This is a genomic window from Aneurinibacillus terranovensis DSM 18919 (assembly GCF_000430625.1).
Classification (GTDB): Bacteria; Bacillota; Bacilli; order Aneurinibacillales; family Aneurinibacillaceae; genus Aneurinibacillus_B; species Aneurinibacillus_B terranovensis.
On record NZ_AUMJ01000034.1, the window covers coordinates 1 to 57,671 of the forward strand.

At 45.8% G+C, this 57,671-nt stretch carries 59 protein-coding genes, 1 rRNA gene and 2 riboswitches (1 of these 62 running past the window's edge); of the genes, 22 read left to right on the top strand and 38 right to left on the bottom strand.

The annotated features are described in order from the left end of the window. The 8 genes from H525_RS0106765 to H525_RS0106800 all read right to left on the bottom strand — a co-directional run. Positions 1–148: ribosomal RNA gene (locus tag H525_RS0106765) — 16S ribosomal RNA — on the bottom strand; the annotation flags it as partial. Between the two features lie 444 nt (positions 149–592). Further along, positions 593–1,144, bottom strand: a complete 552-nt coding sequence (locus H525_RS0106770; protein ID WP_027415586.1) for a cob(I)yrinic acid a,c-diamide adenosyltransferase — start codon at positions 1,142–1,144, stop codon at positions 593–595. 156 nt (positions 1,145–1,300) lie between these two features. Then, the gene (locus tag H525_RS0106775; RefSeq protein ID WP_027415587.1) at positions 1,301–2,254 is read right to left on the bottom strand and encodes a D-2-hydroxyacid dehydrogenase; all 954 of its coding nucleotides are present in this window, start codon (positions 2,252–2,254) and stop codon (positions 1,301–1,303) included. A gap of 27 nt (positions 2,255–2,281) precedes the next feature. Then, entirely contained in the window at positions 2,282–3,061 is a 780-nt protein-coding gene (locus H525_RS0106780; RefSeq protein WP_027415588.1) for a class I SAM-dependent methyltransferase, read from the bottom strand. 117 nt (positions 3,062–3,178) lie between these two features. Further along, the gene (gene bcp / locus H525_RS0106785; protein ID WP_027415589.1) at positions 3,179–3,655 is read right to left on the bottom strand and encodes a thioredoxin-dependent thiol peroxidase; all 477 of its coding nucleotides are present in this window, start codon (positions 3,653–3,655) and stop codon (positions 3,179–3,181) included. Between the two features lie 78 nt (positions 3,656–3,733). Continuing rightward, positions 3,734–4,519, bottom strand: coding sequence for an ABC transporter permease (locus H525_RS0106790; RefSeq protein WP_027415590.1), 786 nt, complete (start codon positions 4,517–4,519; stop codon positions 3,734–3,736). A 3-nt stretch (positions 4,520–4,522) separates the two neighbouring features. After that, complete coding sequence (locus H525_RS0106795) at positions 4,523–5,317, bottom strand: ABC transporter permease (protein WP_027415591.1); 795 nt, start codon at positions 5,315–5,317, stop codon at positions 4,523–4,525. After that, positions 5,310–6,317: an ABC transporter ATP-binding protein gene (locus H525_RS0106800; protein ID WP_027415592.1), complete on the bottom strand. Its 1,008-nt coding sequence runs from the start codon at positions 6,315–6,317 to the stop codon at positions 5,310–5,312. Before H525_RS0106800 ends, H525_RS0106795 begins: the two co-directional genes overlap by 8 nt. Positions 6,318–6,476: 159 nt before the next feature. On the opposite strand from H525_RS0106800, the gene H525_RS0106805 reads away from it, so the two are divergent. From H525_RS0106805 to H525_RS0106835, 7 genes are all read left to right on the top strand, one after another. After that, positions 6,477–7,769 (top strand): glutamate-1-semialdehyde 2,1-aminomutase, encoded by a 1,293-nt coding sequence (locus tag H525_RS0106805; RefSeq protein WP_027415593.1) that lies wholly within the window; start codon positions 6,477–6,479, stop codon positions 7,767–7,769. A 464-nt stretch (positions 7,770–8,233) separates the two neighbouring features. Beyond that, positions 8,234–12,724 carry a glutamate synthase-related protein gene (locus tag H525_RS0106810; RefSeq protein ID WP_027415594.1) on the top strand — a complete coding sequence of 1,497 codons (4,491 nt, stop codon included), beginning with the start codon at positions 8,234–8,236 and terminating at the stop codon, positions 12,722–12,724. 158 nt (positions 12,725–12,882) lie between these two features. Beyond that, positions 12,883–13,953, top strand: a complete 1,071-nt coding sequence (locus H525_RS0106815) for an FUSC family protein (RefSeq protein WP_027415595.1) — start codon at positions 12,883–12,885, stop codon at positions 13,951–13,953. A gap of 66 nt (positions 13,954–14,019) precedes the next feature. After that, a riboswitch (SAM riboswitch) is annotated at positions 14,020–14,149 on the top strand. A gap of 74 nt (positions 14,150–14,223) precedes the next feature. After that, a complete protein-coding gene (locus H525_RS0106820) occupies positions 14,224–15,417 on the top strand; it encodes a 2,3-diketo-5-methylthiopentyl-1-phosphate enolase (RefSeq protein ID WP_027415596.1) in 1,194 nt (397 codons plus the stop codon). Between the two features lie 2 nt (positions 15,418–15,419). Beyond that, on the top strand, positions 15,420–16,085 hold the full coding sequence (locus H525_RS0106825) for a 2-hydroxy-3-keto-5-methylthiopentenyl-1-phosphate phosphatase (protein WP_027415597.1): 666 nt from the start codon (positions 15,420–15,422) through the stop codon (positions 16,083–16,085). A gap of 2 nt (positions 16,086–16,087) precedes the next feature. Further along, complete coding sequence (locus H525_RS0106830) at positions 16,088–16,762, top strand: methylthioribulose 1-phosphate dehydratase (RefSeq protein ID WP_035100263.1); 675 nt, start codon at positions 16,088–16,090, stop codon at positions 16,760–16,762. Positions 16,763–16,846: 84 nt separating this feature from the next. Further along, positions 16,847–17,380: a 1,2-dihydroxy-3-keto-5-methylthiopentene dioxygenase gene (locus H525_RS0106835; RefSeq protein ID WP_027415599.1), complete on the top strand. Its 534-nt coding sequence runs from the start codon at positions 16,847–16,849 to the stop codon at positions 17,378–17,380. Between the two features lie 238 nt (positions 17,381–17,618). Here the strand turns inward: H525_RS0106835 and H525_RS0106845 are convergent, their stop codons facing one another. The 5 genes from H525_RS0106845 to fabL all read right to left on the bottom strand — a co-directional run bounded on the left by H525_RS0106845 (position 17,619) and on the right by fabL (position 21,769). Continuing rightward, the gene (locus tag H525_RS0106845; protein WP_027415600.1) at positions 17,619–19,385 is read right to left on the bottom strand and encodes an ABC transporter ATP-binding protein; all 1,767 of its coding nucleotides are present in this window, start codon (positions 19,383–19,385) and stop codon (positions 17,619–17,621) included. A 57-nt stretch (positions 19,386–19,442) separates the two neighbouring features. After that, the gene (locus H525_RS0106850; protein WP_425387660.1) at positions 19,443–19,973 is read right to left on the bottom strand and encodes a DUF402 domain-containing protein; all 531 of its coding nucleotides are present in this window, start codon (positions 19,971–19,973) and stop codon (positions 19,443–19,445) included. A gap of 61 nt (positions 19,974–20,034) precedes the next feature. Then, positions 20,035–20,448 carry a GNAT family N-acetyltransferase gene (locus H525_RS0106855; RefSeq protein ID WP_027415602.1) on the bottom strand — a complete coding sequence of 138 codons (414 nt, stop codon included), beginning with the start codon at positions 20,446–20,448 and terminating at the stop codon, positions 20,035–20,037. A gap of 146 nt (positions 20,449–20,594) precedes the next feature. Continuing rightward, a complete protein-coding gene (locus H525_RS0106860; protein ID WP_027415603.1) occupies positions 20,595–20,885 on the bottom strand; it encodes a hypothetical protein in 291 nt (96 codons plus the stop codon). Between the two features lie 131 nt (positions 20,886–21,016). Continuing rightward, positions 21,017–21,769, bottom strand: coding sequence for an enoyl-[acyl-carrier-protein] reductase FabL (fabL, locus tag H525_RS0106865; RefSeq protein WP_027415604.1), 753 nt, complete (start codon positions 21,767–21,769; stop codon positions 21,017–21,019). A 108-nt stretch (positions 21,770–21,877) separates the two neighbouring features. On the opposite strand from fabL, the gene H525_RS0106870 reads away from it, so the two are divergent. Further along, complete coding sequence (locus tag H525_RS0106870) at positions 21,878–22,102, top strand: hypothetical protein (RefSeq protein ID WP_027415605.1); 225 nt, start codon at positions 21,878–21,880, stop codon at positions 22,100–22,102. A 120-nt stretch (positions 22,103–22,222) separates the two neighbouring features. Then, entirely contained in the window at positions 22,223–22,834 is a 612-nt protein-coding gene (locus H525_RS0106875) for a superoxide dismutase (protein WP_027415606.1), read from the top strand. 72 nt (positions 22,835–22,906) lie between these two features. On the opposite strand, the gene H525_RS27095 is transcribed toward H525_RS0106875, so the two are convergent. The 5 genes from H525_RS27095 to H525_RS0106895 are packed head-to-tail and all read right to left on the bottom strand — an operon-like array spanning position 22,907 to position 27,678. Further along, positions 22,907–23,107, bottom strand: a complete 201-nt coding sequence (locus tag H525_RS27095) for a hypothetical protein (protein WP_155837174.1) — start codon at positions 23,105–23,107, stop codon at positions 22,907–22,909. Then, positions 23,070–23,861: a COG4280 domain-containing protein gene (locus tag H525_RS23105; protein WP_051330861.1), complete on the bottom strand. Its 792-nt coding sequence runs from the start codon at positions 23,859–23,861 to the stop codon at positions 23,070–23,072. Before H525_RS23105 ends, H525_RS27095 begins: the two co-directional genes overlap by 38 nt. A gap of 16 nt (positions 23,862–23,877) precedes the next feature. After that, positions 23,878–24,855: an ABC transporter ATP-binding protein gene (locus H525_RS0106885; RefSeq protein ID WP_027415607.1), complete on the bottom strand. Its 978-nt coding sequence runs from the start codon at positions 24,853–24,855 to the stop codon at positions 23,878–23,880. Further along, the gene (locus H525_RS0106890; RefSeq protein WP_162142479.1) at positions 24,852–26,594 is read right to left on the bottom strand and encodes an ABC transporter permease; all 1,743 of its coding nucleotides are present in this window, start codon (positions 26,592–26,594) and stop codon (positions 24,852–24,854) included. Before H525_RS0106890 ends, H525_RS0106885 begins: the two co-directional genes overlap by 4 nt. 25 nt (positions 26,595–26,619) lie before the next feature. Further along, complete coding sequence (locus H525_RS0106895) at positions 26,620–27,678, bottom strand: ABC transporter substrate-binding protein (RefSeq protein ID WP_027415609.1); 1,059 nt, start codon at positions 27,676–27,678, stop codon at positions 26,620–26,622. Between the two features lie 285 nt (positions 27,679–27,963). Between H525_RS0106895 and H525_RS0106900 the strand changes: the two genes are divergently transcribed. From H525_RS0106900 to H525_RS0106915, 4 genes are all read left to right on the top strand, one after another. After that, positions 27,964–28,461, top strand: a complete 498-nt coding sequence (locus H525_RS0106900) for a Chromate resistance protein ChrB (RefSeq protein WP_027415610.1) — start codon at positions 27,964–27,966, stop codon at positions 28,459–28,461. Between the two features lie 79 nt (positions 28,462–28,540). Continuing rightward, positions 28,541–28,975 (top strand): chromate resistance protein ChrB domain-containing protein, encoded by a 435-nt coding sequence (locus H525_RS0106905; protein WP_027415611.1) that lies wholly within the window; start codon positions 28,541–28,543, stop codon positions 28,973–28,975. Between the two features lie 127 nt (positions 28,976–29,102). Then, a complete protein-coding gene (locus H525_RS0106910) occupies positions 29,103–29,786 on the top strand; it encodes a Bax inhibitor-1/YccA family protein (RefSeq protein WP_245590417.1) in 684 nt (227 codons plus the stop codon). Positions 29,787–29,877: 91 nt separating this feature from the next. Next, the gene (locus H525_RS0106915; protein ID WP_027415613.1) at positions 29,878–30,150 is read left to right on the top strand and encodes a hypothetical protein; all 273 of its coding nucleotides are present in this window, start codon (positions 29,878–29,880) and stop codon (positions 30,148–30,150) included. 10 nt (positions 30,151–30,160) lie between these two features. Here the strand turns inward: H525_RS0106915 and H525_RS0106920 are convergent, their stop codons facing one another. From H525_RS0106920 to H525_RS0106930, 3 genes are all read right to left on the bottom strand, one after another. Next, positions 30,161–30,502, bottom strand: a complete 342-nt coding sequence (locus tag H525_RS0106920; RefSeq protein ID WP_162142480.1) for a hypothetical protein — start codon at positions 30,500–30,502, stop codon at positions 30,161–30,163. Between the two features lie 89 nt (positions 30,503–30,591). Continuing rightward, a complete protein-coding gene (gene mutY / locus H525_RS0106925; protein ID WP_035100268.1) occupies positions 30,592–31,755 on the bottom strand; it encodes an A/G-specific adenine glycosylase in 1,164 nt (387 codons plus the stop codon). Between the two features lie 10 nt (positions 31,756–31,765). Further along, the gene (locus H525_RS0106930; protein WP_035100270.1) at positions 31,766–32,086 is read right to left on the bottom strand and encodes an MFS transporter; all 321 of its coding nucleotides are present in this window, start codon (positions 32,084–32,086) and stop codon (positions 31,766–31,768) included. Between the two features lie 165 nt (positions 32,087–32,251). Here H525_RS0106930 and H525_RS0106935 point away from each other — a divergent pair, with 165 nt between their 5' ends. Beyond that, positions 32,252–33,232: a metal-dependent hydrolase gene (locus tag H525_RS0106935; protein ID WP_027415617.1), complete on the top strand. Its 981-nt coding sequence runs from the start codon at positions 32,252–32,254 to the stop codon at positions 33,230–33,232. Between the two features lie 103 nt (positions 33,233–33,335). Here the strand turns inward: H525_RS0106935 and H525_RS0106940 are convergent, their stop codons facing one another. The 13 genes from H525_RS0106940 to H525_RS0107000 form a co-directional block, all read right to left on the bottom strand. Next, positions 33,336–33,566, bottom strand: coding sequence for a YneF family protein (locus H525_RS0106940; RefSeq protein WP_027415618.1), 231 nt, complete (start codon positions 33,564–33,566; stop codon positions 33,336–33,338). Between the two features lie 99 nt (positions 33,567–33,665). Beyond that, on the bottom strand, positions 33,666–34,301 hold the full coding sequence (locus tag H525_RS0106945) for an FMN-dependent NADH-azoreductase (RefSeq protein ID WP_027415619.1): 636 nt from the start codon (positions 34,299–34,301) through the stop codon (positions 33,666–33,668). Positions 34,302–34,590: 289 nt separating this feature from the next. Then, positions 34,591–35,190 (bottom strand): adenylyl-sulfate kinase, encoded by a 600-nt coding sequence (gene cysC / locus H525_RS0106950; RefSeq protein WP_027415620.1) that lies wholly within the window; start codon positions 35,188–35,190, stop codon positions 34,591–34,593. A 60-nt stretch (positions 35,191–35,250) separates the two neighbouring features. Continuing rightward, positions 35,251–36,393, bottom strand: a complete 1,143-nt coding sequence (gene sat, locus H525_RS0106955) for a sulfate adenylyltransferase (RefSeq protein ID WP_027415621.1) — start codon at positions 36,391–36,393, stop codon at positions 35,251–35,253. A gap of 20 nt (positions 36,394–36,413) precedes the next feature. Next, complete coding sequence (locus H525_RS0106960) at positions 36,414–37,124, bottom strand: phosphoadenylyl-sulfate reductase (RefSeq protein WP_027415622.1); 711 nt, start codon at positions 37,122–37,124, stop codon at positions 36,414–36,416. Between the two features lie 2 nt (positions 37,125–37,126). After that, positions 37,127–38,209 carry a sulfate permease gene (locus H525_RS0106965; RefSeq protein ID WP_027415623.1) on the bottom strand — a complete coding sequence of 361 codons (1,083 nt, stop codon included), beginning with the start codon at positions 38,207–38,209 and terminating at the stop codon, positions 37,127–37,129. After that, positions 38,206–38,409, bottom strand: coding sequence for a DUF3906 family protein (locus tag H525_RS0106970; RefSeq protein ID WP_027415624.1), 204 nt, complete (start codon positions 38,407–38,409; stop codon positions 38,206–38,208). Before H525_RS0106970 ends, H525_RS0106965 begins: the two co-directional genes overlap by 4 nt. Positions 38,410–38,451: 42 nt before the next feature. Further along, the gene (locus H525_RS0106975) at positions 38,452–40,071 is read right to left on the bottom strand and encodes a nitrite/sulfite reductase (protein WP_027415625.1); all 1,620 of its coding nucleotides are present in this window, start codon (positions 40,069–40,071) and stop codon (positions 38,452–38,454) included. Between the two features lie 26 nt (positions 40,072–40,097). Next, positions 40,098–41,576, bottom strand: coding sequence for a uroporphyrinogen-III C-methyltransferase (gene cobA / locus H525_RS28455; protein WP_027415626.1), 1,479 nt, complete (start codon positions 41,574–41,576; stop codon positions 40,098–40,100). Between the two features lie 113 nt (positions 41,577–41,689). Then, positions 41,690–41,788: riboswitch (SAM riboswitch) on the bottom strand. Between the two features lie 103 nt (positions 41,789–41,891). Next, positions 41,892–42,755 carry an SDR family NAD(P)-dependent oxidoreductase gene (locus H525_RS23110; RefSeq protein ID WP_035100272.1) on the bottom strand — a complete coding sequence of 288 codons (864 nt, stop codon included), beginning with the start codon at positions 42,753–42,755 and terminating at the stop codon, positions 41,892–41,894. A gap of 14 nt (positions 42,756–42,769) precedes the next feature. Continuing rightward, entirely contained in the window at positions 42,770–44,281 is a 1,512-nt protein-coding gene (locus H525_RS0106990; protein ID WP_027415627.1) for a class I adenylate-forming enzyme family protein, read from the bottom strand. Continuing rightward, positions 44,278–45,465 (bottom strand): thiolase family protein, encoded by a 1,188-nt coding sequence (locus H525_RS0106995; protein ID WP_027415628.1) that lies wholly within the window; start codon positions 45,463–45,465, stop codon positions 44,278–44,280. The genes H525_RS0106990 and H525_RS0106995 overlap by 4 nt, the downstream gene beginning before the upstream one ends. A 118-nt stretch (positions 45,466–45,583) precedes the next feature. Further along, complete coding sequence (locus H525_RS0107000) at positions 45,584–46,150, bottom strand: biotin transporter BioY (protein ID WP_027415629.1); 567 nt, start codon at positions 46,148–46,150, stop codon at positions 45,584–45,586. A gap of 328 nt (positions 46,151–46,478) precedes the next feature. Between H525_RS0107000 and gabT the strand changes: the two genes are divergently transcribed. The 5 genes from gabT to H525_RS0107025 all read left to right on the top strand — a co-directional run bounded on the left by gabT (position 46,479) and on the right by H525_RS0107025 (position 51,800). Then, a complete protein-coding gene (gene gabT / locus H525_RS0107005; protein WP_035100274.1) occupies positions 46,479–47,834 on the top strand; it encodes a 4-aminobutyrate--2-oxoglutarate transaminase in 1,356 nt (451 codons plus the stop codon). A gap of 14 nt (positions 47,835–47,848) precedes the next feature. Then, complete coding sequence (locus H525_RS0107010) at positions 47,849–49,285, top strand: aldehyde dehydrogenase family protein (protein ID WP_027415631.1); 1,437 nt, start codon at positions 47,849–47,851, stop codon at positions 49,283–49,285. Positions 49,286–49,350: 65 nt separating this feature from the next. After that, positions 49,351–50,763: a sigma-54 interaction domain-containing protein gene (locus H525_RS0107015; protein ID WP_035100276.1), complete on the top strand. Its 1,413-nt coding sequence runs from the start codon at positions 49,351–49,353 to the stop codon at positions 50,761–50,763. After that, on the top strand, positions 50,738–50,989 hold the full coding sequence (locus H525_RS0107020) for a hypothetical protein (protein ID WP_027415633.1): 252 nt from the start codon (positions 50,738–50,740) through the stop codon (positions 50,987–50,989). Before H525_RS0107015 ends, H525_RS0107020 begins: the two co-directional genes overlap by 26 nt. A 142-nt stretch (positions 50,990–51,131) precedes the next feature. Further along, positions 51,132–51,800, top strand: a complete 669-nt coding sequence (locus tag H525_RS0107025; RefSeq protein WP_027415634.1) for a hypothetical protein — start codon at positions 51,132–51,134, stop codon at positions 51,798–51,800. A 174-nt stretch (positions 51,801–51,974) separates the two neighbouring features. On the opposite strand, the gene H525_RS0107030 is transcribed toward H525_RS0107025, so the two are convergent. Then, positions 51,975–52,580, bottom strand: coding sequence for a hypothetical protein (locus H525_RS0107030; RefSeq protein WP_027415635.1), 606 nt, complete (start codon positions 52,578–52,580; stop codon positions 51,975–51,977). Positions 52,581–53,021: 441 nt separating this feature from the next. On the opposite strand from H525_RS0107030, the gene H525_RS0107035 reads away from it, so the two are divergent. Continuing rightward, the gene (locus H525_RS0107035; protein WP_035100279.1) at positions 53,022–54,035 is read left to right on the top strand and encodes an RpnC/YadD family protein; all 1,014 of its coding nucleotides are present in this window, start codon (positions 53,022–53,024) and stop codon (positions 54,033–54,035) included. 246 nt (positions 54,036–54,281) lie between these two features. Then, complete coding sequence (locus H525_RS29380) at positions 54,282–54,410, top strand: hypothetical protein (protein WP_425387661.1); 129 nt, start codon at positions 54,282–54,284, stop codon at positions 54,408–54,410. A 538-nt stretch (positions 54,411–54,948) separates the two neighbouring features. Here H525_RS29380 and H525_RS29385 read toward each other — a convergent pair. The 3 genes from H525_RS29385 to H525_RS23115 are packed head-to-tail and all read right to left on the bottom strand — an operon-like array spanning position 54,949 to position 57,081. After that, complete coding sequence (locus H525_RS29385) at positions 54,949–55,089, bottom strand: hypothetical protein (protein WP_155837176.1); 141 nt, start codon at positions 55,087–55,089, stop codon at positions 54,949–54,951. A gap of 53 nt (positions 55,090–55,142) precedes the next feature. Then, complete coding sequence (locus H525_RS0107045; RefSeq protein WP_027415638.1) at positions 55,143–55,946, bottom strand: HipA family kinase; 804 nt, start codon at positions 55,944–55,946, stop codon at positions 55,143–55,145. Further along, a complete protein-coding gene (locus H525_RS23115; RefSeq protein ID WP_051330863.1) occupies positions 55,933–57,081 on the bottom strand; it encodes a glycosyltransferase family 4 protein in 1,149 nt (382 codons plus the stop codon). The genes H525_RS0107045 and H525_RS23115 overlap by 14 nt, the downstream gene beginning before the upstream one ends. A 353-nt stretch (positions 57,082–57,434) precedes the next feature. Here H525_RS23115 and adh point away from each other — a divergent pair, with 353 nt between their 5' ends. Then, a protein-coding gene (gene adh / locus H525_RS0107055) for an aldehyde dehydrogenase (RefSeq protein ID WP_027415639.1) crosses the window boundary here: on the top strand, positions 57,435–57,671 show its 5' end (the start). The gene runs 1,284 nt beyond the window's last position; only the first 237 of its 1,521 coding nucleotides appear in the window; its start codon is at positions 57,435–57,437; its stop codon lies off the right edge, out of view.

Below are 57,671 nucleotides of genomic sequence, written 5' to 3' on the forward strand. Positions count from 1 at the left end.
TATCCCGAGCTTACAGGCAGGTTGCCCACGTGTTACTCACCCGTCCGCCGCTAACCTTTAAAAGCAAGCTTTTAAAAGTCCGCTCGACTTGCATGTATTAGGCACGCCGCCAGCGTTCGTCCTGAGCCAGGATCAAACTCTCCAAAAAAGTTTGACGCCCACGGATGGGCTAACGTCGACGTTGCAACACGATGTTGCGTTCTTAGTCAACGTTCCTTAATACTCATTTAAAAAGCTGGTCTTACTTAAAATCCAGAATTGTATCTGGGTTATATCGCACATTTGGCATTTCACTGTTCAGTTTTCAAGGAACTTCATGAGAAATCACTGTTTATCGAACCGCTTATCAGCGGCGACTTAAACAATATATCACAGAAAAAAATACTTAGCAAGCTTTTTAAAGAAGGTTTATTCTGGAAACGGCCGACTCCCTGTTAAATTCTATCCGCTTCCTTTTACATGCCCGCCGTTCCTGTGTTCGGCGCAAACTGTTTTACAGATCCTTAGTTGCCCTAATGCGTGTAGGGAAGTTTAAACTTCCCTACACGCTAACAAAGCATGCCGTATGTGCGCCAGAGCTCTTGGAGAAGCCTTAATTCTGGTGCAACGTTGGTTCTGTTTTTCCGAGTTTATGGTTTACATACCGTGCGGCCACAAACAGAAAATCAGATAACCGATTCAAATAGCGTATCACAACCGGATTAACCTCCTCCTTCTCCAACAAAACGATCACACTTCTTTCTGCACGCCGGGAAACCGTACGTGCCAAATGTAAGGCTGCCCCGGGCTGCGAGCCGCCAGGCAGCACAAAATTAGTGAGAGCAGGCAACGTTTCGTCCCATCTATCAATAGCATGCTCTAAAAATTCAACGTCGTCTTCTGCTATTTTCCACCCGACCTCTTTGCCTTTAGGTGTGGCCAACTCTGCCCCAATATGAAATAGCTTTGTTTGCACAACATGGAACACTTCAAAGACTTCCTGCCATCCCTCTCCTCCCGGCAGGAAACTCAACGCGAATCCAATGGCCGAATTCACTTCATCGCATGTCCCATACGCTTCCACCCGAGCATCGTTTTTCGGTACACGCACCCCGTAAACAAGACTCGTTTCTCCTTTATCACCCGACTTTGTATAAATTTTCATCGTTCATTCCCCTCTCATCTGACTATCAAATATTCTCCCCGTTACTTCATCACACACTTCCACATACCTCAACACACTTCACATGCTTGAAGCAAACTTTTTCACCCTTTCATCCTCTTTTTGCATGCTGCAGGCATCTTTACATCCTAATACATCCTAATAGCCCTTGCTGCAATCAATCCGGTTGAGCAATTCGGTCTCCTGCCCTTTATCGAAGGCGTTTAGATTATGATGAAAAATCTCCAATGCGCGTTCCATATAAAACGGTGAGCGGCCGGACAAATGAGGGGTAACAATGCAATTTTCCAATCCCCATAGAGGAGAAGACTCCGGCAGAGGCTCCTCGGAAAAAACATCAAGTACGGCTGCCTTGATCTTTTTTTCCTGCAAATGCAGGGTAAGAGCCTCCTCGTCAACAACCTCGCCTCTGGCAATATTAATTAGCACCGCTGTTTGTTTCATCGCCAAAAGTTCGTTTCTTCCTATAAGGTGATGTGTTTCTCTTGTTAAAGGAACTACAACAACAATATAGTCACAGGCGGGGAGTACCGTTAATACATCGTCCTGCTTATACATTTCGTCACATCCGGGTTTCGATGTCCCGCTTCGGCTAATACCAATTACGTTCATTCCAAACGCCTTAGCACGAATAGCGATTTCTTCCCCGATGGCACCTACTCCAATGATTCCGAGTGTTTTTCCGTATAACTCCTGAACGCGCAGCGTGCGGTTCCATTCCCGGTTTTTTTGCTTTTCATAAAGCACATTCAATTCTCTGGCCACCTGGAGCATCACACCAATTGTATATTCCGCCATTGGAATTTTATGAATTCCCTTTGCGTTTGTTACGAGAATACCCTTTTCTGCAAGAGATGGTAGCGGCATTTTATCCAGCCCGGCGCTTAACACCTGAATCCATGTAAGCCGCTGCATCGTTTCGATCAACTCACCAGTGAGGTCTTCTCCATATGTAACCACAATTTCAGCATCCGTAATATCATCTTTTGCCTCATGGATATTTTCATAGAAATAAAAGGTATGATGGGGAAACCTTTCCGTAAGAGTTTTCTGGTGGCGGCTGCTCATTTTAGCGGTTGAAACAATCTTCATACGTATCGCTCCTCTCCCGAATCGGGCCTATCCTTCAAACCTCAGATTTTTTGCAACGATAACAAGTTCCGTACTCTCCGGACCAAAGGTTCCCTTTTTAAAATCACCGTATCGGCCGACTATAGAAAAACCGACCAGGCGTAAAAGATGGTGGAGTTCAGCCGGATATATGTAGCGTATATGAAACGGCGCAACGACTCTTTGCAAAACGACACCCGAGCTGTCAACCCTTTCGTACTGCCTGATAATCTCCGCAATTTGCTGAAAGTGGTCATATCGGGTATAATCCCATACAACCAGTCGGTCATCGCTTCCGGGAATCTCATAAATCCCGCGCGTGGAACTTTTTTCATCCTGTTCATACAAACTCCGAATCGTAGGCACAAATATGTTTAGCGCAAGCAAACCTTCCTCACTGAGATGTTTCCTGATTTGTCTCAGGGCGATCATCTGGTCTTTAACCGTCAGCAAATGCAGGAAAGAACGGTACGGAATCATGGCCATTGAAAAAACTTGACGCAACTCGAACGTCCGCATGTCCCCTTCGACAAAGTTTATCTTGTCTTCCACCTTCATCAGCTTCGCTTTCATCCTGGCCTTCTCAAGCATGCGGCCGGATGAATCGACTCCAACCACATTCGTTCCGGTACGAGCAACCGGTATACTGATTCGACCTGTGCCGCAGCCAAGGTCAAGCACAGGTCCCCCGACGTTACCAGCTAATTCGGTATAAAACTCGATATCGTGTTCAAGCCCATTTGAAACAATGTCATAATAATCGGTCCAATCATAATGGGCAACTCCCACACCGGCACCCCCTTACATACATGCATATGTTAGCTTAAATTTTGTAAAGAAAACTTGGCTAGCGCCAAACCAAAGGCGCAGGCGATAGCCTTAGTTGCACTTATGCGTGTAGGAAAGTTATACTTTGCTATACGCTGAAATAAACGCAAGCGCTTCATCAACATGGCCGTCTACTTTTACTTTACGGTATTCTTTAACCAAGCGCCCTTCTTTATCAATAATAAATGTGGAACGCTCGATCCCCATGTACTCTTTGCCGAAATTCTTTTTTAGTTTATATACGCCATACAGCTCACAAACTTTTGCTTCCGTATCACTGAGCAGGATAAAAGGGAGATTGAACTTTTTAATAAATTTATCGTGGGACGTTAAATCATCCGTGCTGACACCGAGGATCACCGTATCTTTTGCTTCAAAATCATTTACTTTATCGCGAAAATCGCATGATTCCTTTGTACATCCCGGCGTGTTGTCTTTCGGATAAAAATAAAGCACCACATTTTTTCCGCGAAAATCGGATAAAGATACTTCGTCCCCGTTGCTTGCCGGAAGTGTAAAATCAGGAGCCGCCTGTCCAACTGTTACTGTAGCCATAAAAAAATCCTCCTTTTACATCATTTGTTTCCATCTTATCAAGTTTTCCCGTTGAAAACAAAAAGAGGAGCCGATTCTTTACGAACCGGCTCCGCGATAATTTTTGACTCCTATGTTCCAAACCGCAATGCCAATGATAAAAAACACGATGCCTATGACAGGCGTAAGCATGGTATAGACATAATACTCCTGCCTCCTTAAAAAATAGGCGGCCGGATATATGCCGACGAACGCAAACGGCAAAATCCACGTAAGCAAAATACGAATCGCCTTATTATAGATATTAACAGGGTAGCGCCCATAGTTCTGGATATTCCAAATCATCGGGGAAATCCCGGTTTTCGAATCAGAGAAAAAACCAAGGGCTGCAATCGCGACATATACTCCCCCGTAGACAAGAGCAGAAGAAAGGACAAGCAAGATAAAGATGATGGGATCATACCATGCAATCGCCAACCCCATATGCAATGCCGCATATGCCATGATAAGAATGCCGGTTACCGCACCCACGAGCGATTGGGGATCCATCGTCTCCAGCATGACCTGAAACAGATTGTGGGCGGGGCGTGTCAATACACGGTCCATTTCCCCTTTAATGATATACTTCTCCTGGAACTGCCAGAGGTTAAAGAAAGTTGAAAAAACAGCATAAGGCACGAGAAAAAAACCATATATAAAAATAATTTCGTCCCGTGACCAACCTTTTAAAAATGACGTATGCTGAAATACAACTAGAATAAACACCAGGTTTGTCACTTGAAAAATGAAATCGGAGAAAATCCCATTAATGAAGTCCATCCGGTAGGCAAACCGCGTTTTAAAATACTGTTTGAGATAATCCCAAAACAACATCAAATAAAACATGGATTATCCCCCCTGTACCACGATATTTTTGCGCGCTCTCCACCACAAGAACTGGAGCGGCACGATTAAGACAAGCAGCCAGATCACCTGAATGATGACAGCCGAATAGATGGCACTTCCTTTTAGCGCCCCGGTAAATATCATCCCGGGCAGGTAGCTGATCGCCTGGAATGGCAGAAACTTTAGAATATCCTGCGCCCATACCGGATAAAAACTAAGAGGCAGGATGAGGCCGGAAAACAGGTCAACCACTACTCGCTTAGCTCGCATAATCCCTTCATTATTATAGAAGAAAAAGGTAAGCAAACCAGTTAGAAGATTAATCTGCGTATTAATCGTAAAACTTATAAACAGACTTAACACATACCAGCCCCACATCCCGGGATTTGACGGGTAATGGATCGGAAAAATAAAACTGACAATGACCATGCCTGGCAGTGAGAAAAATACCAGGCGAAAAATTCCTTCACCCAATCCTTGCATCATTTTGACCATTAAATAATTATAGGGACGAATCATCTCAATGGCGACTTTGCCTTCTGTAATATCAAGCGCCATTTCCTGATCAATGTTATTAAAATAAAAAGCCCGCGCCATCCAGCTAACCGCCACATACGTCACCATCTGCATCGCGGTGAGACCGCCCATTTTCGAATGTCCGCCATAGATGGCATTCCAGAGGAAATAATACGCACCGATATTAATACTGTAAATGACAATCCCGCTATAGTAATTGACACGGTAAGCCAGCATAGTCAAAAAGCGGATGCGGATGATTTCCGCATACATTTTAAGCATAGGCAAACCCTTCTTCATAAATTTTACGTACAATCTCCTCGGTGCTGATCGCCTCAATGGAAACGTCTTTTACCTCGTAACGGGCAATAATCCGCGAGAGCAAATCCGAAACAGACAGCGCTTCTTCCGCGAATACGGCCCGATAGCGCAAATCGTTCTCCTTATGCCAAACCAGGGATAAATCCGCTGTTGCAGCCTGCAAATCCTCCAGGTAAACTGTGCTGCCGAATTCCACGTATACCGTCTTTTGATTGCCCCAGGTTGTACGCAGATTCGTCAGACCCCCGTCATAGATGATTTTTCCTTCGTCAAGCATTACGACCCGGGAGCACAGTGCTTCGATGTCGGACAAATCGTGTGTCGTGAGAAGAATCGTCGTCCCGTATTCCTGGTTGATTTCCTTCAGAAAATCGCGAATTTTTAATTTAACCAATACGTCGAGCCCGATGGTCGGTTCATCCAGAAAAAGGAGCGGCGGGTTGTGAATGAGGGCAGCGGCCAATTCACAGCGCATCCGCTGACCAAGGCTCAATTTACGCACCGGCCTTGTCAGAAGATCCCCGATATCCAGCACGTCAATTACGTGGTTCATATGCTTGTTGTATTGTTCGTCAGATAACCGATACACTTTTTTTAACAGCGTAAATGATTCCTGAACGGCGATATCCCACCATAATTGACTTCGCTGTCCAAACACAACGCCGATCGTTTTAACGAATTTTTCCCGTTCACGGTGCGGGTCCATTCCATTTACCCGCAGATATCCCGACGTTGGCATAAGAATACCAGTTAGCATTTTAATCGTCGTTGACTTACCGGCTCCATTCTCCCCGATATAGCCGACCATCTCACCCTCCCTTACCTTTAAATCGATATGGTCTACCGCCCGCATCGTTTTATACTCGCGATTAAACAAATCCCGGAACGCACCCGACAGACCTGTTCGGCTGCGATGTGTTTTGAATTCTTTTGTTAGTCCTTTTGCCTCGATTCGCAGCATGTGTAACCCCTCCTGTCGTTATCCATTTTACTATCATACCTCTTTTCTGTAATGATTTCATCTACCGTAAACAGGAAAAGAATCGGCTCTTTGACAAATACTCTTTGGCAAATATATATGATAAAGTAATAACGACAGAAAGCATAGGAGGCATGAAAGGTGGACCATTTACGTTCAGAGCAATTATACGAAGAAGCAAAAGATGTGATTTTAGGCGGAGTTAATAGCCCTTCACGCGCTTTTAAAGCGGTAGGGGGCGGCGCGCCTGTTACGATGGAAAAAGCCGAGGGAGCTTACTTCTGGGATGTGGACGGAAATAAGTACATAGATTATTTAGCAGCATACGGCCCTATCATTACCGGTCATGCTCACCCTCATGTTACGGAAGCCATTATAAGGGCCGCTCACAACGGGACACTGTACGGAACCCCTACCCCGTGGGAAATTAAATTCGCCCGAAAAATTCGGGAAGCCATTCCTTCCATGGAAAAAATCCGGTTTAACAATTCAGGAACAGAGGCCGTGATGACAACTATTCGCGTAGCGCGCGCTTATACCGGCCGCAATAAAATCATTAAATTTGCAGGATGCTATCACGGGCATTCCGACCTTGTACTTGTAGCCGCCGGTTCCGGCCCCTCCACACTTGGAATACCGGACAGTGCCGGCATTCCTCAGGCGATTGCTAACGATGTTATTACCGTTCCTTATAACGACGTCGACGCGTATGCAGCCGCTTTGGACAAATGGGGAAATGAAATAGCGGGAGTTCTTGTCGAACCGATCGTTGGCAACTTCGGTATTGTTACCCCGAAAAAAGGATTCTTAGAGGAAGTAAACCGTCTGACTCATGAAGCTGGCGGGCTTGTTATTTATGATGAAGTAATTACCGCTTTCCGGTTTATGTACGGGGGGGCGCAAAACCTTCTCGGTGTGACCCCGGATTTAACCGCTCTTGGCAAAATTATTGGCGGAGGCCTTCCGATCGGGGCATACGGCGGAAAAGCGGAAATCATGGAAAAGGTAGCACCGCTAGGACCCACCTACCAGGCCGGTACTCACGCCGGAAACCCCGCGTCTATCCAGGCTGGAATCGCATGTTTAGAAGTCCTGGGCCAAGAAGGCGTATACGACCAATTAGATAAGCTGGGAGCAATGCTCGAACAAGGACTCAGAGAAGGGGCTGAAGCTGCAGCGATTTCGGTCACAATTAATCGTGTCAAAGGCGCTCTTGCCATGTATTTTACCGATAAGCCGGTGACGAATTATGAGGAAGCACAGGCTACCGACGGAGAGGCATTCGCCCGGTTCTTCCGCTTTATTCTTGAAGAAGGGGTATGCCTGGCTCCATCCAAATATGAAGCCTGGTTTATTACAACCGCGCATACAGAAAACGACATTCAGGAAACGATAAATGCAGCACATCGCTCTTTCATTAAAATGCAGCGTTAATTATATTTATTCAATATTTATGCATTGCCAGAGGAATGAGACAGGAGTCTCGTTCCTCTTTTATAGGCAAATATTTAAAATCACTCACCTTTTTGTCACATAATATAACATTTATATTTCATCTGCCAAAATATGAGCTTTTTATCCAAATGAAAGCATTACAATATCGAACTATAATAAAAAATTACCTTTTATTATTCGTGAAAATAATTGTAGATATTATATTCTGACTATTGCACCGATGTGACAATTCACTAATAAAAACGCTTACATATGAATATTTAATCATCTCGCTATTGTACGCACAGCAAATCCGTGATATTCTATATTTACTTTTCAGATAGTTATGTCTTATTGTTTTTTGTCGAAATCGTTTAAAAAACCTCATTAACATATAGAGATAACAAAATGAGAGATTTACACTACGCACTGGGAGGTGAAGGTCAGGTTAGCTGACCGAAACGATGAAAGTAGCTGATTTCGGGAATTTCCGCAACCATCTTGCGGAAGAACATGATAGCTGTGGCATCGTCGCAATCATTGAGAAAAATGGAAACCCACACCGGGATAATATCTCCAAAATTATAGATGCCCTCATTAAGATGGAACATCGTTCTGGTTTTATTGACGGCGAAGGGGATGGTTGCGGAATTTTAAGTGATATTCCGCGCGAGTTGTGGGCCAAGAAGTTAACCGATGCCGGTAAATCCGCTGAACTGGCCTATTCCCCTTCGTTTGCTGTCGCCCATATTTTTATTCCGACGCGCGACTTTAACGTCGGGCAGGTCATGGCAGATATTCGGAATATGTTTACAGGCAGCGGCCTTTCCATTCAACTGGAACAGGAGAACGCTGTGAACAGCGAGGTGCTTGGAAAAAACGGACGGGCAGACGAGCCGCTGTTCTGGCAAATCGCTTCTAACTATGAAGGTTCGGAAAAAATCGAACAGGTTTTATTTGAATTGCTGATTGCCATTGAAGAAAAATATAACGTTCATGTAGCTTCACTGAGCAACTATTCGGCCTCCTACAAAGTAATGGGCGCGGCCAACATCCTGCCGGAATACTTCCAGGATATTCAGGATCCGTTATTCGCCTCCTCTGTTACGGTAGGTCATAACCGTTATTCGACAAACACACTTTCGAACTTTTTCCGTGTGCAGCCGTTTTCGATTCTGGGGCATAATGGTGAGATCAATACGATCCGCAAACTGGAAAACGAGGGGAAGATGCTTGGTGTTGACCTTGTAAAAGGCGGCAGCGACTCGCAGAACCTCAATCGGGTGATCGAAACGTTCATTCACCGTTATGGGCTTTCTTTATTCGAGTCTATGGAGATTATTTTCCCTCCTATCATTAACGAAATGAAAAACCTAAAGCCGGAACTGCAGGACTTGTACGTATATTTCCGCCAGACGTGGGGCCATTTCGCCCAGGGACCTGCGGGTATCGTGTCGCGCTATGGACATGAATGTATTTTTAGTGTTGATGCCCTCGGCCTGCGACCACTGTGGATGGTTGAAAGCGAAACGTCCCTTTATTTTTCATCGGAACAGGGCGTTATCCCGGTTTACGAAATGGTGAGTGAACCGAAAGCTCTGGCTCCAGGTGAAAAAGTCGGCATTCAGCTAAATCCCGGTCAGCCGATTACGGTTGTTCCGCATCATGAGGTGCAGCGTCTAGTCCTTGCAAGGGCAAGTCAAAAAGCTGACTTTAAAGATTTTAACAAGCAGCTCCTTTTTGCTAAAGCGGCAGCCGCTAAAAATCCGTATGCGGACATTGACAATGTAACTAATCAACTGTATTCGGCATTCGGCTGGGAGAGGGAACATATTCAACTGGCGGAGCAGATGTCGGCCAGCAGTGCGGAACCGATTCGTTCACTCGGCCATGACGCACCGCTAGCAGCTATTGCGAACGCACGGCAAAACTTGCCTGATTATATAAAGGAAAGCGTAGCGGTAGTAACCAACCCGGCGATTGACCGCGAGCGTGAAATCGAGCATTTCTCGACACGGACGATACTTGGCGGACGTCCGGCTTTCTATCCGAATGTTAGACAGGTCACAGAAGGAATAGAGCTTCCTTCTCCCCTCCTGTTTGAAGGAAAAACCCTGCAGGCATTGGCTGAAAAACTGGGAACCCTGTCGTTGGAGCAGATTACTGAACACTTCTCACCCGCCTCCAGCATCATTTACACTCATTTTAATGAGGGAGAATCCATCGCCGATGCGCTCGAACGCATTGCCGCGAACGCCGTAGCTGCTGCACAGGAAGGATCACGGATCATTCTGCTTGATGACGGACAATGCCATCAAAACAATAAATACTGGATCGATCCGCACCTCGCTATCTCCAAAGTGGATAGCGCGCTAAAAATGAATGGGGATAAACAAAGCCGGCTGCGCCGCCAAGTAAGCCTGGTTTTACGTTCGGGTGCGATTCGCAGCCTGCACGACCTGGCGCTTGCCTTTGGTCTTGGTGCAGATGCCGTCTCTCCTTATCTCCTTTTTGCCACTGTTTTTGCAAAAGAAGGGGAAGTTTCCGTACACAATCTTTATCAAGCATTGAATAAAGGATTGGAAAAAGTCATTTCAACGATTGGGATTCACGAACTGCGCGGCTATGACCGTCTTTTCTCCTCTATCGGATTGCACCAGGAAGTGGCGAATGTTCTGGATATCGTGAACTTCTGCGGCAGTGAGAAAGCCGGTTTATCGTTTGCAAACCTTGAAACAGACAGCAGAGCCCGCCATGACGACTTCACCAATGACGAAGCAAGGCCAGCGAAAATATTCCACTTGTGGCCGCGCATTTGGAAATCTATCGGTGAAGTGGCAGCCGGTAAACTGCCTTATCATGAATTCGCGGAGAAGCTGCGGGAGCAAGAAACAGAAAGTCCTACTTCCATCCGTCATCTTGCCGACTTGGATAAATCAAAAGCGAAACAGACCGTGGAGCCCGCTTCGGTTGACATATCCATCGGGGACCACAGCCTGCCGTTCCTTATTTCTTCGATGTCCTTCGGATCACAGAATGAAATCGCGTTCCGGGCGTATGCCGAAGCGGCGGACCAGCTTAACATGATCAGCCTGAACGGTGAGGGTGGCGAAATAAAGGATATGCTTGGCAAATACCGTCGAACCCGAGGACAGCAAATCGCTTCCGGCCGTTTCGGGGTGAATGTGGAACTCGCCAACTCGTCCAACCTGCTTGAAATTAAAATCGGACAGGGCGCGAAACCCGGGGAAGGCGGCCACCTGCCCGGGAAAAAAGTAACCGCCAAAATTGCCGCCGCGCGTAACGCTACCATTGGTTCAGACCTGATTTCACCGTCCAATAACCATGATATTTATTCCATTGAGGATTTGGCGCAGATGATAACCGAATTAAAGACGGCCAATAATGAAGCAAAAGTTTGCGTAAAAGTGCCGATCGTTCCTAATATCGGAACAATCTCGGTAGGAATTGCAAAAGCAGGCGCTGACTTCATTACCCTGAGCGGATTTGACGGCGGTACAGGAGCGGCACGCGTGCATGCGCTGCAGCACGTTGGGCTTCCGGTTGAAATTGGTGTCAAAGCAGCTCATAACGCTCTTATCGAAGCGGGCCTGCGGGATAAAGTTGAAATATGGGCAGACGGCGGAGTAAAGAGCGGTCTCGACGTAGTCAAGCTCGTCCTGCTCGGAGCAAACCGCGTAGGTTTCGGCACACTTGCCATGCTTGCGGTAGGCTGCACCACCTGCCGCGGTTGTCACCTTGACACCTGCCATGTGGGGATCGCCACGCAAATTGAAACCGTTGAAGAAGCGAAAGAGCACGGGTTGCGCCGATTTGTACCTCGCGTTTACGACATCGCTGTGGAGAACCTGAAACGCCTCTTTACTGACATCGGTCAGGATGTAAAAAAACTTACGGCAGAACTGGGATTCACCCGTACCCAGGATATGGTCGGCCGTGCTGACCTGATGGTACAGGTGCGCTGTTTGGAAGAAATGGATTTATCCGCTCTGCTTTCAAGCGCATCCTACCCACATTCCGAACCTGTTAAGGTAGAATCCAAAGTTTTAGTTGCGATCGGCGGAGAATCGTACGAAGCACCTGATAGCTATGCTTCTCCACACGCACCGATCCAAGAGAGGTTCACGGATGTTTTGAGCGACCAGCGGGTGCTGGGAAGCCGCTATTCAGGCGCCCGGGTTAAACCGTATCTGGATGGTAGCTACGTTAATCTTCCCGAAGTTTCACTTACTTTTGATAATGGATCGGTTCCCGGAAACGGACTCGCCGCTTTTAACGCTCAGGGCGTTTCCATCCGCGTGCGCGGCGGTGCGCAGGACGGCGTTGGTAAAACGGGCTTTGGCGGACGTGTTAGCATTATGAAATTCCCGAATGCCCGGCGCCAATTTATAAACGGGTCTGTAGGTAAAAGCTTCTGCTACGGCGCACAAAAGGGATTATATATCGTTCAGGGAAATGCTGATGCCCGCGCATGTATCCGTCTTTCCGGTGCGGACGTCATCATTGGTGGTGAAATTCAACAGCCTATCACGGATGAACTCGGAGGAATCGGAGCACGCGCCAATATTAAAGGATTTGCCTTTGAATATATGACGAATGGCCGCGCGGTCGTACTCGGTGACCCGGGACCGTGGATTTGCTCTGGCATGACGGGTGGTACCGTATATTTGCGTGTTCAACCTGAAATGGGGCTCGATGAAGCCGCTCTTAAACGCCGAATTGCAAAAGCCGCCAAGGTTACACTTCAGCCGTTAAGTCAAAACGGCAAAGAAGACTTAAACTACCTGCTTGGCGAGTATATTAAAGAACTGCAGGCCAGCAACCAGGCGGAAACAGCAGCTCGAATCCAAAGCTTACTCAATAGAGCGGAAGAGCATTTTATGATGGTGACTCCTGTAAAAGAACAGGCCGATCCCTCCATTGCTACTGAATAAAACGTGTTTTATTTTTCACCTGCGGCTTCCCACTGCAGTGTGATTTACTACCTCATAACGAGCAACCGCTCTCTCCCATGGAGCGGTTGCTTTTTATTTTTTCCGTGGTAATATACAGTAATACCGGGTGTTGTCTTTACGTTTTCTCAGGAGGTAACATGAAGATCGGAGCACGTATCATAAAAACAGGGATTGCACTGATTTTATCCTTGCTGGTGTGCAGAATTCTCCATTTGAAGCCGCCGGTCATCGCCGCGGTCGCAGCGATGCTAAGCATTCAACCCACAATTTATCGAACGCTCAAACAACTCCGTGAGCAGTTCGAGGCGAATGCCGTCGGAGCGGTACTGGGTATAGCAGCTACCTATTACCTTGGATATCAGCCGATTATTGTCGGGCTTGTCGTCATGCTCGTTATCATCATTAACCTTCGCCTTAAACTCGAAGATAGCCTTGTCTTAAGCGCGATTACTGTGGTATCCGTGATGGAGGGAACCACAGGCAATTATCTGATGTTTGCCTGGAACCGTTTCTTCCTGACGGTGATCGGGATTCTTTCCGCGGCGGTTGTTAATGCTATTTTTGTTCCCCCTCATTATGAGAATCGGCTTTTTAATAAAATTAATGAAACAACGGAAAAGTTTTCCCTGCTTTTGCGCACATTATTGCAAAACCAGATGGAGGAAAAAGCATTCCGGGAAGAAAAAGAAAAAATTAAGTCGGGCATCAGAGCCATTGAAACCATATTTGACATGTATGTAGAGGAGAAGACACGCTTCCGTAAAGTTACTTATTCCCGCTCAAAAAAACTCGTTTTGTTCAAGCAAATGATTACGGTACTTCATAAAGAAATGGATGTGCTCCGCACGTGTGAGCGCCACATTTATTCTTCCTTTAAACCGGAGCATTATTTGTTTCCCATGATTCAACACCAGTTAACAGAACTGACTGATTACCATAAGAATATATTAATGACGTATCAGGGCTTGTTAAAGACACGGGAAACGTGGCGTCTTCCCGAGCCAATTCTAAAAGACAACCATCATCTCCTTGATGAATTCGTCTCACTCTACCCCACTGTGAAAAATACTTCCGATGAAGAAGATGACGGGCAGTGGCTCCACCTGTTTCCGATTATCGCGGAGATATTCGAATATTCGACCCAGCTCGAACATCTGGATAAGCTCGTCTACGCATTCCAAACTCATCAGGGAGAGGAAGAACCGTAGCAGTACTAAAAAAGGGTTTGACAATTAAACTTATTCAAATTATCATTAAATAATAATTTTATAGTACGCTTATCGCGAGAAGGCTGAGGGACTGGCCCGATGAAGCCCGGCAACCGACTTCCAATTCGAATATGTCGAATTCAAAAGCACGGTGCTAATTCCTGCAGAATGAACATTTCATTCTGGAAGATAAGAACAGCTGCGATGTATATGACAGCCCTCTTTCTTTCAGAAAGAGGGCTTTTTATGTTAAAGAAAGGCTGATGGTGAGTGAGCGAATTTATCAAGGTAACGTATAAAACAGTTGCGAAAGATTTACACAAAAAAGCGGAATCAATAGCAGTGGGGATGACTGTTGGCAGTTGGACTGATCTGCCTTTAGCCAAACAAGAACTGCTTGCCCCATACCTTGGCAAGGTCGAAAGTGTTCATATCCAACAAGAAAAAGACGGGCTGCAGTACGGCACCATTTCCATTAATTATCCATCAAATAACAGTACACCTGATATTCCGGCACTATTAACAACGGTATTCGGAAAACTTTCGATGGACGGAAGAATAAAGCTGATTGATATTTCTTTTCCTCCTTCGTTTCTCCGGCAGTTTCCCGGACCAAAGTTCGGCATCGAAGGTGTCCGTTCCCTTCTCGGTGTCAACGGACGTCCTTTGCTGATGAGTATCTTTAAATCATGTCTCGGCCTTCCGCTTTCCGACCTCGAAACACAATTCGCCGCCCAAATTGAAGGGGGCGTGGATATGGTAAAAGACGATGAAATTTTCTTTGTGGATGATCGGGCTCCACTAAACGAACGTCTTCAAGCTTATAACAAAATTATTGTGGAGGCCGGACGGCCCATCCTGTATGCGGCTAACTTAACTGGACCAGTGCACCAACTCATTGACAAAGCAAAATATGCGATTGAGAACGGGGCAAACTGCCTGCTGCTAAACGTTCTCCCGTATGGATTTGATATTCTTCAACGGCTGGCGGCGGACCCGGACATTACCGTTCCACTCATGGCCCACCCTGCAATGGCCGGTGCCTATTATTCAGCTGAAGACTACGGGATCGCCTCTCCCCTCCTGCTTGGCACCCTGATGCGGGCTGCGGGGGCAGATATCATACTTTATCCTTCTCCGTACGGTTCAGTCGCCCTTAATCGTGCGGACGCATTACATGTTGCGGAAAACATTCGTTCGGATAACGGAGTGCATAAGACAGCATTCCCGGTTCCATCGGCAGGTATACACCCCGGTCTTGTTCCCAATCTTTACAACGATTTCGGCACAGATGTTATCGTGAACGCCGGTGGCGGAATCCATGGACATCCAGGCGGAGCTGCAGACGGCGGGCGGGCATTCCGGGCGGCCATTGATGCTGTTATCAGCGGAACATCTCTCGCTGAAGCTGCTCAAACGAATCAACCGCTGGCCAGAGCCCTTGAAAAATGGGGAGGTGCATAAGGTTGACAAAAAGAATCGTGATTTTTTGCGACTTTGACGGCACCATTACTGAAAAAGACAATATCTTAGACATCATGAAGCACTTTGCACCGCCGCAGTGGAAGAAGATTGTGGACGATATCTTCGCTAAGAAGAAAAGCCTGCGCGAGGGAGTAGGGGAACTATTCTCACTCATTCCGAGCGAAAAACAGCAGGAACTTACCGGTTATGTCGTACAAAACGCCCGCATCCGAGACGGATTTGGAGAATTTGTTACCTTTTGCAAAGAGCAGAACATTCATCTGCTCGTGACAAGTAACGGCATCGATTTTTTCATTCATCCCATTCTTGCCCCCTTTGAAGATATTGAAAAAATATACTGTAATGAAAGTGATTTTTCCGGCGATACGGTTCGAATTTTGTGGCCGCATCCATGCGATGAATACTGCGGTGTCGACTGCGGGATGTGCAAAACAACCGTCATTCGCTCGTATAAGAATGATGATTTCAAAGTGGTTATCGGTGACAGCCTCACAGACCTTGAAGGAGCAAAAATTGCCGACGCCGTCATTGCCCGCTCCTACTTAAAGGAAAAGTGCGAGGAACTCGGAATTGAACACGAGTCATTTACCGATTTTTATGATTGCATCCGCGCGCTGAAGACGATGAAAGAAAGGCTGGTGGGTTGAAAATGAGTTCACTTTCGCACGAACAAAGACAGCACGCGTTTCACCAGCTTGATGAAGTCAAGCGGTCGTTTGCGGCCCGCGGTTGGTTTCCCGGCACAAGCGGCAACCTGTCGATTAAAGCTCATACAGAACCTCTCTTGATTGCGGTTACCGCAAGCGGTAAAGATAAAACAATCTCTACGCCGGAAGATTATCTCATTGTCGACGCCGAAAATCAGCCATATGAAGCAACGAAGCTGAAACCTTCCGCTGAAACGGAAATTCATACTGCCATTTATCGCAATATTCCTCAAGCCGGGGCTGTTTTTCATATTCATACGATTGATAATAACCTTATTTCGGAGCTGTATGGCGACACCGGTTTTGTATCATTGAAAAATCAGGAGCTGATCAAAGGCCTTGGCATTTGGGAAGAAGGAGCGGAAATTCGCATACCCATTGTAGAAAATTATGCGGACATCTCCCGCCTTGCGCGAGCGGTAGAGCAGGTGCTTGACTGCCATATTCCCGGCGTACTGATTCGCAATCACGGGATATACGCATGGGGCAAAAACAGCTTTGAAGGAAAGCGGCACATTGAATCCTTTGAATTTTTGTTTGCCTACCATTTGCGTTGGCTCCAACTGCGTCACCTGACCGGATCCAACCCATCACCAGTGACAGTGCCGTCGCCGTGAATACAACTACTATTTTTAAATCGCATAAGTTTCTGCACAACATAAGTGTATTTATTTATTTTTTAAATAGAGGAGGAAACGAAGATGGCTTACATTCAGTTTCGTGACAATGGGGAAAAAATAGAAGGCACAGAAGATCTGCTGCCCTTTCTAAACACGCAGGATGTTATTTATGAAAAATGGGGTGTTGAGCGTTTAAACGGCCACCTGAAGGAAAACTATGCGCTCACCGATGAAGAAAAAGCCGCCATCATTAACGCATTCCGCGAAGAAATTGATGAGCTCAGCGCGCGGCGTGGATATCAAACGGAAGATATCATCGTCCTGTCAGACCAAACACCGAACCTCGATGCCCTGCTGGACAAATTTAAAGAAGAACACCACCATACTGATGATGAGGTGCGCTTCTGTGTGGACGGCCACGGAATTTTCACGCTTAAAAGCAAGGATGGAAGATACTTTGATGTAGTAATGGAACCAGGCGATTTAATTTCCGTTCCGGCCTACACACGCCACTGGTTTACGCTGTGCGACGACCGAAAAATCAAATGCATCCGTATTTTCGTAACCCCCGCAGGCTGGGAAGCGATTTACGAAGAGAATACAGCCGCACAATAACGCGTAACAGCTGCATACAAAGCATGCGCGACAACAGCATAAAATTAATTCTATAAAGGCTGGATTTTAATATCCGGCCTTTATTTTTCTATTCACATGCATAAAATCGAAACGTAATACTTAAGTAGGCGAGCAATGGAATGGAGCATTTTTATTTTTTACTTTTTTCCCGCTTCCTGAAAGGGAAAACCCCGAAAAAAGTAAAAAGGGGCCACTCCATTACATCGCATTCATCGGCTTAGGCTTTACCCTCCTCTCCCCCACCATCCAAATTCTGCACGGTAAAAAGCCGGTAATACGCGCCCTGGGCCTTCATTAATTCTTCATGTGTACCCTCTTCTTTAATTTGTCCGTCTTCTATTAGGACAATTTTATCGGCATGCGTGATCGTAGACAGCCGATGTGCCACAATAATAGTCGTTCGATCCTGGGCCAGGCGTTCAAGCGATTGTTGAATGAGATGCTCCGATTCCAGGTCAAGTGCTGAGGTTGCCTCATCGAGAATAAGAATCTGAGGATTTTTAAGGAAAACCCGTGCAATGGCAACCCGCTGTTTTTGTCCTCCGGAAAGCTTCACTCCGCGCTCCCCTATTTCCGTATCATAGCCATTTGCCAATTCCATAATAAAATCATGGGCATTTGCCGCTTTTGCTGCGGCAATCACTTCCTCTTCACTTGCCGCGGGGTTCCCCATTAAAATGTTTTCGCGAATCGAATCGCTGAACAAAATATTATCCTGCAGCACCATGCCAATCTGGCTGCGCAGGCTGCGCATAGTCACGGCACGCACATCATATCCGTCGATTCGAAGAGTTCCACCGGTTACATCATAAAAACGTGGAAGCAGGCTAATCAACGATGATTTCCCTCCCCCGCTCGCACCGACAAGAGCTACCGTTTTACCGGGTTGAATTTCCAAATTAATATCATGAAGCACATTATCACCCTGGTCAGAATAACGGAAAAACACATGATCAAATTGGACGTGACCCTTTACTTTACTCAACTCCACAGCGCCCGCTTTATCCGTAATATCATACGAAGCATCAAAAAATTCAAACATTCGATCCATTGAGGCTAAGGCCTGTGTTAAGGTCGTAGATGAATTAACAAGGCGCCGTAAAGGAGCGTACAGGCGGTCCAGATACGCGTAAAAAGCAACCATTGAACCTACGGTCAACCTGCCGTGTAAAACCTGATAGCTTGCAAACACAATCACAAGTAAAGGAGCGATATCGGTAACCGTGTTAACTACCGCAAATGTCTGAGCATTCCAACTGGTCTGATCTAACGCCCGTTCGAGAAAAGTTTTGTTTCTTTTATCAAACTGCTTTTGTTCATGGTCTTCAAGCGCAAAACTTTTGATAACCGGAACCCCCTGTACCCGTTCATGCAAATGTGCCTGCAGATTCGCCAGCGCCTGGGAACGTACCCTCGTTAACTTACGAAGGCGGGAGTAAAAATATTTCACGGAGAATCCGTAAAACGGAAACATAGATATAGAAATAAGAGTAAGCCATCCGTCCATCGAAACCATGATAGATAAAGCTAATAAAATCGTGGTTAAATCAAGCCAGATGTTCATTAGACCTGTATCGATAAAACTTTTTGTCTGTTCGACATCGTTAATAACCCGGGAAATAATTTCACCGGCCTTATGATTGTGAAAATATTTCAGCGAAAGTCTCTGGATGTGGTGAAAAGCTTTATTCCGAATATCGTAAAGAACCTTGTTCGACACCTGCTGGGCAAAGTATTGCCGCCAGTATTCTACCGGTCCTCTGACCACGGTAAACAATATAAAAGACCCGACCATTATATACCACAGCATTTTCATTTTCTGTCCGGCAGGAAGCTGAGCGAGGAGTATATTGTCTACTACATATTTCAGGATCATTGGGAGCACGAGCGGAATGCCGAACTTCATAATCCCAATGACAATCGTTGCCGCAATTAATTTCCGGTAGGGTTTTACAAAGGCCATATAACGACGTATGCTGCCCAACCAATCACCTCTTTCTTACCCGGAATAAAAAATCTCCTTTCCAATTGAAAAGGAGTGTTACCGGTTCGGATATTGCAAATATCGCTCGTACCAGCGCTCGACAAAGCCCGGATGAAAAGGGCCTCGTTTATCATGTATCCAACTAATAACTTCCTGAACTCCCCTGTAAACCAATCGAATGACATCATCCGGGTACTTCATCATACGGCTGTGTATAGCAAATTCTTCTTTATCCAGGATATTATAGCTCATATCCGGATATACCTTTACATCCAAGTCATAATCAATATATGTAAGTAAATTATTGTGAAAAGAAAATGGAGATCCGATATTACAATAATAATAAATTCCGTCTGGACGAATCATGGCAATTGTATTAAACCATTGTCCACGGCCAAACGTGCAAATAGCAGGCTCGCGCGTTCGCCACTCCCGTCCATCTGATTCCGTTACTCGGACATTGTCATTTCCCCCGATGAGTACAGCATCGCTAAGATGAAGCTGCAATGTCTTGTCCCACGAACGGTGAAAGGACTGGTCATGTTTATAGCTTTCGATGCGAAATGGGGTGCCGGGTGACGTCATCACGCTCTCCTTTCTTTGTTACTCGTTTTTTCAAATGGTTTTTTTATCGTTTTTTGAATCGGTTTTATGAAGAAATTTTCTTAGACAAGGTGATGTATTCTTTTACCTCGTAACCAAGCGAATGATAAAAAGGGATCACTTTCTTATTATCCTGATTTACCATAATAAATACACGAGTAACTCCTTTTTCTTTAAACCGTTTTTCTAAAGCTTCCACTAATTTACGCCCGATTCCAAGCCTCTGGTATGCAGGGTCAACGGCCAGTCGATAAAAATAACCACGCGCTCCATCAATAGTCCCTACAATAACGCCAACTACTTTCTCTTCGTATTCCGCGATCATGACAAGCTCACTGTCCCAGGCCAACTGCTTTGCTAAAGCATCAAGTGTCTCAGTTTCCGTTTGTTCTAAACCGGTTTCTTCCCATATAGTTGAAATATAAGCATAATCACCTAATCGAAACGAACGTATCAGCACGTTTGTATCCTCCCTGCTTTTCGTCTCTCCCTATTTTACACTACATGGTATGAAATGTCGCTATCCAAAGACTATGAAAAGTAAGACAAAGCGTCCAAAGCTGTAAATAAAAAGAAAGAGCCTGCCGCAGCAAGCTTTAAGAGATGTTATATATTTTGGACGGCTGATTCACGCCATTCGCTGTAAAAATGTTCTACTTGTTCATGTTTATGTTGTATCGCAATCTGCTTCTTTTCAATAAGAATTTCAATAAAGGCAAGAGCTTCATCCAGTTCACGAAGGGCAGTCTCATCATGTTCCTCTTGCTGAAGAAATACATCGCGGCGCAGAAGCAAATCCCTCACCATTAATTTATACTTCAAAAGGGTTTGCTGCTCAGCACTAATCATATCTGCCATGGCCGCTTCCCAGGCAATCATTTCTTCTATAGGGTACATTCTCATCGCCCTCCCTGTCTCTGAATTTCTTACTCATGTATATTCAGCAGAAACAAAGGAGAATCCTTTAAAAGTCATCCCTTAATGATGTCAATATTGTGTATATATTTATCACAAAAATAGCCGTTTAGTTACGCCAGAATCGAGATGCCTCCGTCGACAATAATGGTTTGGCCGCGGATCATCGATGCTTCATCCGACAACAGAAACATCACCGCGTTTGCTAAATCTTCCGGCGTGACCATTCGGCCGGCCGGCGTTCTTCCCACAGCATCGGCAAGGATGTCTTCCCGGTTAGGAAAATGTTTTAACGCATCCGTGTCCACGGCGCCTCCAGAGACAGCATTGACTATAATGTTCTGCGGAGCTAGTTCAATGGCCAGATAGCGAGTAATCGCTTCCAGTGCCGCTTTCGAAACGCCTACAGACGTGTAATTTGGAATGACGAACTGGGCTCCCAGACTGGAGAGCGCCACCATTTTTCCCCCGCCGTTTTTCGCCATCACCCTGGCGGCTTCCTGGGCGCAGAACAGAAAAGCCCGGCTGTTAATATTCATCGTCCAATCCCAATGGGATTCTTCGAGTTCCATGATCGGGCGGAGCACGCCGGACGCCGCATTGCTCACAAAGAAGTCAAGCCGGCCAAACTCCTGTTCAATTTCACTAAACATATCCTTAAGTTTATTGGTTTCAGCCACATTTGTTTTTACCAGATGGACGCGCACGCCCTTCGCTTCAAGCTCGGCAGCCGTTTCCCGGGCGGCGGTTCGGTTTCGCAGATAATTGATTACGAGGTCACACCCTTGGTCGGCCAGCTTGTGGGCAATCGCTTTCCCTATTCCTCTCGTTCCACCTGTTACGAGCGCTACTTTACGTTGGTGCATATGATTTCTTCCTTTCAAGTATGTATCTAATAAATTATATCATACTGATGAATGAAAAGAAGAAAAAGCATGCAATTTATATAAGGAGGAAAGGGAAGGTGATAAGTCATGTACATTGGCCGCAAGCTTGCGCAATTAGATGCGGTTCCATTAAAGGAATGGGAAATGAATGAACTATTGTATCACCATGATATTTTGAGCAACACCGCACAATTTTTAAATGTGGAAGGGGTAAGCCTCCATGCTCAGGTTATTAAAGAAATTGAAGCAAGAGGCGGAGTTCCCCATGGCAGGGGAGGCTGGGATCACAGCTCACGTGTTATTTACGACTAAATGAATGTATCGCGTTTTTAAACTTTTTCATCTGTTTTATATTGAATTCTTTTGCCAATAAGAGATATAATAAATTCTGGGTAATATGTTAAAGGAACGATAAAAGAGGAGGAGTTACATATGGCTAAATTCGAATTACCAGCTCTACCTTATTCTTTTGATGCATTAGAACCTCACATTGATGCACAAACAATGGAAATTCACCACGATCGACATCATGCAACGTATGTGAATAATTTGAACGCTGCTCTTGAGGGACACGATGATCTGGCAAGCAAAAGCATCGAGGACTTAATGAAAGGCATTAACAACGTTCCTGAAAACATTCGCACGGCGGTTCGCAACAATGGAGGCGGCCACTACAATCACAGCATGTTCTGGCAAATCATGGCCCCTAACGGCGGCGGCCAACCTACGGGCGACATTGCGCAGGCTATCAATGATTCATTCGGAAGTTTTGACAAAATGAAAGAAGAATTCGCTAAGGCAGCTGCTGGACGCTTTGGCAGCGGATGGGCATGGGTTGTTGTTGACGGCGGTAAACTTGCTATTACAAGCACACCAAATCAGGATAATCCTCTTATGGAAGGAAAAACTCCTGTACTCGGCCTTGATGTTTGGGAGCATGCCTACTACTTGAAATACCAAAACAAACGTCCCGATTATATTTCAGCATGGTGGAATACAATCAACTGGGATGAAGTGAATAAGCGCTACAACGCAGCGAAGTAATTTCAGCTTTGCAGTTATGAAGAGGTTGTCACCTTGGTTATTTTTATGACCTAAGGTGACAGCCTCTTCTGCTTACTTGCTTAATTTGGATTGGAGCTGATACATGATAGAAACCCATAATGAGACCATGAGTCCCAACCAGATTACAATCGCTGCCATAAACGATTGGTGGGCCAAAGACAATCCCCCTGCGATTAACAGAGAAAGGAGAAGGATGAAAGCCAGGCGTCCATCATCAACGAGTAATCCCCACAGCGTCGATAACACTTTCACTCTGTTTCACTCCTTTCGCGTATAGTTTATTTTTGCAATATTGTACTGTTATCCAAGAGAAGATTAATAAACTAAACGACATATATACAATCGACATGTCTTCCTGCAGCCACGACACATGCAATGCTTCTCCAACCCAGAAAGCCCCGAAACTCGTCAGCATAATTCCTACAATAAATTTCATCGTATTCTCAGGCACCTTAATTAGCGGTTTGCGCAGCACAATACCCGCTAATAAGACAACCCCTACCGCAGCCAGTGCGCCTAAAATTGTATTGTACATAAGGTTGGAATGGGTTGAACTGGAGCCTAAGGTAATCACAATAAAAATGGCTTCCAATCCTTCTAGAAAAGTAATGCTAAGTGTTGTCATAAATCCGAACTTATCAAATTCGCCGCGGCTTTCTCCCGCTTTACGCTGGCGTTCTAATTCTTTTTGATAGCTCTCTGATTCATCATGTAATGCTTTTAACCCGGCATAGCGCATAATCGCCTTTCGTAACCATCGAATACCAAATAAAAGCATAAACAATCCTACGACCAATTGGACCCAAAAAATATGCACGATTTGAACGAGTGGGGTGCCGATTCCGATTACCAGTGCGACCAGGATAACAATCGCAGCCGTTGCTCCGGATAAAGAGCTTTTCCATCCCCGAACTGTGCCTACCGCTAAAATAATCGTTAACGCTTCAACAAATTCTACGCTGGTCCCTAAAAAGCTTGCTAACATCGCGTAATACTCAAAAATCAATGTAAACCCTCCCTATTTAAACAGACTGTAACTCTCGGCATTTTTCCGCAGGAATAAAAATTCGGACATGCTCTCCCACTTTGATTTTTTCCGGATGAGTGACTTCAATCAGATCATCATATTCAGGAACTTTCACGAAATATCGATAGCGATGCCCGAGATAAGAACGAATTTGGATCGTCCCCATTACGGCTTGAGAATCCTGTGAGAATAATTGAATGTCATCCGGCCGAATGAACCGTGGCACCGGTTCACCTTGTTTACGAAGAATATTCGCTGGCCCCATAAACTTAGCCACATACTCGGATACCGGTTCCTTATACAAAGTTTCCGGCGCTCCGACTTGTTCACACTTTCCTTGTTTTAATAGTAAAATTTCATCCGCCATACTCATGGCTTCCGCTTGATCATGGGTCACATAGATCACAGTCATGTTCAACTGTTTAAAGATACGAACCAATTCAACACGCATTTCATCCCTTAGTCCCGCATCAAGAGCAGATAACGGTTCATCCATCAAGATTAATCGCGGTTCAGGGGCTATGGCGCGCGCCATGGCAATTCGTTGTTTTTGTCCACCCGATAGTTCATGGGGATACCTCGTCAAATACTCTTCCATATGAAAGATTGCTAAAGTATCAACGACCCGCTTTTTGAGTTCGTGGCCTCTCATTCCGCGAAGCTTCAAACCAAACGACACAATTTCGAATACATTCATATGGGGCCATAAGGCAAAATCCTGAAAAACCATGCCGATATGGCGTTTTTCAATCGGAATTTCCCGGCCTGGTTCTGAAACCACCACATTATCAATGAGGATTTGACCTTGATCGATTGATGTTAATCCGGCGATTGATTGCAGAAGGGTCGTTTTGCCGCATCCTGAAGGGCCAAGCAACGCCAAAAATGTTCCTTCTTCAATGAACAGGTCGATACCACGCAAAACCTGTTTTTCTCCAAATTGTTTGTGAACAGATAAAAGTTGAAGGCTCACGAGATAACCTCACTTTCCGGTTGCATGGGATACGTAATCGGCGATGTATGCTTTACCTGAATGGCTCGCATAGAAAGTGTTTGGCTGAGCTTTCGCTGGCCGTATATCAACAGTTGCCCGAACCCGTATACAACCAATACCAGCCCAATGGATAACACCGTGACAGCCGCGCCGTCCTCAACATTAAGTTCTTTATAGAACTTGGCAATCACTACAGGCAATACTGATTGGTCGGGTGGATACAAAAGTTCAGATGCCGGCAATTCGAACATGATATGACTGAAAATCAAAAACAATGTTGAAATCGTCGTACTGGAGACTAAAGGCAGCAATATTTTGCGAAAAAGTGAAAATGTGCCTGCTCCATGAACCTGCCCTGCCTGTAATAATGTTGGGCTAATTTGGGTAATGGCAGCCAATTGCAGACGAATGGAATGGGGCAAAGAACCTGCGACATACGCCAAATACAGGCAAAATAGAGTTCCGTATAAATTCAAATTGAAGGAACTTAAATATGGTGCATTCCAGGCAAAAACATAACCGGCAGCGAGCACAATGCCCGGAATGGCAAGGGTTGACATCGTCAAAATATACAAAATTTTGGTTGGAATGCCTAACTTCCTATGAATAACAAAAGCTAAACCTATTCCAAGAACTGTCGCAGTAACGGCGGTGACAAAGGAAAGTCCCACAGAACGGATAATCGCTGATAATGATTCACTTCCGCTTTGTACGGCATGGTAGTAATGATTCAGCGTCCAATTCGATAGGATGAACCCGTCATTTGTATTATTCAGAAGCGAAGTAATAACCTCTCCACTCATTGGGACAGCATAGACAAGAAACAGGAGCGCATAACCCAGCATCGACCATCCAATCGACGGAGCGTGTTCTGTACGATACGGTCGAATTTGGTTTTGAATAATGCTGTAGGAACCTTTTCCAAGAATCCATTTTTGGCTCCAGACTGCTACCGCGATCACTCCAATTAAAACCACAGACAGAGCACCTACCTGTGAGTAATTCACCGGCATTTGACTCAGAGCAGTAAATATGGAATACGTTAGCATCGGAATATGTGACTGCGGAACGAGAGCGGACGCAAAACCAAAGTCACTGACAGATTCAGCAAAAGTTAAGGTGGCGCCGGCCAGGATTGCAGGGAAAAGAAGTGGGATAATAATTTTTCTCCATACGCGAAACGAAGAGGCGCCCTGGATTCTTGCAGCTTCTTCAAACTCTGAACCTAATCCCCGCAGTCCGGACCGAACGGACAAATACACTACGGGAAAGAGGCGAAAGGACATAGCGGCAATCAGTCCCCCAGGTGTAAAAAACCAGCTGAGTTTTCCGTCCGGGAGATGAAAAAGTTCACTTATGATCCCTTTGTCCTGCATCATTAAAACCCATCCTTCGGCTACCAAATAGGACGGTGTAAAAAAGATCAGCCAGATAATTACGTTCATTGCCTTTTCCCCATAAATCCATTTCCGATGGACGATGACCGCGAAAAACGAACCTAATATGGCCGAAAGAAGTGCCGTTCCTCCGCCGAATAAGAAGGCGTTGACGATTGCCTGATAGGTATAGCTGTCTTTGCCTATCGTTGCGAATGTCTGAAATGAAAATTCCTGAAAGCCCTGATCAAACAGTTGCGGAAACACACTTTGCAAAAGAACTGTTCCCAGGGGGTATGCGACCAGGCCAAGCAGCACGAGTATACCAGGCCAGGTCAGCAAAGAGCGTTGAAGGGCTTTCCTTTGCTTATTTCTGAACAATGTTTTGTGTAAACCACTGCTTGATTTCGTTCTCGTGCTGTGCACCAAAGACCGGATCTTCTGTATTCCACTTAATTCCGTCCGGACGAATTCCCTGCTTTCCAGGCGCGCCTTGAATGATTGATTCAAAGTTGGCATCACCGTCGTCAATAGAGGAAGCCACTTTTTGTCCTTCGGCGCTTAAAGCAAAATCAACAAATTTCTTGGCTGCTTCCAGGTGAGGAGCTTTGGCGTCGATCGCGATATTGCTGCTTAACGTGGTAACGCCGGATTTTGGATAAATAATTTTAACCGGGGCATTCTTCTTGATTTTATCGATAATAGCGGAATCCTGAGCAATTGCAAATTTCACATTTCCTTTAATTAAATTGGTTAATGTCGGTCCGTTTGAATCGTACACACGAAGCCCGTTGGCTTTTAATTTAGTGAAGAAGTCTTGACCTTGAGGAATCCCGCCTTGTAATTCCATCAGTCCTAATACCGTGGTATACGTTGGGCCGGAAATACTGGGATTATTCATGGCGAAAGAGCCTTTGTACTCAGGCTTTAGCAAATCAGACCAATCCTTAGGAGCCTCTGAATCTTTAACGAATTTGGTGTTGTAAGCAATCGCGCCGGCAGCGGTAACGGACGCAGGAAAGTACGCATGATCTTTTGGCATCATTTTTTTACCCAGTTCTGAATAGTTCGAGGAATTAGAAGGGATGTAGTCTTTGTAAAGCATGTTCTGGTTATCCAACCCTTGCATGGAAGAAGGTCCGTCAAACCAGGCTACATCCCATTGCGGATTTGATTTTTCAGCCTGCATACGCGCTAACAGTGGTCCGGTGGAATCATCGACTAATTTCACTTTAATTCCTGTTTTCTTTTCAAAGGCTTGAGCAATGTCTTTATCAAACGCTTCAGCGGAATAAAAAACCAGCTCTTTATCCCCTTTAGAAGAACTGTCGTTTGTTGCTGCTTTACCATTGGCCGAGGCGCTACAGCCGGTTGCCAGCATAGCAACCATAGTAGTAATAGAACCTATTTGAACTAGTCGATTCATTTTTCTCACAGCACATTCCTCCTGGATTAGATGTCTTTTCACATCCCTAAGTATAGGAGGAAAATATAATGTATTTGTTGTACATATGTAAATTTACTGTAAAATTGACAATAATGTAAATATTAGTAAATACAAATACACCACACTCATTGCAAGTTGTGGTGAAGTTTGCGAATTTGTCTAAAATACACGTATTGTTTCTACTTTAAATATAATATACTTGATTTAAAAAAATATAACAATTGTTATTTTATAACCATGGTTATAAAACGAAGGTGTGAAAACATGAATTGGGTTGTATTTATTTATAAAGTCCCTTCTACCCCAACGAAATATCGCGCTTATCTTTGGCGAGAAATTAAAAAGCTGGGTGCCATTTACTTGCAAGACGGGGTATGCGTTGTTCCAGATTCAGATGATACGCACTTATTCATAGGGTCTTTAGCTGAAAAGGTAAATGAATTTGGCGGGCAAGAGTATACTTTTCTCTCCACTACATTTTCTAAAGAAAAGAATGAGGAAATGATACGGCAATTTAATATTGCCAGAAATCAAGAATATCAGGAATTGATTCCTCGGGTTCATCGCATTCAGGAATATTTTCAGGAAGAGGAGGACTGGGAGTTTAGCGAGTCACAGGCCCGAAAAATAAGAGAGGAATTCCAAAAACTATTGCGTCAATTTCAAGCCATAGAAACCCGGGATTATTTTGAAGCGGATGCAGGACGAAAGTTACAGTTAATGATCAACGAATGCAGGAAACAATTAATTCGACATTTCTAAAGAACGCTTGGTAAATTTCAAATGTTCACTGGACGTAAAAACAATCACACAATTTATATGGTAAGGAGTGGTTCATCAGATGAAGTGGGTTACCAGAGAACATGCTAATGTTGAACGGGTTGCTTGTCCCTGGTTAATTAAACGGTTTATAGATAAAGAAGCTATATTTGACTTTGTTCCTAACAATACCAATCCGGAAACGATTACCGACGGAATTCCTTTCGATATGAAAGGGGTTGAGCTTGGTCATCACAATGGCAGATGCAGCTTTGAATCGTTTCTCTTAAAATATAAACTGGATAACGACCCTGCGTTAGTTTTAATGGGATCGATCATACATGGTGCCGATATTCCGATTGATATTGATATCACTCGTGAATCAGCCGGACTGAGAGCTATTGCTTTTGGGTTCCATTATCTAGGGATTACTGACCATGAAAAAATCGAATTGCAGATCCCTATGTATGATGCATTATATGCCTGGTGCCAGCGGAAGGTAGGGGATTATACATAGAGGAAGAAGCTGACTCATACGCTGCGTGTGGGTTGGCTTCTTTTTTTGTCCGATTTTTTCTTACATGGAAAGGGTAACGTAAAGTATACTATAGAGAGAAATATATTTTTGAATGGAGGTATTTATCGTGAATATTGCAACGCTTGTCCGCACGCAGCAGCGGTATATCCAGCGCGTTTTTTCCTGGATGTTTGTTGGGCTTCTCATGACGGGGATTGTTGCTTTTCTCTTAGGTCGAAATGACAATGTCATCACATACTTTCAGGCGAATCCATCCGTAATGTTTGGAATTCTTATCGCGGAGCTCGTGATGGTCTTCTTCTTATCCGCCCGCGTCAGTAAAATTTCATCGACGACGGCCACTCTCCTTTTCTTTATATATGCGGCTTTAAACGGTGTTACGTTTTCACTTCTGTTTTCCGTTTACAGTATAGGATCGATAGCCACGACCTTCTTTGTAACCGCAGGTATGTTCGGAGCGCTCGCTGTCTACGGGTATGTAACGAAGCGTGATTTATCGAAAATGGGCTCCATTCTTTTTATGGCGCTTATCGGGCTTATTCTCGCCACGGTGGTTAATATGTTCGTTACCAGCAGCGGTTTTACGCTGGTCATTACGTATTTGGGCGTTATTATATTCGCCGGACTTACCGCGTATGATATGCAAACGATTAAACAATACCACACGTTTACGAAAGACGCTGACGATGATGTAATCACCCGTTCCGCCATTATGGGCGCGCTCGTCCTGTACCTTGATTTTATTAACCTGTTCCTTTATCTTCTGCGGATTTTCGGAAACCGCGATTAATTTAGGTTTTCAGGTAAGATAAATAACTACAGCATGTCTCCCTTTTTTCCATACCATATAAGTATAGGTTACGGGAGAGGAGGCATAAAGTATGGCTGATGAGAACCAAACAAACCAGGTTGAACAAGCTGACCAAATCGACCAGGTCAATCAGGCGAACCTTGTGGATACGACGGGGCAGGCAAGCTTTATCGGACGGCTGCTTCGGAATCGGGCAAACATCTTAGTAACCACAACTATTGTTCGCAGAGACAACACGACCATTACCGGAACCGTTGCTTTTGTAAACGATAGTGCCGTGGGGATTGCACGCGGTGCCACTGTTGCTGTCATACCGTTCCGCAGTATCGTTGAAGTGCGCTAACGTCCCTTATTCATGGCGGCGAAGAACATGTTCTTCGCCGCCTTTTCTGTTGTGGCGTTATTTTTCCATTCCTTTTTTTACTTGCGTTCCCTATATTCCGTGCTTTTTTGCCTTCTCCTGTTACGTTGGAACCGGTCGGTTTGGGTTCATCTGAAGGCTGGTAAGGTGAAATCGCCATAATTGACCGCAGAAAAATATCCATCACTCGGGAAGTGGTTGTGCTTACCGTAATAAAATCTTCATGGACTTTCATAAGGGTACCAGTCACATGACTTCCATCTATCAGATAAACAACAACCTGCTGTAAAATTCTTTCATACATAATCAGTCGATCAAGTAAACGCATTTTCAACTTCCTTCTCCCCTTTGTATTTATGTATGTACGCGCCTGTTCTTTGGTTAAAAAAGGAGGCGATTCACTCATATGAGTGGATCGCCTCTCTAAAATAAGCTTGTTTGAAACCCTTTTGATAGTGCTTCTGCAATCTTCTTATGGGAAACGGAAAATGGATAATTCTCCATATCATCGAGCGATACCCATACGGCACGCTTCTGCTCCACCTGCTCCCTTACTTTTTCAGCAGAACCGGCAAACTTGCATACGTACACGTGCAAATTCCACTGCAGATGCGAAAAAACGTGAGTATGCTGCATAACTTTCTCATAAGGAATCGCCCGCACTCCGTCCGTTTCATATAAATACCGGCTTAGCTGCTCGATGGCCGCATTGGATAGGCCCTCCCCGGCTTTTATGCCGTCCGCTATTTCTATATTGGGAAACTCCCACAGATTGGCAAGCAGTCCCGTTTCCGGCCGTTTGTGTAAAAGCCATTTGTCGTCCGGCAACTGTACGAGACCGACTGCCATCTCCTGTACCCTAACCTGTTTCGCTTTTGTCTTTATTGGCAGTTTTTCCGGATTTCCCGTTTCCCGGGCACGGCAGTGCTGCATGACCGGGCACTCATGACAGCGCGGGGAACGCGGTACACAGATGAGCGCCCCTAATTCCATGAGAGCCTGATTGAAGAAAGAAGGGTTATGGAAGGCTATAATGCGGCGGATCACCGCTTCAAACAGCTTCCGTGTTTTTGCCTTGGCGATATCGTCCTCGATATAAAGAATACGGGAAAGAACGCGCATTACATTTCCGTCTACCGCCGGTTCCGGCAACCCGTATGCAATGCTTAGAATGGCCCCGGCCGTATACGGGCCGATTCCTTTAAGCTTGTATACGTCCTCGGGCGTATTCGGCACGGTGCCCCCGTAGCTTTCCTGTACTTCTCTAACCGCCGAATGTAAATTGCGTGCACGCGAATAGTAACCAAGCCCTTCCCAAAGTTTATAGACTTCCTCCAGGTCCGCTTCCGCCAGGTCTTTTAACGTTGGAAAACGGGCCATAAACCGTTCGTAATAAGGGATGACCGTCTCTACGCGCGTCTGCTGCAGCATAATCTCTGATACCCACACGCGGTAAGCATCGCGGTTTTCTCTCCAGGGAAGTACGCGCTGCTGCCGTTCAAACCAGTATAAAAGGTCTTCCTGAAAGGCTTCGATTTCAAAGGATGAAAGGATCGAGTCAAGCTGAACTTCTTGCTGTTTGGCCATTTTTTGCTGTTCACTCCTGAATTACCGGGGCAAATGCCCACATATGTATCTTTTCGGTTCCACCTGAAACATAAGGATTAATCATCTGCCAGAAACCGCTCTTCCCGGGTGGTTCCTCACAGCGTTTGCGTTTAAGCTTACGGTACGACTCTACTGTCGGGACATGAAACATTTCAACGAAAAGTCCCGGCTGGTCCACCCCCTCATACACTTGAAAATCGTCCACGCCGATTTTTTCCATGGCGTGTCTAAGACTTTCCATTTGTTCCATATATTCTGTCCGTTTCTCTTCTAAAACCTTGTACTCCACAAAAACCTGAATGCCGCTCACTGTTTTGATCACCTGCTTTTTGTCCAAAATGTAAACCCGAATGTCCCAAAGAACGATTTTATGTTAATATAGGTAAACTTTTTTCCATTCTTGCTTTATAATAAGGATAACAAAAATTAAAAGCGCCGTCAGGTTCTTTTTCAGTTAGAATTGGGGGATTATCGATTGGATACAGGTACCCACGTTGCGATGGGATTTGGGCTCGCAGGTCTTGCGTATTTAGATCCGGCCGTTTCGGCAAATCCTGAATTAGCGGGAGCGGTTCTACTTGGTACAATGATTGGTTCTCAGGCGCCTGATTTTGATACCGTGTTAAAATTTGCAGGCAATGCCCGCTATATTCGAAACCACCGCGGATGGTCGCATTCCATCCCGGCTGTTCTTGTGTGGACCGGTTTAATTAGTGGAGGCATTCATCTTTTTCATCCGAGTGCATCCTTCTTGCATCTGTTTTTATGGACACTGCTTGCTGTAGCGGTCCATGTATCGATTGACCTGTTTAACGCTTATGGAACCCAGGCTGCCCGTCCTTTTTCCAAGCGTTGGATTTCTTTTAATGTGATTAACATTTTCGATCCCTTTATTATGGGCATTCATGTAATTGGCTTTATCCTTTGGAAATCCGGGTATAACCCGGGGGCTGTTTTTTCGGGTGTTTATGCCATTATGCTTGCGTATGTGATGCAGCGTGTATGGATATACCGCCACCTCCTCAAAAAGGTTAAAAGCCAGTTTGGCAAAGAAGGGCATTATATTCTGCTCCCTACCCTATCATGGTTTCGCTGGGGAATTGTTGTGCAGACGAAAGAGGCCTCCCACGTCGGGGAAATCAATCGGGGTCACATCATCTGGTATGATACATTTGTCGGGCAAGAAGACAACGTATGGATTCGCATAGCGAGACAGGATAAAAACGCACAGGCGTTTCTCTCCTTTACCCGCTATCCGTATGTTACATCCGTAAAACGTGAGTTCGGACATGAAGTTCGCTGGGTTGATTTACGTTATCGGACAAAGACCCATTACGCTTTTATGGCCATTGTCCACCTCGACGAAGAGTTAAACATTATTGACTCATACACAGGCTGGGTATACCGTGAACATAAAATAGAAGAGAAACTTGTTTTAGCTTTTGAAAAATCATAACGGCACTGCTAAAGGAAAAAGAGAAGCCGGTACACGGCTTCTCTTTTTCTTGTGTTATATTACCGCCTCATGTTACGACTGGCGTAAATAAAGTACGGGGTTATTAAGACTTTTTCTTTTTCTTATCGGTAAGTTTTACATTTTGCATTCTGCGGCTCATCTGATTAAGCTGCTTTTGATTTAAATTCATTCCCATTGAACGGGCAATTTGCTGAAGCTGTTTTTCATCCATTTGCATATTAGACATCTGGCGTCTTAAATACCAGACTCCAATCGCAAACCCCCCGGCTAATCCTATAAGCAAAGTGAGGATCGGTAAAATTATCGTCCACATACAACTCGTCCCTTCTGTACAGTAATTTTAGGGCAATCAAGTGTAATTTTACTTTGCTTATACCCGCTTGTCAAAGAGGAATTTCATTATCCGACATTGTTACTTTTGTGCAAATGCAAATGCGACATCTTCCGCATTTCTCTTGGCAGCGGCAAGAATTTCATTCGCTTTGTCCGGTGTCGCATTCATCCCTTCAACATACAGGTGCGTATAATCGGTAATACCGATAAACGCCATAATCTGTTTTAGATAAGGATTTGTAAATTCAAGTGCAACGGCCGGTCCTTCTGAATAAAATCCTCCACGTGCCTGAATATGAAGAACGCTTTTCCCTTTTAGAAGGCCTTCGGAACCTGCTTCTGTATATTTAAACGTTTTTCCTGCCATTAAAATGTTGTCAATGTAAGCTTTCAACATTGGAGGGTAACTTAGGTTCCATAACGGTGTGACGAAAATATATTTGTCGGCTGAAAGAAATTGGTTAAGAATTTCATCCATACGATTGATGACCCGTGTTTCTTCACCGGTTAATTCCTGGCCATGTGCAAGCTTGCCCCATGCTCCGAGTACAAGACCATCGATAAAAGGAACATCTACTTTATACAAATCGACGTGTTCAATGGTATCATTTGGATTGTGTTTTCGGTATTCAGCGAGAAAGTGATCGCCAAGCTGAAGACTGTACGACAGGTCAATCGGTTTAGGATTTGCTGTAATATATAAAACTTTTGCCATAAAAATTCCTTCCCTTCATGTTTTATTCTAAGTATGTTATTTTTTGCTCTATTAACTTACTTAAGTATATATTATTATTTATTGTAAGTAAACTACTTTTTACGATAATTTTTGAATCTCAATAGTATCTTCCCCGTTTTTTGGGTATACATAATCGCAAATAGAAAAAGATTTGGAATGTGAATGTGGAGTTGATAAAGGAAAAAGGCACCAAAAAGACAGCCGGTAATCACTGTACAAGCCGGCTGTCTTTGATGGTATTTACATTCTACAACTGTAAATTGTCAGGTTATTGCTGAATAATCCCTTTTTTCACGAGATATTGAATCACCTGTTCAACGGATTGTTCTAATGATTGTTTGTCTGTCTCTACGATGAGTTCCGGATGATCTGGTTCTTCATACGGAGAAGAAATTCCCGTGAATTGAGGAATCTCTCCGGTTTTTGCTTTTTTATAAAGTCCCTTCGGGTCGCGCTTTTCGCATTCTTCCAGTGAACACTTGACATAAATCTCAATAAATTCACCGTCATTTACAAGGCTGCGCGCCAGATTGCGGTCCTCTTTGTAAGGGGAAATAAAAGCCGTGAGAACAATAATACCTGCATCCACAAATAACTTCGCTACTTCTCCGATACGGCGAATATTCTCCGTGCGGTCCTCCGGGCTGAAGCCTAAATCTTTGTTGATACCGTGCCGGATATTGTCGCCGTCTAATAGATACGTTCTCAACCCTCTATCGTACAGTCGTTTTTCAAGTTCATTGGCAAGTGTTGATTTACCGGAAGCCGAAAGTCCGGTAAACCAGAGAATACCGCTCTTATGCTTGTTTAGTGACTGGCGGTCTTCTTTGGATATGGTTGTTTGATGCCAGACAATATTGTGTGCCATGGTTTCACCCTCCTACTTTTCACTGAATGCGTCTTTTCTCTAACGTCCATTTCACACGTATTAATGTGTGACTACATTCATTCCTTTAATCAGCACTTCTACGACTTCTTTGCGGCTGAATTCAGGTGGCGGAGCGATACCATTGCTCAGCATCTCCCTAACCTTTGTACCGGACAGAATCACCCGATCTTCCGTGCTGTGCGGGCATGTTTTCGTAGAGGCCATATTTCCACACTTCTTGCAGAAGAAACTATGTTCAAAAAACAGCGGGGTAATTCCCAACTCTTCGGCCGTGAAATTCTGGAAAATAAGCTGTGCATCGTATGTTCCATAATAATTTCCTACACCGGCATGGTCGCGTCCGACAATAAAGTGCGTGCAGCCAAAATTTTTGCGCACCATGGCATGAAAAATAGCTTCTCGCGGACCTGCATACCTCATCGCAGCAGGGAAAACGGCAAGAAAAACCCGATCCTGCGGATAATAGTTTTTCAACAGCGCTTGATAGCTCTCCATACGGATATCAGCCGGAATATCGTCCGATTTGGTTTCCCCGACAAGCGGGTTAAGGAAGAGGCCGTCGACAATTTCAAGCGCTGATTTTTGAATGTACTCGTGGGCTCTATGTACCGGATTCCGTGTTTGAAATCCGACCACAGTTTTCCAGCCGCGTTCGGCAAATACTTTGCGTGTTTCAACAGGGTCCAAATGGAATTCAGCAAACTTATCTTTTTTCGGGCGATTGACTACCGTGATTGGCCCCGCCAGGTAAACTTCCGGTCTTTCCCATAATTTTTTTACACCCGGGTGGGCAAGGTCATTGGTGCGGAACACGTTTTCCGCTTCTACCTGCTTATCGGGGGCGTACTTCTCCTGCAGTTCCAGAACTCCGTACACCACACCGTTATGGACTAATTTAACCCTCTCACCGATTTCCAGTTCACTGGCTTTTGCTTCCGTTACCGGCAGCGTAATGGGAATACTCCACACGTGTCCGCTAACAAGCTTCATATTATGGACGACTCCGTTATAGTCCTCACTGCCAAGAAAACCCGTTATCGGGCTGTATGCTCCGATAGCAATTAACTCCAAATCAGATAAGGCCATTTTATCCAATTCAACCTCTTTGTAGATGCCTGCAAGATTATAAGAATAATCAATACGATTAATCAATTGGCCGCCATGCGGTTGACTCTTACTCATATTCTCCACCCTTTCTTTTTCTACAGATGCAGCCCGCATTCTGTTTTGCCTGTTCCGGCCCAGCGTCCGGCGCGGGAATCACTGCCTTCCTCAACGGGCTGCGTACAGTATTCACACCCTATGCTCGGGTATCCCTGATCATGGAGGGGATTGTAGGGAAGATTATAGAACCGGATATAATTCCAAACGTCTTCCCATGTCCAGTGAATAAGCGGACAAATTTTAATGGATTTAAATTTATCGTCCTGGTTCACATATTGTGTATTAGCGCGGGTAGGAGATTGTTCACGCCGCAAACCCGACAACCATGCTGCAGCCCCTGAAAGCGCAGCGTGTAAAGGCTGAATTTTTCGCAGATTGCAGCAGCTGTTCGGCTCTCTTTTCCACAATTCATCCCCGTATTCTGCAGCCTGCTGTGCAAGCGTAAGTTCGGGCTGCTTCATTTCAATAGTCAATTCAGGGTATTTTTCTTTCATCCGTGCAATCAGTTCATACGTTTCCTTAAAGTGAACATTCGTATCAAGAAAAACGATTCGCGCATTCTTCCGTACTTTGCTGATTAAATCAATGAGAACGATCCCTTCAGCCCCAAAACTGCAAGCATAAACCAGGTCATCGCCAAACTCCTGATACGCCCACTTAAGGATATCCAGTGTATCTTTTCCGGATAACTGTTCATTTAATTGCGCATAGTCGTTCTCCGTTAACCGTTCATAAGATAATCGGTGCAAAACTAGATTCCTCCCCCTTGGTCATGAATTGTGCTTTTCTCTCTTCGAATCGCCTGTGACAGACTCATCGATCCAATTGTTGCAATAAACACACTTATAATCACTATCACAATGTATGGGTTAGGCTCCAAAAGTGTGTTAACCATCAAGAATGAGACAACCAGCGATGACACCGGCGAGACAATCCAAACTTTAACAATTTGCTTTATGACACCTTTCTGCCACAGATGAAATCCATTCTCCGCCGTGCCGATCCCCAGAATGGCACACGTCGTTGCCTGAGTAAGCGGAACCGGTATTCCGAAAATCGACGAAAGAATAACCAGGCTCCCACTTGTTAATGAAACAGCACTTCCCTGCAGGAGTGACAGCCGCGTGATTTTTTTCCCGTTTGTTTCAAGAACCTTCCCCCCGAGAAAAACAGCTCCAATGGAAACGAAAAGTGCCCCCAGCCAGATTCCGTTTGTAACAGAAAGAATCTTTGCACCAACAAGCGAGCCTACAGCATTAGCTACATTATTCATCCCCGCGGAAAATGCTTCCACTAACCCTGCGAAAATCAGCAGATAACTTAGCCATCGCTGCCACTTTCCGCCTTTGCTGCTTACATGCCAGCGATGTTCCACTATTGTAATCCCTTTTCCAAGTAAATACGCAATAAAGAACGCAACAATCGGGATAAGTATCCAGAAAAACACGATCATTTCCACACTTTTCACATATACAGATTGGTAAGCAAGGCCGACACCGACAATGGATCCGACCGTTACTTCACTCGTCGATAAGGGGATGCCCATCATATTAGAAATAAACAGCGTTACGGTAGCTGATGCAAGAATGGTTATAACAATCTTAACATTTAGTATGGAAGAGGGAATGATTCCCCCGCTGATTGTTTTAACTACCTCACCTCCGCCAATGACTGCACCCAGAAAGGCGGCCATGGCTACCAGCACCATGGCCAACCGCTTGTTGCGGATTGCCCCGCTGCCGTATGCCGCTCCCATAGATGCGGCCGTGCCGCTGGCTCCAATATTCATCGCAAAGAAAAGAGCGATCACGATGGCTAAATATGTCCATATCATATATCAATCACATACCCTCTCCCTGCACCTGCAGGTTTTTTTTCAACAATGACGAGTTCCTCTACCTTTTTAGGCGGAAGATAGTGACGATCGATTTGACTCTGGGCGGTTTGAAAGACCTTTTCTTCGTCTTCGTGGAGAATTACCAGTTCCGTCCTGGTATTATCGGTATACCTCACTTCCAATCTGTACAGAAACATACGAATCCGACCTTCTCTCTTTTACAAGTTCCCTTGTTTTAATTACGCATTTAATTGCTTAAGCAGTTCATCAAGCCTTGTTTGAAACGGCGCTGTCCCTACTCTGTTAACAAAATCGAAGAAGCTTTCATTTTCCAGGCGTTCTTCTTTAAAGAACGCGACAAGATGAAGCACGACCCGATTTAAGTCATCTGCAAGAACACGGCCTTTTAATTTTTCATTGAATTTAGCATTCTCCCCTAATTTTCCGCCTACGAAAATATCAAATGCATCTTTCATACCCGCCTCGGTTTTTACGAGCGCCCCCTGGAAGCCAATGTCCGCAATCTGGCGTTGTCCGCACGAGTTAGGACAGCCAACCATATGCAGGCGTAGCGGCTCGTCAAGTTCAATATGTTCGTCAAGGAAAGCTGCCAATTGACGCATGCGTTCTTTTGTTTCCACTAACGCAAGGTTACAGAATTCGTCTCCTGTACAGGAAACGGCATAAGCAGTAAAGTGACGGGGATTTGGCGTCAAGCGTTCCAGCAGTTTTTCCTGCAGAAGCGCATGAATTTTCTCGTTCGGAATATTCGCGATGACGATATTTTGCGAGTTACACGTCCGAAGAGAACCATCTCCGTATTCCTCTGACAGGCGCGCTAATTCTTCGAGTTCGGCACCCGAGAGGCGGCCAACCGGAACGGATAACCCGACATAGCTTAATCCTTCTTGTTTTTGCTCGTGTACGCCTGTGAAATATCCTGCATTCCAGCCAATTGTTTTATCTTCACCTCTTGTAGGCAGCTCGCCGACAAGCTCGATTAATTTTTCCTTGAATTTCTCAGGCCCCCAATCAGCCATCAAAAATTTGAGTCGGGCGTGGTGGCGTTTTTCACGATATCCGCAATCACGGAAGATGGTCGTTACACCGATCGCCACCTTCACGACGTCTTCCGGCTTTACAAATACATCAAGCTGCTTGGCAAGGAATGGCTTCGCCGATAACCCTCCACCTACCCAGACATGAAAGCCAATGACTTCCTGACCATCGATAACTTTCACAGCTGGCACAAAGGCAAGGTCGTTAATTTCCGCGTGACCTGGATTGTAAGGGTTCGCCGAAATAGAAATTTTGTATTTACGTGGCAGGTTTGAGAAATCCCGATTCAATAAAAAGGTATCCGAAATTTGCTGGACAAGCGGGGTAGTATCAATTAATTCATCCGGATCAATTCCTGCCAACGGATTTCCGACAATGGTACGCGGGCAGTCGCCGCATGCTTCAAAAGAAGACAGTCCGACTTCCGCAAGGCGGGCAAAAATATCCGGTATGTTTTCAATCGTTAACCAGTGAAACTGTACAGCCTGGCGAGTAGTGACATCGACGAGGTCCTTTCCGTAATCTCTCGAAATGCCGGCGAGAGTTTTTGCCTGCTTTGCACTTAAGATCCCTGATGGAATCCTTACCCGCATCATGAAATACCCATCTTCCTTCGGACGCTGCTGGTATACGCCGGCCCATTTAAACAGGTCGAAATCGCTGGCGGTGATGGAAGCAAAACCGGTTTCTGCGTAGCGATAGACATCCTGAATGATATCGAGCCCGTCTTTTTCAAGTTTCATGAATTCATTTTTGTTTAACTTCTCCGGGTTCTCAGCCCAAATCGGTGTATAGCTCATTATTTAAATCCCCTCTCAGTATGTTTTTAAGCTGTAATGGACAACTGTGAAGTATATTCCATTACCGATTCACCCTGTAAAATGTAGTCCGGCTTAATGCTAAAATTAACCAGTGTGGCAGCCGTCTCCCCGTCAGCACATAGAATATCGATGGAAGCAAGCCGCACGCCTTTCTCTTTGCTGCCCGATGCCAAGATGAATGCTTCAACGGCTTCCGCTGAAGAGAAAGCAAGCATGTCAATCGTTTTGTTTTTCACCGCTTCAAACACATCGTCCACCGCACTGCCGGAGACTTCTTCCCGTGCGGCAGCCCATTCATTCACAACGGCTCCTTTTGCCGTCAATCCACTGGCAAATTCTTTGCCCCCATGTTTGTGTTCGAGAAGTACCCGCTGTCCTCCTTGAATCTTGTGGACGATTTTACCGGAAAACAGTTCTGCCTGTAATCCGCACTCCCGCAGCCGTTCAGCCACTTCCTCTGTTCGGGCATAAAAGCTGCCGGAAATCGAGCGAATATCCTTTTTTAAGTCACGAAGAGAACGGAAGAATTCACGTACCCCGTGCAGGGTAGAAAAAACGATATGGTCGGCTGTCTCCGCCTCAAGGACTGGTGAAAGATTTCTTTCGTTGGATGGCGTGTTGGTTGCAACCAGAGAAAACTCTGTCGTATCTGCTGCTAGTTCGTCAAGTTTGTCTATAAAAACGGATGATGGCTCCGTCGTATGAAGAATGCCAACTTTCCTGCCAAACAGCGGTTTCTGCTCATGCCAGTTCAATTTTTCCCGCAGTTTCACAACTTCACCTACAATAATAATCGCCGGGGATCTAAAACGGGCTTGCTGTACCTTCTCCACAATATTGTCGAGTGTTCCGGTTAACGTCTTTTGCTCTGAGCACGTTCCCCAGCGAACGAGAGCAACAGGAGTCTCCCCGGCTTTGCCGTGAGCAATCAGATTGCGGACAATGTCAGGCAGGTTGCTTACCCCCATATACAAAAGAATGGTGTCGACGGCTTTAGCGAGATTAGCCCAGTTGATATCAATTTCTTCATTGCCACGGCACTTATGCCCGGTGATTACAATGAAAGAAGAGGTGAAGTCCCTGTGTGTGATCGGAATCCCTGCGTAAGCGGGCGCTGCAATTCCGGATGTGATACCCGGGATTACTTCAAAAGGGATACCAGCATCGACGCACTCCTCCGCTTCTTCACCGCCGCGGCCAAAAACGAAAGGATCGCCGCCTTTTAAGCGAACCACCTTCTTTCCTTCCCGTGCCCGGCCAATAATGAGCTGATTAATCTCTTCCTGCCGCAGGGTGTGATTGCTTGATTGCTTTCCGCAGTAGATAAACTCCGCCCCTTCTCTCGCATACTTTAGAAGTTTCGGGCTGGCCAGTCTGTCGTACACGATGACATCCGCTTTTTCGATAGCTTCACGTCCCCGCAGCGTAATTAATTTAGGGTCGCCTGGCCCTGCCCCCACAAGGTAGACCCTTCCTTTCTCCATCTTTCCACCCCTCTCTATTTAAATATAGTAATCATATAAGTCATATAGACATTATCGATAAAAAAAACTACCCTTCTTCAAGAAGAGAAGAAGGGTAGTTAAACCGCCCCTCTTCCTCATCTTCAAGCCTTGCGCTTTCTGGAATTGGCACCTAACCGGATTAGGTTGCCGAGGCATCAAAGGGCCAGTCCCTCCACCTCTCTAGATAAGAAAGAGTTATTCACATTATTTTAATTGGTATTATTGGTTTTGCTTCGTTATTCCTGATTATAAGAGCAATTCATACAAATAGCAATACTTTTTTTGAGAAATGATTCATTTGGTAAGCCGATCAATTTTAGCAGCGATTTCATCCGACGTCCACCGCTCCTCTTTACTAAACGTATAGATTGGATGCGGACGCTCCCATATCGACCACCTCGTCCCATTCATCGAGAAGATGCTGCCTGTTACTGTGGAGGGCGGTTCCGCTAAATATAAGAATAACGGAATTAAATCTTCCGGATCGCCTACTTTCCAGTAGTCAGGGAGGTCTTCGCCTTTCATTCGCGCCTTCTCCTCCGCTATCTGAATAAAAGGTGCTGTCATATCAGTCAGCGCTGCAGGTGCCACCGCATTGACCCTAATCGAAAATCTCAATAATTCCTGTGCAAGAGTATACGTTAAGCCAACCAGCCCCGCTTTGGCGGTGGAGTAATTCGCCTGCCCGGGGCATCCTTCGAGGCCCGCCGTCGAAATCATATTGATAATGGAGCCGCTCCCCGCCTCTTTCATATAAGGCAGACAGGCATAAACACAGTAAAAAGCACCGTGTAAATGCACATCGATCACCTGCCGCCATTCCTCGATGCTCATCTTATAACTAATCCGGTCCCGTACAATTCCGGCGTTGTTGACAAGCACGTCGACCCGGCCAAATTCTTCTATGGCCGTATCCACCATAGCTTGTACAGCCTCATGACTGCCGACATCCGCGGCAATTCCGATCACCTTACCAGCCGTACCACTCCGCCTCTCAATCTCCCGCACTGTGCGTTCCACTCCTGTTTCAGTCGTGCCGTTTATGACCACGCTGTAACCAGCCGCGGCCATGCCGAAAGCGAGCGACTTTCCGATTCCCCTGGTTGAACCTGTGATCAACGCGACTTTACCTACTGTTCTTCCCGCTTCTCCTCCCATTTTTCTTCCCTCCTTTATCCCTGGCTTTTTTCCGTTATTTCGCTGCGAAGTTTTGCTTTATCCGGCTTTCCGGCCTGGTTAACCGGTAACTCAGCATAGAGGTAAAAGTCTTTTGGTATTTTGTGCGGGGTGAGCCGTTCACGAAGATAATCCTGCAGCGCATCCTCCCAGCCAGGTGGGGTTTCCGATAGAACAAGCGCCGCGGCTACCCGCTCGCCCCAGTATGAATCAGGAATGCCTACGACGCCCGCATCCTTTGTATACAACCACTGTTTGAGTGTATTTTCAATTTCAGTAGGAAAAATATTAATTCCGCCGCTAATGATCATCTCTTTTTTTCTGCCGGACAGATGGAGCACACCATCGTCATCGAGCAATCCAACATCGCCGGCGCTTTTCCATATATTCGTGGATGAGCCGGATGGATAAAATCCGTCCAGCGGAATTTCGCCATAATATCCGGCTGCCATCATATTACTTTTGACATAGATCTCTCCCGTCTGCCCCCTGGGAAGAGAGGCCCCCTTTTCATCGCGAATATCAATTTCCACCCCGTGAAACACCCGTCCAACCGCGTTTCCACTGCCAATTCCAATCTGCACGGATACAAAACCTATTTCCGCGGCCCCATAATATTCATAGAGGGTAGAGGTAGGAAAAAACCGGGTCACCTTTTCTTTTAACGATATATCCATCTTTGCGCCGGCGGTAATAAACGTTCGCATAGCCCCGTCTGCCTTGGTTACGGCCCTCCCCTTCCCTTGTCTCCCCACCTGTTCCATTTCATTAATAACGGAACGGTACATCGTAGGCACCATAAAGCAGCACGTGGTTCCATCCATTTGCCGCAGCGTTTCCTTCGCATCGAAACGTTCCGTAAGCTTGACCGTACCGCCTATGTACAAAAGGTGGAGCAAGCATATCAGGGTGGCAGAATAATAAAGAGGCCCGGGTAAAAGCATAACGTCGCTGCTGTCGATACCAAATTCGATGCTCATCGCATGAAAGCTGTCGATCCACGAATCGTGAGTACGCAGTATTCCCTTCGGCCCCCCTGTCGTTCCGGACGACAGGGCCAGATAAAAAAGATTGCCGCCATCCAATATCGTTCTCTGATAGCTGGATACGTCCGTCTTTATCGATACACCTGCTTCCAGAATGTTTGCCGTATGTAATGACATTAGGTGAGGCTTGTTATGTTCATCCGCGATAACAAGCATAGGTTGAATCTGTTGCACCAATATGCCCCACTCTGCTGCCGACTGTAAAGGATTAACCGGAGCAGCAATCGCTCCCACCTCGCAAATGGCGAGAAACCATTCCACAAATAGGTGACTGTTATTCATCGCAAGCATGATAATGTCACCTTTATTGCATCCAGCTACTTCACGCAGATAAATGGCGCGGGCAGCCACCTGTCCCGCGAGTTCCTGATATGTAAGGGCAACCTGTGACGTACACAGCGCTGTTTTTTCGGGATATGCGCGGGCATTTTCAAACAATCCATCTGTAATCACATGACTCATAGCGGATGTGCCTCCCATCTTTCAAACAGAGCTGCGATGCCAAGGCCCCCGCCAATCCCCATCGTCGTGAGGCCGAGACGCGCATCGGGTTCGGATTTCATTCCGTGCAGCAATCTCGTGACGAGAATCGCACCCGATGCTCCATACGGATGCCCTAAAGCAATGGCGCCACCGTCCCTGTTTACCCGTTCCTCTTCGATGTGCAGCTCCCGAATGCTGGCCAGTACCTGAGAGGCAAACGCCTCATTGAATTCCACCCTGTCTATATCCTCCACCGACAAACTGTTTCGGGCAAGAAGTTGTGTCACAGCGGGAACCGGCCCAATGCCAAGCACATTCGGGTCAACACCTGTTACAACGGCGTCGATAAAGGTTAAAGACGGGTGCAGCCCAAGTTCGAGCGCTTTCGTCTCGGACATGAGAAGCACGGCAGCCGCTCCGTCATTTATACCGCAGGCATTTCCTGCCGTCACCGTACCTCCGTGTTGAAAAACAGGAGGCAGGGAAGCCAGCTTTTCTATTGTCGTGTCAGGGCGGGGACCTTCATCGTACAGGATGATGCGCTCGGGGTCTTTCTTTGCCGGAGCCGCAATGTGAACCATTTCTGCGGTGAACGTCCCCCTTTTTACGGCGTCCACCGCTTTCACATGGCTTCGGTAAGCAAACGCATCCTGATCCTCGCGTGTGACACGGTATCGCCGGGCGACGTTTTCGGCCGCGATACCCATGTCGGGGTCTCCAAGCTCTTCGGGCGCAAAGCGGGCCCGATTATATAATTTCGGCATGTCCATTCCGTACAGACTCTGTGGCTTCATCATTTTCCACGGGGCAAGGCTGGAGCTTTCCACTCCGCCAGCGATGATGATATTTGCCGCTCCCGCTTGGATCATGTGAGCGGCAATGCGAATGGCCTCCAATCCCGAACCGCACTGCAGGTCGACAGTGACTCCCGGCGTTTCAATAGGCAGGCCTGCCGTTAGCGCACTCAAACGTCCGAGATTGCCGCCTGGACCGACAACGTTTCCGAGTATCACTTGTTGAACATCTGCCGCGCAAACACCAGTCTCTTTCAGAAGAGCCTGGATAGTTGCCGCCGCGAGTTGTTCCGGCGGAATATCCTTCAGCCACCCGCCTGCTTTTCCAATCGGGGTGCGCTTGGCATGTATAATGACTGCTTTATTCATTGTGCCGACTCCTCCCAATGTTTATATGTAAAGAAGACTTGGCCAGCGCCAGCCAAAGGCGAAGCGATAGCCAAGCGAACATTAGGTAGAAAACCCCATCACACTGAGGGAGTTTTCTTTATCGGCTATATGTGTAGGAAAGGGAAGGCTTTGCTTTACGCATCGCCACAGCTACAACGGAAGCCACTACCGCTTTGATTAAATCACCCGGGATAAATGGAAGTGCTCCTCCTGCAATCGCTTTTCCTAACGAAATATGTGTAGCAGCCATTAACCATGGTACGCCAATCACGTAAACAAACAGGATCCCAAATAAAAAAATGGGAACGAAAGCCTTCACAAAATTCAGCTTTCCCTGCCCTTCTGTAAACTTTCCAATAAAATACGCGGCAAAAGGCCAGCTTACAATGTATCCACCACTTGGGCCCATAATCGCGCCGATGCCGCCCCGGCCTCCCGAGAGAATAGGCATTCCAACAGCGACAAGCAGAATGAATAAGACCAGGCTCAATCCCCCGCGCCGCGCTCCAAGGACAGCCCCCGCCAGCATAACTCCAAGGGTCTGGCCGGTAATTGGGACAGGTGTAAATGGCAGAGGAATGGAAACGAAACCAAGTACGGCAACCATAGCCGCAATCAGTGCCATATATGTCAGATCAAGTACGGAAAATTTGCTTTTTTTCAATTGTTAACCCCCAAAAAAACGTAAGTTTACATTACTAGAATAAGGAGGAATCGTATAATTGTCAATAGAAGCACAAGTAATCAAGCGTTATCCTTCCTTAAGTCAAAAATGAATTAGAATAAATTCATTTTTGACTTATTCACGACCTTACTGCTGTTTCCACCGAACCCGCGTTTTCCCCTGTACGTGTTATTTCTCTTTCATTTCATTGCTTTTTTCGTTCATTCCAGCAGATGAAGGGGTACGCATGCTATATGGCACGCGTTTTGCATTGGTAAAACGGTAACAACACAATCATTCATACTATTGAATAGAGGAGGCTTTTCTAATGAGTTATAAATTTGCCAACGTAAAAACAGAACTGCCAGGTCCAAAAGCCAAAGCGCTGCTGGAAAAACGCAAACAGTATGTTCCAAAAGGGGTAAGCAACGGAATTCCAACGTTTATTGACCATGCGGAAGGCGCGCTGCTGACAGATGTGGATGGAAACACCTATATCGACTTCGCCGGTGCAATCGGCACGATCAATGTCGGCCACTGCAACCCTGAAGTAGTGGCGGCCCTGCATGACCAGGTTGATAAGTACATTCACCCCGGCTTTAATGTGATGATGTACGAACCATATATCGAATTAGCGGAACGCCTGTCTAAACTTGCTCCCGGAAGCGACGAAAAACAGGTCCTGTTTCTCAACAGCGGCGCGGAAGCGGTTGAAAACGCGGTTAAAATTGCCCGGAAATATACAAAGCGCCAGGGTATCGTGACGTTTTCCCGCGGCTTTCACGGCCGGACATTGATGACGATGACAATGACAAGCAAAGTCCGCCCTTATAAATTCGAATTCGGGCCGTTTGCGCCTGAAGTGTATAAAGCACCGTATCCGTATGTATTCCGCCGTCCGACAGGAATGAGTGAAGAGGCGTATGACGATTTTATTCTGAATGAATTCAAGAATTTCCTCGTTGGTGATGTAGCTCCTGAAACGGTCGCAGCGGTGGTCATGGAACCGGTACAGGGGGAAGGCGGTTTTATCGTGCCAACTCCTAAATTTGTCCGCGGTGTAGCAGAACTTTGCAAGCAATACGGCATCCTGTTCGTTGCCGACGAAATTCAAACCGGATTTGGCCGGACAGGCAAATATTTCGCGATCGACCATTTTGGTGTGATTCCTGACCTGATTACCGTTTCCAAATCGCTGGGTGCCGGCGTTCCGATCAGCGGTGTCATTGGCCGCCGTGAAATTATGGATACCGCAAATCCCGGTGAACTCGGGGGGACGTATGCGGGAAGCCCGCTCGGGTGCCGTGCTGCTCTTACTGTACTCGATGTCATTGAGAAGGAAAAACTGAATGAGCGCGGGGAATCGATTGGCAAAAAGGTGATCGAGCGCTTTACACAGTTTGCCGCTAAATACGATATAATTGGAGATGTACGCGGGCTTGGCGCCATGTGCGCGATGGAATTCATCAAGAATAAGGAAACGCTTGAACCAAATAAAGAAGTGGTCACGTCGATTGTCAACGAAGCAAACAAGCGCGGACTGATTACGTTAAGTGCAGGTTTATACGGCAATGTTATGCGTGTCTTGATGCCCCTCGTTATTACCGATGAGCAGTTAGAAGAAGGACTCAACATTTTAGAAGAATCGATTGAGGCAGCCGTGTCTGTTCTCCAAGTTCAGTAAGGGGGAAAATGGAAATGAATAAAACTATTCTTAAAAAGTCGCTTTATATTGGCGGCAGCTATGTAGAAGGGTCGTCTTATAAGTCTCTGCGTTCTCCTCATTCCGGAGAGGTCATTGCTGAAATTCCCGTGGGCACGCGGGAAGATATGCGCCGTGCGATTGACCACGCGGCCGAAGCAGCCAAAGTTATGGCGAAAACACCGGCTCACCAACGCGCCGCTATTCTGCAAAATGTGTCTCTTCTATTAAAAGAAAGGAAAGAAGAAGCGGCTCGTATCCTCACGCTCGAAGCCGCCAAGCCCCTTTCGGTGGCAAGAGGCGAAATTGCCCGGACGATTGAAACGTACCAGTTCGCGGCCGATGAAGCCCGGCGATTGCACGGTGAGACCATCCCAATGGACGCATCTGCCATGGGTGAAAACCGAATTGCCTATACTGTTCGCCGTCCTGTAGGAATTGTAGGTGCAATTACGCCGTTCAACTTCCCGTTCAATCTGGTTGCCCATAAGCTTGGCCCCGCCTTTGCCGCGGGAAACCCGGTTATCCTCAAGCCGGCTGACCAAACACCGCTATCGGCTTTCTTCATAGCTGAGCTGTTTGAACAAGCCGGGCTGCCTGCAGGCGCTCTGCAGGTAGTAACCGGACGCGGAAGTGAAGTGGGAGATGAGCTGGTGTGCGATGAGCGGGTAAAAGTCATTACGTTTACCGGCAGCCCTGAGGTTGGCAAAAGTATTCGCGAGAAAGCCGGACTCAAGCGGGTCGTCCTGGAACTCGGTTCGAACTCGGGCCTCATTATTGATGAAGGGTTTGATATCGATCCGATCATTAAGCGTACCGTTACCGGCGCGTTCACCTATATGGGGCAGGTGTGTATCTCACTGCAGCGGATTTTTGTTCACCGGTCCTTATACGATACATTCGTGGATAAATTCGTAGCTGAAACGAAAAACCTGCGAATTGGTGACCCGGGTGATGAAACAACGGATATTGCAGCCCTTATCTCACAAAAAGACGTAGAGCGAATCGCGTCATGGGTGAAAGAGGCGGAGGAATCGGGGGCCCGGGTACTGACCGGCGGTGTCGAGAATAATGTAGTAAAGCCGACGGTCATTGTCGATGCCGCCCCCGAAGCAAAAGTATGCGCCAAAGAAACGTTCGCACCTGTCGTTGTCATCACACCGTTCGATACATTCGAAGAGGCCATTGATGCTGTCAATGATTCCACATACGGCCTTCAGGCAGGGGTCTATACAAACAGTATGGAACACGCCTTCCAGGCAGCGGAGCTTCTTGACGTAGGCGGCGTCATGATCAATGACTTCCCTACTTTCCGCGTAGACCAAATGCCTTACGGCGGTGTAAAAGAAAGCGGCGTCGGGCGGGAAGGTATTAAATACGCCACAGAGGAAATGACAGAGCTCAAACTCGTCTGCTTCAATCGCAATCGGTAACCCAATCGGTACGTAGTGAAACGGGACATTCAGGCACGCCTTTTTATACAGAGGAGGCGTAAATCATGCAAGATAGTCTTTATGAAGAATTATATGCCGAGTTAATCAGCGTATTTGCTGCCTCGTATGATGAGATTTTTGTCACGGATGGAAACGGGTATACCGTCCGAGTCAATAATGCATGTGAGCGCAACTATGGCCTTACCGCTGAAAAAATGGTAGGCAAACATGTAACGGAGTTAGTAGCGGAAGGAATTTTCTCCCCTTCCGCTACCCTTGATGTGATTAAGCACCGGAAACAGATTAATCTTGTGCAGCAGACGCAAAACGGGCGCAAACTGCTTGTTACGGCAACGCCTGTGTTTAATCAAGATGGCGAGCTGATTCGCGTCGTCAGCAACTCGCGTGATATTACCGAACTGCTGAATCTGCGAGAACAGCTCGACATGCTGCAGGAGAAGGTTATAAGCTATGAGGAAGCGTTTAAGCAGCGTGAAGAAGAGTCCGGCATTCTATCCTCCCGCAGCCCTTCCATGATAAGTGTGCTTGAAAAAGTAGCAAAAGTGGCACGCGTGGATAGTACCGTTCTGCTTCTCGGTGAATCAGGTGTCGGGAAAACGCACATCGCCCGCTATCTCCACGAAGCAAGCCGGCGGAAATCGGCGCCCTTCCTTTCGATTAACTGCAGTGCTTTGCCGGAATCGCTAATTGAATCCGAGCTGTTCGGCTATGAGCCTGGCGCTTTTTCAGGCGCGCACGAGAAAGGAAAGAATGGGCTGTTTGAAGCCGCCCATCATGGTACCCTGTTCCTTGATGAAATTGGGGAACTCCCTCTTTCCGTTCAGGCCAAGCTGCTCAGCGTGCTGCAGGATCGGCAATTTCTCCGGATTGGCGGCACGAAGCCAGTGAAGGTGGATGTCCGAATTATCGCAGCAACCAACCAGGATTTACGGCAGAAGGTAGAGGAGAAGACTTTTCGCAATGACCTGTACTACCGGCTTAATGTCATTCCTATCGTCATTCCGCCCCTCCGCGAGCGAAAGGAAGATATCGTTCCGCTAGCCATCCGCTTTCTTGATGAATATAAAGAAGCGTATGGGATTGAGAAAAAGATAAGCTACAGTGCATCGGAAGAGCTTCGCAGGGCCGATTGGCCGGGCAATATTCGCGAATTGCGCAATTTTCTTGAACGGCTTGTCATTACTCTGGACGACGATGTCATTAACGCGGAACATATTAAAGCCGCCCTGTATAATGAAAATCATCCCGAATCACCGGGATTGCCAGCTTCTATGAAAGATCAATCATTAAAAGAACAATTAGACTATTATGAGGGACATATTATACGCGAGGCATATACCCGGTATAAAAACACATATGCGTTGGCTGATGCGCTTGGGATCAGCCAATCGAGTGCCGCCCGAAAAGTTAAGAAATATGTGAGGGATTCGTATGCGCGTAACGATAGCAGGGTCTGAAGCTTCAGAAACAATCGATATTCAATTCGACCAACCTCAGAAAGTGGGAACCGTTATCGAAATACTCCTGCATGTCCACCCCTGGCTTATGCAAGGCCTTCCACTGGAACGAGATCCTGAAAGTATTGAAAGACGTATCAGTGTTTATACAACCAACCACACCTCTCTCGCCCTTGAGGACATGGTAGCGAATGAAACCAATCTGGAAATTCAATTTCATAAATAGCGTATAGAAAATGTAACAAAATACTGACTTTTTATAAAAACCCTCTGTTATTTCAAAACAGGGGGTTTGCCTGTTAAATCTTGTGCATGATATATTTTAATCATTATGAACTATATTTAACAGTGAAGAGGCGATCGCTTTTATGAATTTAGTATTATGGTGTTTTGCCACAGTGCTGTCCGGTTATTTTGCTTTCCGTATTTTGCGCCAGTGGCTCGCAAAACGTAAGCCCAGTCACCTCGCATGGTTTATCGGATTTTTCTTTTATTTTTTCAGCGCGTTTGGCAGTACGCTTTCTTATCTCATTGGCTGGGATGCCGCCATATACCGGTTATGGTATGTGACCGCTGCCGCTCTGGTCGCTTTCCTTGGTGCCGGGCAGCTATACTTTACCGTTAAACCCAGATGGGCCCATCTCTTCCTCGTCTTCATTTCACTTTTAACGGTAGCTATGTTTATTAAGGTGTTTGGTTCGGCGCTTGACGTGAGCAAACTATCTTTACATGGGGAGGAAATCGGAGGAACCGCTCTGCCCCATGCAGCACGCGCGTATTCCCCACTCCTGACCGCTCCAGGAAGCCTGGCCCTTATCATCGGTGCTTTTTACACCGCCATACGTCGCCATTCCAAATCCGGCCTCTGGATCGGCATCGGCTCTCTCATTATTGCAATGGGCGGAGTGTTTACCCGCTTCGGTGTAACCGAGTTTCTTCCCATTGCCAACAGCATTGGTATCACCCTTATTTTTTACGGATATTCCCTTTCGGCGAAACCGCGAACGATTCAGGTTGGAGCGCCGCAAAAGGTTTAGTAAGACCTGCAACCAGTACAATCGGTATTGAAAGCATGATGGAAACAAAAGGGCCTAGAGAAACAGGTTGGGCAGCAAAAGGCCCTTGAAAGCAGAAGACTTGGCAGCGGGAAAAGGTTGATACGGAAAAACCTCTTTTAACAAATGGGTTCTTTTTTTCATCCGATCGCCTGTTCAGACTAATCTGCGAAGAGTATGTATGGTATATGTAAGGAGGCTCGATAAATCTCCGATATTATCCTCGTTGATTTTCCTGCCAAAATCGAGCGTGATCGTATTTTCATACCTTTTCTTCTTTTTTTTCTGCGGCTCATAGAAAAAGGAGATTTTCTGCGTAATAAGCGGCCGATAGGACCAAATTTCGTTCAACCATTCATCAATTTGTTCACACTGCTCCACTGTATCGATTTCCTTAATAAATCGAATCGTTACGGTACAGCCAAACCCTTCTTTCCCTTTTGTCGAAAGTTCAAGAATTTCACCGGATAAATCCTTAGCAGTCGCATATAGAATCATCTCGGCTTTCGTTCGATGTGGAACGGTATCGACTGCATCCAGCATATCCGCCGTATCCACCATATCGGCAATATCGGCCCCTTCTTTCAACTCATCGTGAAGTTGTTCCTTGAGCCGAAAACCGATACGGTATTCCCGTGACATCAACGCCAGATCGACCCGATCATGGCGTGATGTAACAAGAATATCCCCAGAAAAATCAAAATCATAAACCGCGCCTTCGAGCGCGACTTTAACATTTTCAAAAATCGTCGGATCAAACATAACGACATCTCCTAGGTACGATTGATCATCTTTTTCCTGTTGGCCTCATCTTCACGGGCATTCTGCGCCGCAATCGCATACTATAGATTATAGCTTTTTTTAAGGGCGTACATAACAGTTTGTTGATGAAAAAGAAGCCGAGCCTATCCGGCTGAAAAAGGATCCAAGCGCCAGTGTGCTTATCCCATTCCAGGCCCAATCAACAACGTTCACCGTAGAGTTCCATATTCCCTGCAGCCACTCCCACGGATTCAGACCGGATGCTTAGGTGGCTAGCCCTTACCACATGACCTTCCGAATGGTATATATAAACTGGCACGTTACCCCTTTCCTGCTTTGTACTAAGTAATCAATATAGTCGAAGCCTGGATGTTTCTCGGATATTTGTCTTTGGAAAAGCATGATATAATGAAACAAAATCGTACCTATGGAGGAATTCTGATGTCAAACGACGAAGGCCTCTCTGATAGTCAAAACCGCATAGATCATGACCGTTTGTTTAAGGAACTGATTTCAACATTTTTTGAAGAGTTTATGGCGCTCTTCTTTCCTGATGCGTATGAAGCCATTGATTTTGAACATACCTCTTTCTTATCCGAAGAGCTGTTTACGGATATTCTGAAGGGAGAGAAACGGCGCGTAGATCTTCTCGTGGAAACGCACCTGAAGGGAGAAGAAAGTCTCATCATTATTCATGTCGAGCCACAATCGTACGAACAGACAGCCTTCCACGACCGGATGTTCATTTATTTCAGCCGTCTGTATGAAAAATATCGCAGACGTATCTTGCCTATCGCCATCTTCAGCTACGACAAAGTCAAAGAAGAACCCGATAAGCTGAAAATCTCCTTCCCTTTCTTCAATGTGATGACATTTCAGTTCTTAAAAGTTGAACTGAAACGCAAGAACTGGCGTGACTACATTCAGCAGGACAATCCGATAGCGGCTGCCCTGCTGAGCAAAATGGGGTACACACCCGAAGAAAGAGTAGAAGTCAAAAAAGAATTTCTCCGCATGCTGGTGCGGCTCGAACAAGACTCGGCTCGGATGACACTGCTTACCGGCTTTTTTGAAACCTACCTGCAATTGAATGAGGAAGAAGAACAACACTTACGCATGGAGCTGCAAAAGCTTGATCCTGACGAGGAGGTACGAATTATGGAACTGACAACGTCCTGGCATGAAAAGGGAAGACAAGAGGGAAGATTGGAAGGGAGACAGGAAGGAAGGCAGGAAGGAAGGCAGGAAGGAAAACGAGAAGCAATCCATGTGCTTTTGCAGGCTAAGTTTGGGGAAGCTGCCAAAGCCGTGCAGGAAGATGTACAGAAACTGGTCAAGGATGAACATATCAACGAATTATTGCTGAAAGTCACGGTAGCCCAATCGTTACAGGAAGTAAAAGGCTTTATACAAGAAACGCTTTCTAAACAAGCAGAAGATAAACGGCTGCAGTAACAAAAGAAGTAAATCGCCCGGTGGTAGGGTGATTTTTCTTTTCTATTCCTGGTTTCTAAAGAGATTCGGGCAATGGAAACGTAGAAAGTCTCCCCTTTTGTTTTTTGTTCAAACAACCTCTATAAACTGGCACGTTACCACCAGTGACTGGGGGGACGCTTCGATTCGCAAGGTATGTTTTTGTGCCTTTGGAGAAAAAGCCAACTTGTAGGAAATGTGCAGTAAGCGCTTTCCTGTATTGATGATATGATAGACGAATCCCTTCTCCCTCGTGTACATTCTCACTCCGTAGAAGTGGCATATCTGGGGCATGAAGGAATTGAAGAACTTCCAATACGCTCCAGTAAAATCAATGGCAATACGGTCGATGGGTAACCTAACGATTTTTGTCAACCATAAACTTTGTATTCCGGTAGACTTTAACAAACAGTTGGAATTTATGTTCATAGGGGAAAATAAATTCAGAAAGCGCCTCTGTTCTTTTGCCTGATACAAAATCCAGAGGTTCGGTGAAACAAAGCCCAGCATCGGCATAACGGCAAGCAAAACGATTCCAAAAGGCATTCCCACGATCATATACAGCTAGAAAATAAAAAGCATACTGAATCCAAGGACCTGTTATTTCACAACTACAAGCCTAGTTCTTTAAAACTATTACATTTAAGTTATAATTTTCCTTAAAAGTACTAAAAATCATATCAGATATTTTTTCCCATATAAATTATTTTCAAAGAAAATACTGAATCATTCATGAAATATTAACAATTAACTTATTCTCGTTTTTTTGGTGTGTAGTGCTTTTCCCGTTTGTTTATAGGAAACAAAAAAAGCCCTTCGATTAGAAGAGCTGGGGACAAAAACATGATTCCCATTCTATAGTAAACGCATACGAGTATTGTCTTTTAAGAATTAGTTATCGGTTTTTTTCGCTACCATCAGCCAGACATACCTGTTTAGTGGTTGGCTTGTCATTCCATCCTTTTCGAAGCAGCCGCTCCGTTAGATTCCCAGTGCCTACTCCAATTTCCAGCACATGCTTTATTCTTACTCCCATTATAAACGATGTTCGATAAATAGCCAACTATTTCAACCAACTTACTGCGATTACTATTTATCGCTTCCGTACTCTTTTGTTCCTTTATAAGCAAGCCAACGCCTGATAATGGTGCGCAGCCGTTTCTGCCGGTAAAAAAGAAGCCGTTTAATAAACGCTCTTTCTTTTTTCCGAAGAGATCCCGGGGGTACACTATTTAACGCTTCGTCAATCTCGCACGGCGTAATTGATTCGATTTTTTTAATCTCTTCATATAATATCGGCCACGAGGACTGCAGACGCTGCAATCCTTTTGGGACATGGTAATATTTCCAAAGTTGCAACCAGATCCGGGCCCCCATTTTTCCCCTCTTCCATTTTCGTGGAGACCCGTACAGTGTGTGGCCGTGATCGATGAGATACCACTTATATTTTTCCTTAGCATCGTTGCGAAAGAGGATGAGATTTTTCCCAAGGGCACGGTCTATATTGGCAATCCAGGCATCAAATACGACGAGCGTGCGTAATTTATCGATTTGCTCCACAAAACGTTCCGGTTGGGAATGCAGTTCTTCACCGGCCTCACGCCAGGTGATAATTTCCTTCGCCGGTTTCTCTAACGAAACGATTCCGGTTTGTTTCTTCCCGTCCGGTCCCCTTACAGTAGCCTGCACAAGTTCGGCCGCAGGAAACCCCAGTTTTTTGGCCAGTGCCAGAGCAATATATTCATTGGCAATCATTGGCCCCGAGTAATACCATTGCTTTGCGGTGGCAAATTTAAAGTAGCCCCGCTGGCCGTTCTCGTTTTCAACGACCCATACCTGCCCCTGCCGTTTCGCTTTCCAGGCTTTTTTAAGCATCCATTTACTTCGTATCACCTTTTCCTCCATCTCCCGTATTCAATCTCACCGATAGAAAGAGATCGTGATAACGGGCAGCGATATTTGCCCAATCGTAACGTATGGCTACCCTTCGCCCTTCTTCTATTCGCTTTTGTGTAATCTTCTTTTTTGTCCACATGTTTCTCACTGCTTTCGCAATATCGGTGCTTTTTACCCTGGGAATAATCTCGGCGACCCGGCCTGAAACAAATTGGGATAGCCCCCCGAACCGGGTTGAAACAAGGGGAGTTCCGTTAGCCAGCGCTTCCATGGCTACCATACCGAAAGACTCCCGGTGGCTCGGCACAATAACAGCCCCATGGGACACATAGAAGCTTTCGATTCTCTCCATAGGCTGAAAACCGAGCCAGCAGACGTTGGAGTCGATGCCAAGGTGCTGAGCCAGGATTTTCAAGTGTGCAACATACTTCTTTGAACCTGTTCCCACAATGCTCACTTTTACAGATGGTACCTTGCGGGCGAGAATAGCGGTAGCTTTCAGAAGTTCTTCAATCCCTTTGTGCCTTACTAACCGTCCAATAAACAATAGCCGGCGGCGTGACGCGGTGTTACCCGGTTCTTTTACCTTTACACCGTTTTCGATAATCTCTACTTTACCAATACAGTAAGGATAAAATTCCTCCAGCTTTTTTTGCTGCCACACACTTGGAACGACAATTTTATCCGAAATTCGCAACAGTTTTTCCTGCCGTTTTTGCACCAATTCCCGCAATCGGGACTTTTTTTCGAGCATCACCAGCGAATGGCAGGTATAAATGAGAGGAACACCATATTTTTCTCTATAATAAAAAGCTACATCCGCGAATTGTACACTGTGTATATGAATGACATCCGGAATCGACTCCCCCGTATTTCGCAGCCATCTTACAACAGGAAGGAAAAGAAAAAACTGTTTCTTATTTGAATAATAGGTTAAGTTTTTAGGAAGCCGGATTATTTTGATTCCACGGCTATGTTCGATTTTTACACCAGAATCCGTACCTGCGGCTACCACTATGATGTTAGATCTGTATTTACCCAATGCATATGCCAGATGAGTAGCTACAACTCCAAGACCGCCAATAATGTATGGTTTGAATTCATTTGTTAATACCCATAGATTAAGATTCACTCTCCTGCTCTACCTCCCCCAACCTCCCTAAATTTGTCAAGGGGTTGCCGCGTACTTTTGTATATAAGTTTATTCTGTGGGAAATTAGTTGGTGAACGAAAGACGTAGCAGCGTGGGAGCCGCAGATTCTTGGATTGAAATAGAGGCAGTCTGCCGCACGAAACCGTCCCGGTATAGAACACTTTACTGTTCCGCTTTGGAACAGTACCCCGTCTCAATGCGGAACAGTAACAACTCTTACATAAATAAAACCCCCTGTCTTCTTTGCCTTTTCCTATTTGGCATGCGATTTGCTTATTGAATTAGAGTAAAAAATGTTTTGCTATTTAAAATTTAGCGAGGGAGGTTTTACAATGATTTACGCACAACCCGGGCAAGCTGACGCAAAAGTATCGTTCAAAAAACGCTATGACAATTTTATCGGTGGCAAATGGGTGCCGCCGGTAAAAGGAGAGTACTTTGAAAACATTACCCCGGTGACTGGCAAACCTTTCTGCGAGGTAGCCCGCTCGACTTCGGACGATATAGAACTTGCACTTGATGCAGCTCACGCGGCAAAGGACTCGTGGGGACGCACGTCCGCAATCGAA

Coding starts and splice junctions, on each gene's coding strand:
- H525_RS0106770 (WP_027415586.1), bottom strand. CDS start 1,144: ATGAAAATTTATACAAAGTCGGGTGATAAAGGAGAAACGAGTCTTGTT.
- H525_RS0106775 (WP_027415587.1), bottom strand. CDS start 2,254: ATGAAGATTGTTTCAACCGCTAAAATGAGCAGCCGCCACCAGAAAACT.
- bcp (WP_027415589.1), bottom strand. CDS start 3,655: ATGGCTACAGTAACAGTTGGACAGGCGGCTCCTGATTTTACACTTCCG.
- H525_RS0106790 (WP_027415590.1), bottom strand. CDS start 4,519: ATGTTTTATTTGATGTTGTTTTGGGATTATCTCAAACAGTATTTTAAA.
- H525_RS0106795 (WP_027415591.1), bottom strand. CDS start 5,317: ATGCTTAAAATGTATGCGGAAATCATCCGCATCCGCTTTTTGACTATG.
- H525_RS0106800 (WP_027415592.1), bottom strand. CDS start 6,317: ATGCTGCGAATCGAGGCAAAAGGACTAACAAAAGAATTCAAAACACAT.
- H525_RS0106810 (WP_027415594.1), top strand. CDS start 8,234: ATGAAAGTAGCTGATTTCGGGAATTTCCGCAACCATCTTGCGGAAGAA.
- H525_RS0106815 (WP_027415595.1), top strand. CDS start 12,883: ATGAAGATCGGAGCACGTATCATAAAAACAGGGATTGCACTGATTTTA.
- H525_RS0106830 (WP_035100263.1), top strand. CDS start 16,088: ATGAGTTCACTTTCGCACGAACAAAGACAGCACGCGTTTCACCAGCTT.
- H525_RS0106835 (WP_027415599.1), top strand. CDS start 16,847: ATGGCTTACATTCAGTTTCGTGACAATGGGGAAAAAATAGAAGGCACA.
- H525_RS0106860 (WP_027415603.1), bottom strand. CDS start 20,885: ATGTACCCTATAGAAGAAATGATTGCCTGGGAAGCGGCCATGGCAGAT.
- fabL (WP_027415604.1), bottom strand. CDS start 21,769: ATGCACCAACGTAAAGTAGCGCTCGTAACAGGTGGAACGAGAGGAATA.
- H525_RS0106870 (WP_027415605.1), top strand. CDS start 21,878: ATGTACATTGGCCGCAAGCTTGCGCAATTAGATGCGGTTCCATTAAAG.
- H525_RS0106875 (WP_027415606.1), top strand. CDS start 22,223: ATGGCTAAATTCGAATTACCAGCTCTACCTTATTCTTTTGATGCATTA.
- H525_RS0106895 (WP_027415609.1), bottom strand. CDS start 27,678: ATGAATCGACTAGTTCAAATAGGTTCTATTACTACTATGGTTGCTATG.
- H525_RS0106900 (WP_027415610.1), top strand. CDS start 27,964: ATGAATTGGGTTGTATTTATTTATAAAGTCCCTTCTACCCCAACGAAA.
- H525_RS0106905 (WP_027415611.1), top strand. CDS start 28,541: ATGAAGTGGGTTACCAGAGAACATGCTAATGTTGAACGGGTTGCTTGT.
- H525_RS0106915 (WP_027415613.1), top strand. CDS start 29,878: ATGGCTGATGAGAACCAAACAAACCAGGTTGAACAAGCTGACCAAATC.
- mutY (WP_035100268.1), bottom strand. CDS start 31,755: ATGGCCAAACAGCAAGAAGTTCAGCTTGACTCGATCCTTTCATCCTTT.
- H525_RS0106940 (WP_027415618.1), bottom strand. CDS start 33,566: ATGTGGACGATAATTTTACCGATCCTCACTTTGCTTATAGGATTAGCC.
- H525_RS0106945 (WP_027415619.1), bottom strand. CDS start 34,301: ATGGCAAAAGTTTTATATATTACAGCAAATCCTAAACCGATTGACCTG.
- cysC (WP_027415620.1), bottom strand. CDS start 35,190: ATGGCACACAATATTGTCTGGCATCAAACAACCATATCCAAAGAAGAC.
- sat (WP_027415621.1), bottom strand. CDS start 36,393: ATGAGTAAGAGTCAACCGCATGGCGGCCAATTGATTAATCGTATTGAT.
- H525_RS0106965 (WP_027415623.1), bottom strand. CDS start 38,209: ATGATATGGACATATTTAGCCATCGTGATCGCTCTTTTCTTTGCGATG.
- H525_RS0106970 (WP_027415624.1), bottom strand. CDS start 38,409: ATGTTTCTGTACAGATTGGAAGTGAGGTATACCGATAATACCAGGACG.
- H525_RS0106975 (WP_027415625.1), bottom strand. CDS start 40,071: ATGAGCTATACACCGATTTGGGCTGAGAACCCGGAGAAGTTAAACAAA.
- cobA (WP_027415626.1), bottom strand. CDS start 41,576: ATGGAGAAAGGAAGGGTCTACCTTGTGGGGGCAGGGCCAGGCGACCCT.
- H525_RS23110 (WP_035100272.1), bottom strand. CDS start 42,755: ATGGGAGGAGAAGCGGGAAGAACAGTAGGTAAAGTCGCGTTGATCACA.
- H525_RS0106990 (WP_027415627.1), bottom strand. CDS start 44,281: ATGAGTCATGTGATTACAGATGGATTGTTTGAAAATGCCCGCGCATAT.
- H525_RS0106995 (WP_027415628.1), bottom strand. CDS start 45,465: ATGAATAAAGCAGTCATTATACATGCCAAGCGCACCCCGATTGGAAAA.
- gabT (WP_035100274.1), top strand. CDS start 46,479: ATGAGTTATAAATTTGCCAACGTAAAAACAGAACTGCCAGGTCCAAAA.
- H525_RS0107010 (WP_027415631.1), top strand. CDS start 47,849: ATGAATAAAACTATTCTTAAAAAGTCGCTTTATATTGGCGGCAGCTAT.
- H525_RS0107015 (WP_035100276.1), top strand. CDS start 49,351: ATGCAAGATAGTCTTTATGAAGAATTATATGCCGAGTTAATCAGCGTA.
- H525_RS0107020 (WP_027415633.1), top strand. CDS start 50,738: ATGCGCGTAACGATAGCAGGGTCTGAAGCTTCAGAAACAATCGATATT.
- H525_RS0107025 (WP_027415634.1), top strand. CDS start 51,132: ATGAATTTAGTATTATGGTGTTTTGCCACAGTGCTGTCCGGTTATTTT.
- H525_RS0107030 (WP_027415635.1), bottom strand. CDS start 52,580: ATGTTTGATCCGACGATTTTTGAAAATGTTAAAGTCGCGCTCGAAGGC.
- H525_RS0107035 (WP_035100279.1), top strand. CDS start 53,022: ATGTCAAACGACGAAGGCCTCTCTGATAGTCAAAACCGCATAGATCAT.
- H525_RS29380 (WP_425387661.1), top strand. CDS start 54,282: ATGATAGACGAATCCCTTCTCCCTCGTGTACATTCTCACTCCGTAGAA.
- H525_RS29385 (WP_155837176.1), bottom strand. CDS start 55,089: ATGGGAGTAAGAATAAAGCATGTGCTGGAAATTGGAGTAGGCACTGGG.